This is a genomic window from Streptomyces sp. NPDC055103 (assembly GCF_053607625.1).
Window position 1 is genome coordinate 1 of sequence record NZ_JBSGTX010000060.1, and the last position, 52198, is coordinate 52198.

Genomic DNA, 52198 nt, shown 5'->3' on the forward strand with positions numbered 1-52198 from the left:
ACCGACGAAACCGTCCTGCCCACCGAACTCACCGCATAGCCTCAAAACGAGATCACCGAGTGGCCGTCGATACACCACTCCAGCGGACGTGACCTTTTGAGTGCTTCGGCGGCGTGTGCTGGTGAGCCCATTCGACGGTGGAGTCCACCGAGACGTTCCAGTCGATGTCCGCATCTGCGTCGGACGAGACCAGAACGGCCGGGAGCTTCCAGTGCCAGGTCCCATCAACAGCCGATCGCCGCTGCGGACCGGCCGCAGGTCTCCCTCGTGGTGAGCCATGCCGCGGAAGTCGCTCAGAGCCTTCCGCCAGGCTCGGAGTCGGGCGGCTCATCGCCCGCGGTCACACGGAAGTACCGTCGACAGTACGAGCGCCACAGCTGCGATCAGCGCCGCTGCTGGCCGGACTGACCAGGCGACGGCGCTCGGACGGCGTCAGCGGCTCGGCGTTCCCAGAGTCTCGTCGGCCGTCGCGAAGCGGTGCTCCGTCTGCTTCAGCACGTCGTAGAGAGAGCCGAAGTACTCCGTCTCCGCCGTTCCGTTGAGCACCGCCAGCAAGAAGGCCGAGCACCCCATGTCGTGGTGCTCCCACAAGGGGCCACGCCCCTCGTTGTAGAGCACGGTCCATTCGTCGGGATGCCGGCCGGGCCTCGCCAGCCAGTACAGGAACGCCCCGGTGCCCTCCTCGAATGCCCACGGCAGGACCCGCGCCCCCATCTCCAGCAGACCGGCGGGCTTCGCCTCGAACTCCCACAGGCCTGCCAAGATCTCATCCCGTTCCGTCGTCTGCGCGTGCAGGTCACATTCGCTGTAGGCGGAGTCGGGGACGAGCAGCCAGATCGTGTCGTCGAAGATGCCGTCGCCGTATGTCTCGACGAGCCGCTTGTAGTCACTGGGCAGAGCCGTACCCATGGCGCGCTCTGCCCGGGCCCAGTCCACCGCGGGCGGCGGTTCGACCGGCGGCGGACAGAGTCGGACGAGGGCATCGGGGGAATCGGCAGCGATCACGGAACGGACGCTACCGGCATCCCAGCTGACGTCCGCAAGGGGGTGGCCGGGGCGGCGATGAACACTGGCGTGTCCGTGAAGCCGAAGCCGAACGGATTGCGGAGGAGTACCAGTACCAGGCCGCGGCGATCAGCATGCCGGCCAGGTCCGCTTCCTCCTCGACGGCCACCACAAACCGGAGGCTGTTGCCGCAGCTGGCCGGATGGTGCGGCTCCCCTCGTTCCTGATCCCCCGGGCGCTGTGGAGGACAGCAAAGGAGCGGCCGGTGGCCAACCGTTCACGTCGGAGCGTCGCATCCCGCCACAGTGCAGGGTCGGTCAGGTGGCCCCGGTAAGGAGTGGGCTGGGGATTAGGGCGGGCCTTCCCACGGCCCTCGGTGGGGCTTTCGGTCTGACTCCGCCTGCCGACGCAACGGCCTGCTACGCAAGGGCCTTTGACGCGGTACGGGAACGGCGGCGCACCTTCGTCACCCACAGCACCGCGAGCTGGACGATCGGCGCGCTGCCGACGTCGTACGCGAGCTGCACGCGAGGCGAGAAGGGGCTGGCCCCGGGCCGGCCCGTGAGGGACGGCCCGGGGCCTCCTGGCGCGCCCCGCTCCCCCGCCGGCGGCCGCTACATGGCCGCTACGAGGATCTGGCAGAACTACCACTGCCCGGTGGGCGGGGCCAGGACCTTGCGCCAGGAATCCCTGGTCTGGTGGGTCTACAAGGCGTCGGCTAGTTCTTCGATCCGGTCCGCCAGGTGCTGGGCGGGGCGCAGGACCCGGCTGTGGCCGGATTCCTCGACGGCGTCGACCTTGAGCCGCTGTACGGCGGCGCGTAGGGCTTCGTGCCGGGCTGGTGAGCGGCGGGCGGGTGTGCGGGGGACGACGGGGCTCTCCGCGGTGGCCGCCTGCAGGGCCCAGTGGTCGGCGTCGCGCAGTTCGCCGCGGGCCAGGTGGTAGAGGTGCAGGCACTGGGCGGCGACGGCGTTGCCGGCGCCGGCGGCGAATCCCCACCAGAACCTCGCGCCCTCGCGCTCGTCGACGAGGAAGAGCAGGCAGGCGAAGCGCAGCGCTCCGTCGTCGTCGATGCCCTCGTGGGCAAGCTGGGCCACGCGTTCGGCCGCGTCACGGTGGCGTAGGAGGTGGGCGGAGAGGGTGGTGAGCCTGCGGTCGGCCTGGTCGTGCAGGGTGGGGAAGTGGCCGGCCGGTGCGGGCCGAGAGCCGAACATCAGGGTCGCGGTGACGTCGCGGACGATCTCCTGTTTGAGGTCCGCGAGGTCCTCGTCGGTGAACGGGTCGGGGCATTCGGCACCGGCCAGGACGTCATGGATGCTGCGCACGTGTTACTCCTTCTCGATCTCGTCGGCAGCCGGTTCCAGGGACAGACCGAGCTTGATGGCGATGCGTTCACGGGCCAGACGCCGGTGTGAGCGGACGGTGTCGGGTTTGATGCCCATGATGCTGGCGACCCGGGCCGAGGAATAGCCCAGGACGTAGTGCATGACGACGACGTCGAACTGCCGCTCGGGCAGGCCGGCTATGGCGGTGTAGAGGCCGAGGGCGGACTCCATCACCGCGAACTGGCGCCGTATCACTTCCAGGGTGGCGCGGGCGGCCTGCTCGAAGGCGGCCGTCTGCACCATCTTCGAGGGCTGGCCCGTCAGCCGCAGGTGGGTCTCCACCCGCTGCTTGAGCAGCTTCCAGGCGTACGCCTCGGGGGCCTCCTCCTTGAGGACGTTCGCCCAGTTCAAGGTGAGGTGGGAGTAGCAGCGGCGCACCACCGCCTTGGCGGCCTGTTTGTCGCCGAGCATGGTGTGGGCGTAGCGCAGGTGCGGGCGGGCGTAGAGGTCGTAGAACGCCTCCTGGTCCGGTGTCATCTCGTACTCGATGCCCTCAAGGTGGTGGAGTTCCTCCAGGAAATGACGCTCTACCCGGAGGCCGGTCCCGGGCTGAGCGTCCTGCGTCCCGCTGGGCGTGTCCGGCTCCTCGGGCGGCAGCATGCTGCTCATGGGTTTCACACCTCCCCGCGGCGGGAGACGGGTGGCGGCACCGCGGAGGTGGCGCCGACTTCCTGATCCTCGGCCAGAAGTTCGGCTGCACCGATCCGTACCCCGGCGCTCAGCAAGCGCCGTGTCAGGGCGCGCGCGTCGGGAGCGAAGACGCGCAGGGCGGTGACTAACACCAGCGCGATGTGAAGATCGTGAACGGTCACGGTTCCTGTTCCTTGGGGTCATGACGCGACACCTCCCCCCTTCCAGAGGCGCCGGAGAGCTCGGCGCCCTCAACCGCAGCTTTTCGAATCAGCACGGCCAAACGCGTACTGAGGACTCACCATTTTTGACCGGTAGCGACCATGTGATCACTCAAAGGCGTAGACCACTCCATGGAGTTATCCGATGATCGCTGAGGGCTAGACCCCCCACCTGGGGAAACGGGTAGAGGGGGCGCCCGTGACTTCGCAGGCGGCCGCACTTCACGGTCACGCAGATCTCGACAGAGTGATCCACATCACAATCCATGGGTAGACCCTCACGCTTCGACGTCATCCTCCAGGGCGCGTACGCGATGCCTCAGGCGGCAGTCGGGCGGGGTCACCCGGCTCCGGAGTGCAGGGGACGCGCTCCGGAATGCAGGGGACGCGTCGGGTTGTTGCCAGCGCTCCGCTCCTACGGTTCACCCTGTTCTTCCAGTCGCTCCACTGCACGAGTGGCTCGCTCGGCAACCCCCCGCGCCTCCTCCAGGGCGCGCTCCGCTGCCCTCACCGCCCCACGGGCCTCCGCCACGGCGGCTCCGGTCTCGGTCACCGCCTGCCGGGCCGCCTGGAGTTCGTGCTCCAGGCTGCGAACCCGCTCGGCAGCCTCCTCGGCCTTCGCCGCCACGCGCCCCTGAACGTCCCGCGCCTCGCCGAGCTCCTGCTCGCACCGGGCCACCTCGCCATTGGCTTCCTCCGCCGCCGTACGGGCTCGCTCGAGGTCGCGGAGCCGCTCCGTCCCGCGTCCGGACTTCGTGTTCGGCGCGCGCCGTTCGTCCGGCGCCGGGCGGGAAGGAGCCGCCTCCGGAGCGACCACAGCGAAGTCAACCGCGGCCTCCGGCACCTTCACGAGCCGGCCCTTCGACCACTCCTCGGCGACATCCGGGTCGGCGAGCACGCCGTGGAGGCTCTGCTCGATCTCGCGCAGCACCGTGTCGCTCACCGGCTGACCCGCCTCCTGGGCCAGGGCGGCGGCGTTGTGGGCGAGCGCGGTGATGAGCTGGCTCTTCCGCCGGCTCGCCGTACGCAGTTGCTCGGCGTCGAGCGTCCGGTGGGCTACGCGAAGCGTCTCCCCCAGCGCCAGGAACTGTGCGGCCTCCTCGGGCCGCTGACGAGCCAGGAGATTCGCGGCCCATGCCGCGAGCGCAGGTCGGCGCAGTGCGGCGACCGCCTTCGCCGCCGCGGAATCCTTCACCTTGCGGGCCTCGGCGACGTACGCATCCCGTGACGCGACGAACTCCGTCGGCTTCAGCGCGTACAGCTCCTCGGCGATCTGCTCGACATCCACATCCCCCACTGTGCGCCGTACCGCCAGACCATGGCGCCCAGGCCGGCACCGACTCCGCCAGATGCCCGGCCAGGTCACCCGCGCGGGACCCGCCTCAGGACGCTCCAGGCCGGCCGAGTGGAGGTGAACGTGAACTGGACCGTGCGCGCACATGCAAAGCACTCCCCTTCCCTCCCCCGGCTGGTGTACCGGCTGGCGCGCAACCTGGACGCTCGTCCCTTCGTGCGTCTCGGGGTCGTGGGTGAACAGGTGACGGCCCGAGGGGAACCCGCGCCGGTCCGTCGGCCCGCCCGTCCGCCCGTCCGCCGGTCACGCGGCCTTGGCAGTCCTGTAGGCCGCAACCCCAGCCTGGCGTAGCCACACCGAGAGCCGCCGACCCGGGTCACGGCCGCACGGGAGATGATGTCGAACGAAACACGGAACACGGAACACAAGATCAGGAGCTTTCATGGCGAAGCGGGTTCACCAACCCCGTGAGGACGCAGAGTTCGATTTCATCCTCAAAATGAGCAACGTCCCTGTCCTCGCCTACTTCACCGGCACATGGCCCAAGGCAATCGAACCGTGCCGGGCAATGGACCTCATCGTGGGTGGCATCGCCGACGAGTACGTCGACCGCCTGACCACCGTCCGCGCCGACATTACGCGCTGCCCGGACGCGACCCAGCGATACGGCATCACGGGTGCCCCGTCCTACGTCCTGCTGAAGAACGGAGAAGCCGTGGCGCAGGGCGCAGGCCCCATGACCACCACCGAGATCCGAGAGCTCCTGGACGGGCACCTCTGATACCCCGCACCACCGCAACAGCCAGGTTCGCCCACCTGCTCAAAGCCGCACGCGGCAAACGACTTCCAGGTGTGGCGTTGAAGGGGGACTGGGGTTCCCCTACCGTCGTCCGCCATCGGCATCCGCTGAGTAAGGCAGCAGCCTTCACTGACGGGGTACACATGGAGCTGCTCCAGGAGCGCGCCGATGACTGGCGGCTCTGGTCGTTGGAAGGGCAGACCTCGATCGATGAGGGGAGCCTCATCGAGCTGGTGGAAGTCACTGGCCACCCGGTCCTTGCCGGATTCGTCATGGACAGTGACTGCCTTGTTCTGGAAGGCCGAACCAGGGACCAGGAAACGTGGCGCGCATGTCTGGATCGGACAGCTACGTCCGCCTACATGGCGGAGGACGGCCAATCCGTCGACGATTGGTTCCCGGGGCCGGAGGTAGCTACGGAGCGTGCTGTGGCCTGGGCACGAGCGGCTGGCCTGACCCCCACGCCCAAGGCGATCGCCGATGTCCTGTCGAAGCGGTCCGCCCCGTTCGTGGAGGATCTGTTCCAGGAATTCCTGGACGGGCTTGGGCATCGAGCTCTGAACTGCCGCGGGCGAAGCGTGCCAATCACAGCCACTCGTTGATGGCCGCTACGAGGACAGTGGCCTCGTAGCGGACCGCGAGCTTGTCGTACCGGGTGGCGACGGCGCGGTGTCTCTTCAGACGGTTGATCCCGCACTCCGTGAGAGCCTCGCTTCCTGCGGTTACGCGCCTGGTCGGCCTTGTCGGCCTTGTCGGAGATGGTGCGGCGGATCCCGCGCCGGCAGAGGTAGGCGCGGTTGCGGAAGACGTACGCCTTGTCGGCCCGGACGCGATCGGGGCGGACGCGCGGCCGGCCCAGCCCATGATCACGAGGTTCGGTCCGCCACGAAACGCCGGTCCCGACCCGAAACCACATGCCGTCGATCAGCCGCCGCCGCGGCCAGACCAGCGGCCGCCCCGCCTGCATTGCTTTCGGCAACAACGATTCCAACTTCGCCCGCTGTTCGTCCGTAGGATCTCCACGACCCCTGAACCGTGATCATCCAGCGTTCATAACCCACTTTTGATACACGGCCGGACCTTTCGTCAAATTGCCACGCCCACGTCAGGAGCGAGGTCACGACTGCTGATAGAACTGGGGCGTGCCCGCTCCGGAGCCGGCACGGATGAATCTCTTGCCCGGCACCCTCGCCCTCTCTCCGCCCCGGCCCGCACCACGGAGCCCGCTTTGCCCCTAAGGACAGGTACTACCCGCCTGATATCCCTGCTCATGGCGACCGTGCTCGCGGCCGCAACGCTCACGGGCTGCACGCTGCTGGAACTCGCCAAGGACTGCGAGGGGACCGACGATCGGGTGAAGGAGACGGCGGCGCTCGACATCCTCAACTCCCGGCCCGACGGGGCCGCCGTCGCCCGGGGTTTCGAGGAAGTGGATGCCGGCTGCTGGGCGGACAGCGGCGATGTGATGGTGTACGCCGGCCGGACGTACACCTTCCCCGGCACACAGGCCGAAGTCACCGCGCACTACCGGACGGCGGCGGTACGGGACGGATGGAATCCGGACCCCGAAGCCTTGCCCGGCGACCTGTGCTTCACCAGAGAGGGCATGGCCCTGTCGATCGTCTTCCTCAACGCCGAGCGCCTCGCGGAGGCCGGTCACGGAAGCCGCCCCGACCCCACCACCGGGGCCGGCTACTCGGCCAGCATCGACTCGTACGTGAACAGCGGCGCCGAGGCCAGTTGCTAGGTTCTGTCGTCTATGTGATCTCGGCTGGTGGACGATGGTCGGGTGATACGCCGTCATCCGGGCACACCAGCACGCAGCCGGCGCCCGAAAAGGGGCACCGCAACCCGGAGCTCGGACGTCGTAGCGGCGGTCTGACAAGCAAAATTCTTCTGGCCTGCGACGACCTGGCCCGCCCGCTCGTTCTGGTAGTCACGGGTGGGAAACCGGGGTGGCCACCCGCCTGCCTTCGACCAGCACCCGGCGTGACGAACAGATTGGGCCAGTCACCGCTGTCAGTCACCGCCACCACCGCCTCCGCCGAAATCACCTCCGTCCGCACCACTGTCAGTGCCGTGACCGCGGTCGTCGTCGAGGGCTTTGCCCATGCGGATCAGGGTGCGCCCGAGGTCGTCAGGTACAGGGTGGGCGCCGAGCGGCCCACGTCTGGCAGAGCCAGGAACGAGTGCGGCGGGGCCGTGAAGCGCGTACGCGGGCACCTGTCCCGCCGAGGCCGCGGCCGCGAGAGATCGCCGTCCGGCTCGGGTGGGCTTTCGTCGCCAGCGGCGGACCAGGCCCCCCGAGATGAGGCGGTGAGCGAGTTCGTTGACCTCGGAGGATTGTCTGACGGCCTCGACTACCTCCCGAACCGGCTTGCTACGCGGGCAGGCGACGATGACGGCGAGCTCCACTGGGTGTTCGGGGGCGTTCCTCGCCGATGACGCGCAGGCGGGCTGCCCCCCAGGGATAGCGTCCCGCGCTCGGTGAGGGATACGACCGCACTCTCCGCGACCCGTAGACCTCCGCCGGCAAGGTAGGCGTACTGGTACAGGTCCAGCTCCTCGCCGCCGCTGTCCGCGCCTCCGCGCCGGAACGTCCGCGTCATCCCATGTCCCCCTCTGTCTCACATACCGTTCCGCCAGACGGCCGTCCCCCACACGATCGCGCCGACACTGCCGCTCCGGCGAGCCTTCAACCACGTTCAGAGCTTCTTCTGAGCTTCAAGACGCCAGAACAGCGGCCTCCGAGCCAGGAATCAGACTGGACTCGTCATCGAAACCCGCTGGTTCTTCCACCGCCGACAACGGCAGCCGCTTCGTGCGCGGTAACTTCGACGGCCCATACGCCACTTCATCCTCGACGAGTGCACCCAATGAGTCTCTGATCAATAGGGCGGCCACAAGACCGTCCTCGCTTTGTTCACAAGATTCAGGTTCTGGCACGGATCTTGGGGATCGGTCACAGAAAGTGACAGCTTCATTCGATTGGGGGGAGGGGCAGCGACCCCGGGAAGCGTCAGCGCTCACGAATTCTGATCACCAACCCCTGCTCAGCGAGCGGGATACCCTTCGACCCGCGGCGATAGCGGTCGCACACCCGGTGCGAGAAGCGGTCTCTCTTCGCCGGCCACCCGGCCCCGCGCCAGCACCTCGACGGACCGAGCAAGTCGGTCACCGCCTCGACGTCCCCGTCGTCGATCCCGTCGCACACGAGTGAGTCCCAGAACGATGCGTTGGCATGCCGGGCGGCGCACCGGTTCTGTCGCTGTCTCGTGGTGGAGCAAGTTGGGCCCGTCGCTAAACGCCTCGACATCGGTCGTGGTGGTCGGGGAAGCTTCGCCCGATGATCAGAATCGACGACACGCCGCCTGCGTGGGACGAGCGCACTCAGCTCACCACGTTTCTCGACTACGCGCGCGACACCGCCCGCGCCAAGTGTGCTGGCCTCTCTGCGGAGAACGCTCGCAGGGCGCTCCTTCCGGGCTCACCGCTGATGACCATGAGCGGAGTCATCAACCACCTTCGTTGGGTCGAGTACTACTGGTTTCAGGCGGTCTTTCTCGGCGAGGAGGACCAGGGGCCCTGGACCGATGAGGACCCCGACCGCGAGATGCGCATCGCCGTCGACTTCCCGCTCACGCAGTTGCTCGATGAATACGCGGAACAGAGCGCCCGCTACCGTGAACTGGTCGCCGGGAACGACCTGGGCAAGCGGGCCCAGCGGGCCATCCGCGACGGTCTCCATGTTGACCTGCGCTGGATCCTCCTTCACCTCACCGAGGAGACGGCCCGGCACAACGGGCACCTGGACATCCTGCGCGAGACGCTCGACGGCACGACCGGAAACTGAAGCGGGTTGCAGAAGGTTGGTGTTGATGTGTGTGCCGTCGGCAAGCACGGTCGTACCGTCGCGGGCGAAATACCAGAAGCGTGGTACAGCGCCAGAACCTTCTATCGATGGCTGACCTGGGAAGGCCGGCCCTATGAGGAACGCGTCGTACTGTTCCGGGCACGGTCCCTCGACGAGGCCATCGAACTGGCCGAGCGGGAGTCGACCGAGTACGCCGGGGAGAGCGACTTCGAAGTCCTCGACATGGTGCAGGTCTACCGGGTCTCCGACGGCTACGAAGGAAGTGCACGCAGGTATGGAGGTCTTCTCCAAGCTGCATGCGCTCGACCTCCCGGCGAACGAGTTCCTCGACCCTTACGACTCGGGACCGGCGCACACGCACATCAGTGAGTGAGTTACTGAGCCTTTTCCAACCTCACGCTGACGCGTGGTGAAGGACGAGGACCGCCTGGACGATCGCTGTGATGCGGTTGGTGCTGCAGCGGATCTTGGCGTGCGTGCTGTTGTGGCGGCGCTGCCATGGTTTGAGGCGACGGCTGCGGAAGGGCACCCGGATGGAGCTGCCGGCGCCCTGGTATGCCTTGTCGGCCCAGCACTTGAGGCCTGCGTCGGTGAGTGCTTCGACGATGCCGTGGGTGCGGGCGGCGGTCAGGTCGTGGGTGGAGCCGGGCAGGACGGGCGAGGCCCACAGCAGGCGGCCGAACGGGCCGGTGAGGACTTGGGCGTTCATGCCGTGACGTTTGTGTTTGCCCGAGTAGTACGGGGTGTCGGCGGCGATCCGGTCGATCGGCAGCAGGGTGCCGTCCAGGATCACGAACGCCTTGGTCCGCGCGATGCACATCGCCTCGGCCAGGGTGGGCGCGAGGGCGGCCAGCACGTCGACGGCTTCGTGTATGTAGCGGTATGCGGTCGCGATGCCGATACCGAACCCGGCGGCGAGTTGGGTGTAGGTGTCACCACAGCGCAGATGGGCCAGGGCGAGCAGAGCCTGACGGCCGGCGGTCGGACGCCGCCACCGGGTCCCGCTCTCCCCTTGCCACACAGCGAGTCGCCCCGTCAGGTACCGCAGGGTGCGACTGGACAGGTCGATCGATGACGGGTAGGCAAGCACACGAAGCTCCAGGTAGCTGCGGGCGATCTTGGTCGAGAACCCGTCTACCAGGTGCTTCGTCGTCCCGCAGTTCCGTCCAACACGTGTGACTGCGCGCTTCAGTTGGCCGGTTGGGCGTTGACCGGGCAGGTGCGCCGTATCCCGTGCGGGCGTCGTCCCCGTTCTACTCCACCGGCTCGCACCAGGCGGCGACGAGATCGTGGAAGTGCGAGAAACGCGTGCCGGGAACAGTCTCACCACTGAACGTCTCGCTGTTGAGCCAGCAGATGTCGAAAATGTTGGTTTCGGTGTCGAGGAGGCAGCACACACCACCGGTGGTGGCGGTGAGGTCGGTGAACACCTTCCTGACGCTCGCGGACTGCACGAACATACGGCTCATGCTCGAGGTAGCGGCTGTAAACTGCAGCGACGCGAAGTTCGGGTGCCACGCGGGGGAGAACCTGACTGTCAGGTAGATGTACCCGACCGACACCCGTCCCTGCTCGTCGACCCTGTCGGAATCGCGGAGGAAGAACTCGCGCACCGCGTCGTCGACGCCGACGACGATCGAGGTGTCCAGTTCGAGCGAGCCGCCTGCTGAACAGTCGACCGGTTCGCTCTTGAACTTCGAGGTGAACGGCACGATCAACTGCTCTCCGCCCGGCAGGGTCACCGGGAGCGGCGGCGTCTCGCGGCCTTGGGGGGCGAGCTCGGCCAGCCGGGTCAGTGCTCTCGCAACGTTCCGAGAGGGCATGAAGATCTCATAGCTGTAGTCCAGCCCCATACCGCCCCCTCCCCTGTCCTGAACCGTCATCCTGTCATGATCGGGATCGATCGCCCAGGTCGATTCCACCGTGGCTGGCTTCGTCCGGACGCAGTTGGCAACGTAGGTGAACATCGGCGCGTCTCCGAGGAGGTCAGCTCCGAGCGGAAGGGCTTCCGCCCACTGCTCAGCCGGGAACCGGCAGCGGATGAAGACGCCGATCTGACGCGGCTCCACCTGCCGTTCCAAAGCGCGACCTGACTGACGAAGCACCACCGCGAGCCGAACGCTCAGGCACAACACCCGGCTACCGCCGTCAGGTTGGAAATGGCTCACTGGCCTCGTCGGCGACCTCCGCTTGACGTAGCGAAGCGGCGATCACGAGTGGGAGAACACGGCCACGTCGTAGCGTTCAAGGACTGGCCGAGGCTTCGTCAGTGCCTCGCCAGCGGAGGATCTCCGTGCCGATGCCGACGACGGGACGGTCACGAACCGGAGATCCCCCTCCCCTTCGGCACGGCCGGCGAGGAGTGGTTGGCGATCGGTTCACGACCCTGCCGACCGCAGGGTGTCGGGTTCATGCGAGCAGTCCGCCCGACGTGCATATGGGCGCGAGCGAGTCAGTGGCGGGGCAGGCGGGTTGCGGCACTGGAGGCGGTGGCTTTGACCGGCGGGGATCCCTCATCTCGCCGCGCCGTCCCCGTCGTCCACGGCCGAGAGCTCCGCGATCAGGTCCGCGTCGCGCATGCCAGGCAGGGAGTACCCCTCGGCCTCGTCCCACGGGACGTCGAGGTCGTCCAGGTGTACGCGCCACTCGGCGCCCGGCAAGGTACGGCGCAACGCCGTTACGGAGTCGAGCACATGGGCGATCACCGGCAACAGGCGGCCGGGTTTGTGCGGCATCTTGGTGGACCCGGCGACGAGCTCTTCGCACTCCGGCGGGGCGGTGTCGTACAGGTACAGGGATTCCTCGTCTTCGTACGGGAACGACGCCATGTGGGCGGCGACGACGCGCGCGACGGAAGCCGACTCAGCGTCCGTCATCGGAGTCGTACGGCGGGCGCTGTAGTAGAGAGAAACGCTCATAGTGGGAGCGTAGGGCCGGGGTCTGACAGCCGGGCCTACCGCCGGAATCGGCCTCCGGTCCGGCACCCCCGCTGTCATGGGCGGGTGAGATCCTCCGCCTGTGCTGATAGAGGGATTCGAGAACGCTCCGGTCGTAGCCGGGGAAGAGCTGCTGGCGATGCCGGGGTTCTGGGCGGCTTACCTGATGTGGCTGAGCCGGACGGAGGAGGACGACGACACCACTCCGGAGTGGTTCGGTGTCGACGGGGCCGATGCCGATGCGGCCTGGGAGGCGCTGAGCGACGAGGACCGGTGGCCTGTGTTCCGGATCCCGTTCGCGGGTCGTCACTCCGTGACGGTCCTCGGCTGCAACATGCCCGATGACCCGGCAACGGAGTATCTCATCACCCATCCCGCGTGGGGCAGGCACGGCCACCTGGCCACCGTGGGCGGCCACCAGGCCGGCCCGGGACTCTCCTGGCGGGAGCTCCACCACATCGCGCGCACACCCGACCTCGAGGTCCCGGGGGTCCACTCCTCGTACGCCCGCCTCCTGCTGCTGCTTCCCGCTCTCGGTGACCGCGATCTACCCGAGGTCGCCAGGGACGTCCTCGGCAACGCGTTGGTGCTCGGGGGCGTCCCCGCGGCGCTGGCACCGCATCTCGCGGGAGCGCTTCTCACCGACCATCCCTTGTGGGAGCCGGCTGAGTGGGCGCTCGCTGCTGCCTCCCCGCTCTCGGGCAGCCAGGAACCCTTCAGGGGCATCCTGCACTGCGACGGGTTCATGAGCCCGCGGTGCGGGACCACCATCGCCCCGGGCATCACTCGGGATCAAAGTGACCGACTGGCTCGGTCGTTGGGCACGTGGCCTGCGTGAACAGCACGGCCGCGGATCGGGAGCCGGTGTCGTCGGGCGGCCTGGGCAACCGGTCCTTGCCCGGTCGGGTCGGGAGTCGCGATCGGTTGTCAGTGGTGGGTGAGACGGTAGGTGCACCGAGATGGAAACGAGGGGGAGTTGTCATGTCCGGTGCCCAGAATTACATCAACCACGTCGCTCTTGTGCTGGATGCCAGTTCTTCGATGTCGCATCTCAGCCGCAAGGTCGTCGAAGTCGCCGACCAGCAGATCGCGTACCTTGCCCGGCGGTCGAGGGAACTGGACCAGGAGACCCGCGTCACGGTGTACGTCTTCGCCGACACGGTGGAGTGCGTCATCTACGACAAGGACGTGCTGCGGATGCCGTCGCTGAAGCAGCTGTACCGGGTCGGTGGAATGACGGCGCTGCTGGCGGCCTCGCTGAAGTCGCAGCGGGAGCTGGCACAGACCGCTCAGCTGTACGGGGACCACAGCTTCCTGACGTTCGTGCTCACCGACGGGCAGGAGAACGCGAGCCACCGCTGCCCCGGTGCCCCCGCCCGGAACCCGCGCGAGCTCGTCGCGGCCGTCGCCCAGATGATCGCGACACAGGAGGACAACTGGACCCTGGCCGTTCTCGTGCCGGACCAGATGGGCCGGCGTGAGGCCATGCAGTGCGGTTTCCCCAAGGAGAACATCGCCATCTGGGACGCCACCAGCACGCAGGGCCTGGAGGAGGCCGGACATGTCATCCAGCAGGCCACCGAGAAGTTCATGGTGGGCCGCGCGCAGGGTATCCGCGGTTCGCGGGCGGTGTTCTCCACGGGGGCGGAAGCGGTCAACAAGGACACCATCGAGGCGGCCGGCCTCACCCCGGTGAAGCCCTCGGAGTACCAGGTCATCCCGGTGGCCCGGGACGTGGCGATCAGGGACTGGGTCATTGAGTCCGGGCACACCTACCGCACCGGTTGCGCGTTCTACCAGCTGAGCAAGCCGGAGAAGATCCAGGCACAGAAGCAGATCGCGGTACTGGAGAAGACGACGGACCGGGTCTACACCGGGCCGGAAGCCCGAGCTCTGATCGGGCTTCCGGATGTGGAGACGCGCGTCAAACCCGACCACAACGCCGACTTCACCATCTTCGTGCAGAGCACCAGCGTGAACCGGAAGCTCGTCCCGCACACGCGGCTCCTGCTGATGATCTGACTCCTTGGAAGGTGTCCGTGGCCGACCGTTTCCGCTCGCGGCCTCCGGACGGAAAGCCGTTCGCCGGGATACGGTCGCACCCGGCCAATCGGGTGAAACCGGCCACCCTGGCGCAGCCGCCCTCTTGCGGCATGATGCTCGAGCACTCGCAGCCCCGGACCCGTGAGAAGGCTGTCACCCGGCTCGAAGCGAAAGAACGTCGTCGGGCATGGGTACGTCTGCGACGGGCGCGCGTTGCCGACCACCTCGGGGACATGGCCGGCAACGCGGCCGGTCAGTCCGGCCAGGTGCCCGTCACACGACGTATCGCTTCAGCCCCCGACCGGTCGACCGAGGCCTTTACCACGGCGAAGATCGCCCCCTGGATGGCTGCAGCAAGCAGGATCTGCTTCCAGGTCCGGTCCTCGTCGGTGGCGTCAGGAGCATCACCCTCGCCTTCGATGATCTTCCACGCCTGCTTGAAGGCGGCGCCTGCGACCACGCCGCTGAGGACGCCCAGGGCCTTCCCCACGGGCTTGTGGACGATCTTGGATGCCTTCATCGGCGGCGTCCCCGGCCGCGGCGGACCAACAGGACGACGGCTGCAGCGGCTCCGACCACCAGGAGCGTGGTGCGATTGGCGCGTGCGGCCGTCGCTGCTTGGCCGACTTTCTGCGGGAGCGGGTTGGGCGCCTTGTCCGCCACGTACTGGCCCGCCTTGGCCGCACTCCCCCGCACCTGCGCTGCCGCCTGCACGGTCTTCTCCAGGATCGGGTCCGGGGTCTTGTCCTTCACCGCGTGGGCGGCCTGCCCAGCCTTCTGGCGGATCTGCTCGGAGAGCAGCGCTGCCTTCTCGACTGCCTGGTTCTTGACGGCGGCTGTCTTCTCCTTGGTCTGGGCCTTGATGTCGGCCTTCGCGCGGTCGAGGGCATAGCCCTCGACCGCGGTCTGGAACGGCTCCGCGTCAAGCCGGTGCTGGACCGGCTGAACGCCGCCCCTCGTCGTACCACCGCCGCTCTCGTAGCGGCACTTCGACCCTACGTGACCGCCCATCGGCCCGCCCGATGAGCGGTCCGCTCCCCCAGCCGGTACGTCTCCACCGCCGTGCCGCCGAAGACCGCGGCCCGTTCGCCGGGGCTGAGCGCCTCCGTGAGCTTCTCCGCGGTGGCGAGCGTCCGGCCGTACGACACCGCCAGCGTGCACACCGGCCAGTCGGAGCCGAACATCAGGCGGCTCGGGCCGAAGGCGTTGAGCAGGGTGTCCGCGTACGGCCGCAGGTCCCGCACGGTCCAGCCATGCCAGTCGGCCTCGGTGTGCAGGCCGGAGAGCTTGCCGACCGTGTTCGGGAGGGCTGCGAAGGCGCGCAGGTCGGTCGCCCACGGTTCGAGTTCTCCGCTCGCCACGTGTGGTTTCGCCGCGTGATCGAGGACGAAGGTCAGCTCGGGCAGGTCTCTCGCGGCCGTCGTCGCGGCCGGCAGCTGGTGCGGGAGGATCACCAGGTCGTACGCGAGCCCGGCGTCGGCCACGGCGGTGAGGCCGCGGCGGACGGCGGGACGGAGCAGCCAAGCGGGGTCCGGTTCCGACTGGACCTGGTGGCGGATTCCCACGAGGTGCCGGCCACCCGGCAGGGCGCGCAGTGTGGCCAGGGTGGCGGCGGTCTCGGGGGACGTCAGGTCGGTCCAGCCGACGACACCGGCGATCAGGTCGCTGTCGCGGGCGGTGGCCAGCATCTCGGGTGTCTCCTCGGCGACGGTGACCGTCTGGACGAGGACGGTGGCCGTCACCCCCGCAGCGGCCGTCTCCGCGCTCAGGTCGCGCTCCGTGAAGGTGCGGCGCAGGGGCGCGAGGGCGGGTCCGGTGATCCAGTCCTGGTCGCGGACGGAGAGGTCCCAGAGGTGGTGGTGCGCGTCGACGACGTAGGGGCCGTCGTGGGCGATCGCCGTGGGGAGAGCGCCCACCGTGGCGTTCTCTGTTGCGTTCTCCGTGGCGCCCTTCGTCGCGTACTCCGACTCGCCGGCCGCTGCGCCCCCGGTCCCGCTCACAGCTCCCACACCACGGGCAGTCCCGCGTCCGCGCCGTCACCGGAGTAGTCGTGCACGACCTCGAGGAGTTCGGCCATCCGGGCCTGCCACGCCACGTTGACCGGCAGCTTCTCCAGTTCGGCGAGGAGGCGGGCGTAGTCCTCGCAGTCGAGCAGATGGAAGAGGTCGGTGCCGCTGCGCCAGATCGTCCAGGACGTACAGCCGGCGGCCCGGATCGCCCGGGTCAGCTCGGCGGGGACCTCACGGTGCGCTTCCTCGTAGGCGGCGATACGGTCCGCGCGGACCCGGGTGTGCAGGGCGATTCTCATGGGTTCGCTCCAGAGCTGTCGGCGACGACCAGGACGACGTCGAGGGTGCGGGGGCCGTGGACGCCTTCGACGCGTTGCAGTTCGATGTCGGAGGTCGCTGAGGGGCCCGAGATGAAGGTGAGGGGCCTGTGGGGCTCCAGGCCGGCGAGTGCCTCCGGTACGTCCGGGACGACCTGCTCCGCGCGCACCACGCAGAGGTGGTAGTCCGGAACCAGGGAAAGGGCGCGACGCCCTTGACCCGGGCCCGTGTCGAGCACGATCGTCCCGGTCTCCGCGACGGCGACGGTCGCGGTGGTCAATATGCCGTCCACAGAAGCGAGTCGGTGCACGCTCAGGGGCGGACGGTCGCCCACCAGGTCCGCGTCGGTACGCGTCAGGAACTCGGGCGGGAAGCCGTCGGGCACGACGACCCGCCGCGCTCCTCGGCGTTCGAGGAGGGCGGCCACGGTCCCCGACACGTCCTCCGGTGCGCAACGCACCACGGTCGCCCGGTAGTCGGCGACGCGTGCGGCGAACAGCCCGACGATATCGCCGGGCGCGACCGTACGGCGGTAGGACCGCGGAACGGGTACGTCATCAGGGGTCTCGTCGCTCGGAACGTCGCTCAACGCGGTCCGGACACGGGCGAGCACGGCGGACCGGCTGTCCGTGGCGGGGCGGTCCTCCCCGGCACTGCCGTCCGTGCCGCCGCTCTTCATCGCTCCTCCCGGTGCGCGCGCCACCATGTGCGGAACGACTCCCGTGGCGGTGTCGGCGCGTCCCGTGTGGCGGACCAGGCGCCGAGCGGGCCGGGCAGGCGCCGGATCCGTCCGCCGCGGCCGCCCAGCAGCCGGCCGCCGGCCGCCCCCGCGCGCTGCGCGACGGCCAGGAGCATGGGCGAGTCGAGGACGGTGGACGCCGCCTTCATGGCGAGCGCCTCCGGTGTCGGCAGCGCCCGGCCGTCGCGCTTCGCCTCGACGGCCTTCGCCCGCAGATGGACCAGGATCTCCGGGATGTCGATCTTCACCGGGCAGGCCTCGTAGCAGGCACCGCACAGGGTGGAGGCGAAGGGCAGCGACGCCGCCCGCCGCACCCCGGCCAGCTGGGGGGTGAGCACCGCTCCGATCGGGCCGGGGTAGACCGAGCCATAGGCGTGGCCGCCCGTCCGCTCGTACACGGGGCAGACGTTGAGGCAGGCCGAGCAGCGGATGCAGGCGAGGGCCTGCCGGCCGACGGTGTCCTTGAGGACATCGGTGCGGCCGTTGTCCAACAGGATCAGATGGAAGTCCCGGGGGCCGTCGCCGGGCGTCACTCCGGTCCAGAGCGAGGTGTACGGGTTCATGCGCTCGCCGGTCGAACTGCGGGGTAGCAGCTGGAGGAATACCTCCAGGTCGGTGAAGGTCGGCACGACCTTCTCGATGCCCATGACGGTGATCAGGGTCTCCGGCAGGGTCAGGCACATCCTTCCGTTCCCCTCGGACTCGACGACCGCGATGGTGCCGGTGTCGGCAGCGGCGAAGTTCGCCCCCGAGATCGCCACTCGCGTGGTGAGGAACTTCTCCCTCAGGTGCAGTCGCGCCGCCTCGGCGAGCGCCTTCGGGTCGTCGGTGAGGTCGTCGGGCGCCGCCCGTCCCCACTCCCCCATCCGCTCCGCGAAGATCTCCCGAATCTCCGCCCGGTTGCGGTGGATCGCCGGGACGAGGATGTGGGAGGGCCGGTCCTCGCCGAGCTGCACGATGAGTTCCGCCAGGTCGGTCTCGTACGCGGTGATGCCGGCGGCCGCGAGTGCCTCGTTGAGCCCGATCTCCTGGGTGGCCATCGACTTGACCTTGACGACCTCGTTCCGCTCGGTGTCCAGGCCGCCGGCGGCGCGGACGAGGCTTTCGACGATGCGGTTCGCGTCGGCGGCGTCGGCCGCCCAGTGGACCGTGCCGCCGGCCGCGGTGACGCTGGTCTCCAACTGCTGCAGGTAGTCGGCGAGATGGCGTGCGGTGCGGCGCTTGATGGCGGCGCCGGCCTCCCGGAGCTCCTCCCAGTGCGGTACCTCCCCAGTCGCGTCGAGGCGCTTCGTGCGGATGGTGGTCGTGGCGTGCCGGAGGTTGTGGCGCAGCCGGGTGTCGGCCAGGGCGGTGCGGGCGGCCTCGGGGAAGGCGGGGGTGCCGAGCCAGACCCGGCCGTCGTGGTCGGTGTCCTCGGTCATGCCGGTCACCTCGTTCCTTCCGTGGCGGCCAGGATCTCCGCGAGATGCAGGGTGCGTACGCCGCTGTTCCACCGGCTGAGGCCACCACCGATGTGCATGAGGCAGGAGTTGTCGGCGGCACACAGGACCTCGGCCCCGGTGCCCAGGACCGTGGTCATCTTGTCGGCGAGGATGGCGGTGGAGGTGTCGGCGTTCTTGACGGCGAAGGTGCCGCCGAAGCCGCAGCAGGCGTCGGCCGCGGGCAGGTCGACGAGGTCGATGCCCTTGACCGCGCGCAGCAGCCGCAGGGGCCGGTCGCCCAGACGTACTCCGCGCAGGGAGTGACAGGTGGGGTGGTAGGTCACGCGATGCGGGAACACCGCGCCCACGTCGGTGACGCCGAGGACGTCGACGAGGAACTCGGTCAGCTCGTGGACGGCGGGGATCACCGCGGCCACCGCGTCCCGCAGTGCGGCGTCGCCGAGCTGTTCGGCGAGGACAAGGTGGTTGTCGCGGATCATGGCCGCGCAGGAGGCGGAGGGCGTCACGATCGCGTCGTATCCGGCGAAGGCGCGGGCGAAGCGGGCCACCATGGGGAGGGATTCGGGGCGGTAGCCGGTGTTGAAGTGCATCTGCGCGCAGCAGCTCTGCTCGCGCGGGAACTCGACGGTGTGGCCGAGCCGTTCGAGGACGGTGACGACAGCGCGACCGGTGCCGGGGAAGAGCGTGTCGTTGAGGCAGGTGATGAACAGTCCGATCCTCATCGGCGCCTCACCAGCCGTCGCGGGAGGGAACGAATCCGGGGATACGGTGCTCGTGGCGCAGCTCGTCCCAGAGTGCCTCGGGTATCTCACGGGCCAGCATGTCGGCGGCGTCCGTGGCCTCCGCAGCGCTGCGCAGACCGAGGAGGACGCCCGCGACGGCGGGGTGGCGCAGCGGGAAGCGTGCCGCCGCGGCCCTCAGGGGCACTCCGTGGCGCTCGCAGATCTCCCGCAGCCGGAGGGCCCTGGCCAGGGTCTCCGGCGGGGCGGCCGCGTAGTCGTACGTGGCGCCAGGACGTGGATCGGCGAGGAGGCCCGAGTTGAACACACCTCCGGCGACGATCGAGACGCCACGGCGCCGTGCGGCCGGCAGAAGTTCGGCGAGGCCGCTCCGGTCGAGCAGGGTGTAGCGGCCGGCGAGCAGGACGACGTCGATGTCGGTCTCGGTGACGAAGCGGGTGGGGATCGCGGTCTGGTTCATGCCCACGCCGATGGCACGGACGACGCCCTCGGCCCGCAGTCGGTCCAGGGCGGGGTACGCCTCGCGCAGCGCCTGGTCGGCATGGTCGTCGGGATCGTGCAGGTACACGATGTCGACGCGGTCGAGCCCGAGCCGCTCCAGGCTCGCCTCCAGGCCGCGCCGGATGCCGTCCGCCCCGAAGTCCCAGGCCCTGCGGTACGCGGCGGGGACCGCGAAGCCATGGGCGAGGTCGTCGCCGGTCGCGCCGGGGTCGGGGACGAGGAGGCGGCCCACCTTCGTCGACACGGTGTACGTGTCGCGGGGCCGCTCCAGGAGGAAGGCGCCGAGCCGTCGTTCGGACAGGCCGAGGCCGTAGTGGGGTGCGGTATCGAAGGAGCGGATCCCCCGGTCCCAGGCGGTCGCGAGGGTGTGGTGCGCGTCCTCGTCGGTGACGGGGCGGTAGAGGTTGCCGATGCCGGCCGCGCCGAAGGCGAGACGGGTCATCCAGGCGGTGGTCCGGCCGAGGGGGACGCGGGCGAGGGCGGCGGCGCGGGCGAGGCTCGCGGGGTCCGCAGCAAGGGAGCCGGCAGCCGGTTCGCCCGCGGCGCGGTAGTCCCGGGCGCGCTGGTCCGCGGCCCGCTCGTCCGCGGCCTTCGTCTCCACGGGCCCATCGTCCGTGGCCCGCTCGTGCACGGCCTTCTTGTCCGCTGTCCTCTGGTCAGCGGCCCTCTTGTCCGCGCTCATGTTCCCGCCGACCGGAGTCGGAGTCCCGCCATGCCGCCGTCGACGGCGAGGGCGGTGCCCGTCACCGAGGCCGCCGCAGGGGACGCGAGGTAGACGGCCGCCGCCGCGACCTCGTCGGCGCCGACGAGCCGGCCGGTGGGCTGGCGGGCGCTGAGTGCCGCGCGTTCGGCCTCCGGGTCCGTCGCCGCGTCGAGCAGGCGGGCGACCCACGGGGTATCCACGGTCCCCGGGTTGACGCAGTTGACCCGGATGCCCTCTCGCACGTGGTCGGCCGCCATCGCGAGGGTCAGGGAGAGGACAGCCCCCTTGCTCGCCGAGTACAGGGCCCGCTGCTGCAGGCCCGCCGTGGCGGCGATCGAGCAGATGTTGACGACGGCGGCGTGCTCCGAGCGGCGCAGGTGGGGCAGGGCGGCGCGGGTGGTGCGGACGACGCCGAGGAGGTTGACGTCGAGGACAGCGTGCCACTGGTCGTCGGGGTTGTCCTCGACGGTGCCGGCGGCGCCGATGCCCGCGTTGTTGACGAGGATGTCGATGCCCCCGAGGGCAGCGGCGGCCGCGGCGACGGCCTCGCGTACCGAGGTGTCGTCGGCGACGTCCGCGCGGAGGCCGGTGAGGGGCTCGGGGGTGGCCGACGGGTCGAGGTCGAGGACGGCCACGGAGGCGCCCTGCGCGTCCAGCAGACGGGCGACGGCGAGACCGATGCCGGAGGAGCCGCCGGTCACGACGGCGCGGAGGCCGGCGAGTGGGTACGTGGTCATGCGGTCACCTCCACCGCGGATGCGTCGGTGGCTTCGTCGGCGAGCGATCCGGCCAGATCGGCGGCCCAGAACGGGCCGTGGGGGTAGGCGAACGTGGTGAGGGAGGCCTCGTGCATGTCGGCCGAGAAGCCGGGGGCGAGGGGCGTCGTGTACGCGCCCTCGCGGATGACGGCCGGGTGGACGAAGTGTTCGTGGAGATGGTCGACGAACTCGATGACCCGGTCCTCGGTGGTGCCGCTGAGCGCCACGAAGTCGAACATCGCGAGGTGCTGGACCAGTTCGCACAGTCCGACCCCGCCGGCGTGCGGGCAGACGGGAACGCCGAACTTGGCGGCGAGGAGCAGTATGGCGAGGTTCTCGTTCACGCCGCCGACCCTGGCCGCGTCGAGCTGGACGATGTCGACTGCGTTCGCCTGGAGAAGCTGTTTGAACACGATGCGGTTCTGTACGTGCTCGCCCGTGGCCACCTTGACGGGGGCGACGGCGGCCCGCACGCGCGCGTGCCCGAGGATGTCGTCCGGGCTGGTCGGCTCCTCGATCCAGTACGGGTCGAACTCGGCGAGCGCCCGGGTCCATTCGATGGCCTCGGTGACGTTCCACCGCTGGTTGGCGTCGACCGCCAGGCGGACGTCCGCGCCGACGGCGGCGCGGGCGGCCCGGCAGCGGCGGACGTCGTCCGCGAGGTCGGCGCCGACCTTCAGCTTGATCTGGGTGAAGCCCGCCGCCACCGCCTCCTCGGCGAGTCGGGTGAGCTTCTCGTCGCTGTAGCCGAGCCAGCCGGGCGAGGTGGTGTACGCCGGGTAGCCCTGGGCCCGCAGGACGCTCTCGCGCTCGGCGCGGCCGTCCTTGCCGCGCCGGAGGAGCTCCAGGGCCTCCTCGGGGGTGAGGGCGTCGGTGATATAGCGGAAGTCGACCTGCGAGACGAGCCACTCGGGATCGGCGTCGGCGAGCAGTTTCCACAGCGGCTTCCGCTGCCGCTTGGCGGCCAGGTCCCACACGGCGTTGACCACGGCCCCGACGGCCATGTGCATGACGCCCTTCTCGGGCCCGAGCCAGCGGAGCTGGCTGTCGCCGATCAGCGCCCGGCTGACGAGGCCGGGGTCGGTGCAGAGGTCCTCCACGGACCGGCCGACGACGTGGGCGCGCAGCGCTTCGATCGCCGCGACCTGGACATCGTTGCCACGCCCGATGGTGAAGGTGAAGCCGTGTCCCGTGGGGCCGTCGGGCTCGTTCGTGCGCAGGACGAGGTAGGCGGCGGAGTAGTCGGGGTCCGGGTTCATCGCGTCGGACCCGTCGAGTTGGCGGGAGGTCGGGAAACGGATGTCGTAGGTGTCCATCGCGATGACCCGCGTGATGTCAGTGGACAACGGGGTTCCTTTCACACCTGGGCTGCTTGCTCGGTGTTCGGCTTCATCTGCCCGAGCGACGCGGAGCAGCCCCAACCATCAGCACAGATCGGGTGATTGGCCGGTTGAGCGAGAACGATACGGCGCTCGCGAGAGGTGAGGCAAGTAGACATCGGATGTTTCTCGGACCTTGAGAACGCATCACGCGCGGCAGCGCGAAGGCCGTGACGCACGGCCTCACGAATGGCATGCCGACGGGCGGGCGCTCCCGGGGGAGGCGCCCGCCCTCGTCGTGCGTCACGGGCGGCGGAGGCGGCGGAAGACGTCGGAACGGCAGGTCACAGCACGCTGTCGAGCCAGCGGACGACATTGGAGATGTGGATCGTCGCCCAGGCCTCCGCCGTCCGCGCGTCCCGTGCGGCGAGCGCGTCAAGGATGGCCCGGTGCTCGGACAAAGTCCGGGCCACGGCCGCCTCCTCGGTGATGCCCCGCCACAGCCGCGCCCTCACGGTGACACCCGAGATGCTGTCGAGGAGCGAGCACAGCAGAGGAATCTCGGAGGCCGTCGCGATGCGACGGTGGAACTCCAGGTCGCTTGCGACGAGTTCCTCCAGGCTGGGGGCGTCGCCGAGCCGGTCGAGGAGCTCCCCGAGCGCCCTGATCTCCTCCTCGGGGATGCGCTCCGCCGCCAGCGCGGTCGCCGCCGGCTCCAGGATGCCCCGTACCTTCAGGGCCTGGAGCGCCTGGTCGTCCTGGTGGAAGTCGAGGACGAACGACACCGCTTCGAGCAGCAGCGGCGGTTCGAGGCTGGAGACGTACGTCCCGTCGCCCTGCCGCACGTCGAGGATGTTCAGCAGGGACAGCGCCTTGACCGCCTCGCGCAGGGAGTTGCGCGACAGGCCCAGTTCGGCGGCGAGGTCGGCCTCCTTGGGGAGCCTGTCCCCCGGACGCAGCGCGCCGGAGACGATCATCTCCTTGATCTTGCCGATCGCCTCGTCCGTAACTGCCAAGGCGTCCTCCTGTGCAAGGCCAAATACATCGGATGTGTCTGCTGGGCGCCAGCTTACTGCAGGGTGACGTGGGGGCGACCGGGCCCGTCAGGGACGCCTTCGGGACGACCGGGGTCCAGGCCCGCGGAGCGCCGCAGAGACGCCGCCTCGCGGGCCAGGACGGCGGGGTCGTCGTCCTGGACGAACTCCAGGAGGGCGTCCCGCGGCCGCGGCCACGCCGTGAGCCGGGCGAACGCCTCGGTCCACAGCCCGGCGCGCGCGGACAGCGGCAGCCGGAGGTTGCCCGGCCACCAGGAGAAGACGTGGACGGCGCCGACCCGGTCGGCGAGTACGTCGAGGCCGGCGAGCGCCTCGGGGTCGGTGGCGTCCTGAGGTGGTTGCCAGTAGGGGGTGACGTTGTCCACGTCCGCCGCCCGCAGGTCCTCCAGGAGGCGGACGGTGGAGGTGACCGAGTCGGTCAGGGTTCCCCCGTGGAACTCGAGGCCGAGTTCCAGACCGTGGTCCCGCGCGACCAGAGCGGCCTCCCGCAGGGTCGCGATGATCCGGGCGCGGTCCTCCTCCACGGCCTCCGCCGACCCCGACGCACCGGCCCAGACGCGGATACGGGGTGCTCCGAGCGTCACGGCCCCGCGGGCGATCTCCGCGAACCCGGACAGCTCGTCCGGGAGGCAGCGGAAGTACGAGCCGTAGGAGCAGCAGGCGATGCCGTAGGCGTCGGCGGCGTCCCGGGCGGAGCGGAGCGCCTCGGGGCGGTCGGGCGGGGCGTGCACGTCCGCGCCCCATTCGACGACCTCCAGGCCCACCTCCGCGACGCGGCGGGCGACCTCGACGGCGGGCAGTCCCCGGAAGGTGACGGAGCAGATCCCGAGCCTGGGCGGGGCGGTGTCCGGCCCTGGTGGGAGGGGGTGCGAGGGGTCCGGATCGGGCACGGGAGCGGTTTCCTTTGGGTCGAGCGGGTCGCGTGGATTCGAGGGAGCCCGAGAAGACCGAAGAAGGTTCACGGGGGCCGAGGAAGTCCAAGGGGCCGATGAGGGGAGGATGTCCTCGGCAGCCCGAGGAGGTCCGTGGAAGTCTGTGGCCCCCGTAGCGGTCCGAGGGGAGTGTGCTCGGGAGTCGGCAGCCGGCCCGGAGCGGACGTACGTCGGGCCGGCTGCCCCTCCCCCTTCGCCGTCAGCGGGCGTTGGGGCCCACGTCCGCCGGGGTCAGCGGCCGGCGCAGCGGCGTCGCAGTGGCGTACTCGTCGGCACCGACGTCTCGCACGCTGCCGCGCGCGTCGCCGTCGATGTCATGGGTGACTGGCGCCGGGGAGAGCGTGGCCGCGCCGATCGCCCGGCTGGTGCTCGACAGGCGGTACACGCCGTCGGAGCCCCGCACCAGACGGGGGTCGGCCCGCAGGAATCCGCCGGCGGGGATGTTCCCGTCGGCTGCGGCGCCGAACAGGATGTTGCTCTGCCAGGTGAAGCGGACCGTGGTCGCCATCTCGACCAGGCTGCCGGTCTGGCCGACCAGCAGGTTGTCGGCGACGGTGACGTCACGGGGTTCGTGCGGGCGGTGGCTCTCGCCCGAGAGCGCGCCGCCCGCGTTGTCCAGGAGGGTGTTGTGGGCGATGAGGACGCGGTCGGGTGCGTCGTTGCCCCGGCGGGCCTCGGCCGACTCGCCGGGGAGGTGGTCGCGTTCGGTTCCGCTGCCGATGACCATCGCCCGTCCGGTGAGGCCGGCGAGGTAGTTGTTGACGATGATGTGGTCGTTGCCGTAGATCCGCACGCCCTCCTTGCCGCCGATGAGGTAGTTGCTGTCGACGAGGGTGCCGTTGCCGTGGCGCAGGACGATGCCGCCGAGGCTGTCGCGGATGGTGTTGTAGCGGATGGTGTTGTCGGAGCTCTTGACCGAGATGGCCTCGGGGTCGCCGTTGGCCCGCTCGAACAGGTTGTACTCGACGAGCGCGTGCGCGCTGGACAGGGCACGGGGGCTGACGCCGAGGCGGATCGGCTCGCCGCCGTTGGAGCCCGCGAAGGTGTGGTCGGAGAAGTGGTTGCGGTGGACGTGCACGCCCTGGGCCATGGCCTCGCTGCCCGCACCCTCGATGCCGAGGAAGATGCCGAGCGTGGTCTTGCCGTGGAAGTGGTTGCGGTCGATCACGGCCTCGTCGCCGCGGACCATGACCCAGTGCAGGCCCTCGATGTCCGCGAGCTGGAAGTCGTTGCGGGTGAGCCGGATGTACGTGCAGCTCGGCGGGATCTCCAGGGTGGTGCTCTGGCGGAAGGAGAAACCGCTCACGGTCACGTTGCTGGACGCGTCGAAGACGAAGCTCCGCTCGCCGCGCAGGACGGCGCCGCCCCGTGACGCGGAGACGATGGTGATCGGCGCGGTGCGGGAGCCGTTCTTGCCGGTGATGGTGAGGGGCTTGGCGGCGGGCACGGTGTAGGTGCCGTTCGCGACGACGATGCGGGTGCCCGGTCCTGCCGCGTCGATCGCGTCCTGGAGGTCGTCCAGGGTACTGACGTCGACGGTGGCGCCCAGGGGGCGTGCGGGCTTGCACCGGGCGGTACTCGCGTACGCCGGGGCGGAGAGGGGCAGGACGGCGACGGCCGCCCCTGCCGCGGTGCCGGTGAGGAACGTGCGTCGTTGCATGGTGCCTCCGTGATCGGTCGGATGAGTGGTACGCGTACGGCCCGTCACATCGACGCGCCGGGCGCGGACGGGTCCGTCAGATGCAGCTCTATGACGGGCACGGGTGTGTCGGGCCGCCGCACCGGGAGCCGGAGCGTGAGGGTGCCGGCCGGCTGGCCGCCCATCTGGGTGTTCATCGCCGGGCGGTCGGGGTCGAGCGGCTCCTGGACGATCTCCGAGGCGTCGTTCAGGAGCTGGGCGTACCGCACCCGGCCCGCGAGACCGGGCAGGTGGAGGTGGCGCAGCGGCCAGGAGAAGAGGTGGACGTAGAGCCGGTCGCCGGCCTGGGTGTACCGGCAGTCGGCGGGAGGGGTGTACGGGGAGGGGCCGCAGCCGCGGACGGAGCGTTCATGGAGGTCGGTCCAGCGGCCGATCTCGGCGAGGGCTGCGGTGTCGCGCGGGTCGAGGTCGCCCTGGCCGGTGGGGCCGACGTTCAGCAGCAGGTTGCCGCCCTTGGAGACGCCGTCGACGAGCATCCGGATGAGCAGGTCGGGGCTCTTGTGGTCGAGGTTGTCGCGGTCGTAGCCCCAGCTCCCGTTGAGGGTCTGGCACGCCTCCCACAGGACCGGACGGCCGTCGACGGCCATCGGGGCGGACGGCTGGTACTGCTCGGGCGTGACGAAGTCTCCGGGGAGGCCGGACCGGTCGTTGACCAGGATGTGCGGCTGGAGCTCGCGGACCATGGCCATGAGCCGCGGGGAGTCCCAGTCGTCGGGGCCCTTGCCGCCCCACCATTCGCGGCCCGCGTAGGAGAAGTCGAAGAAGAGGTAGTCGACGCGTCCGTAGTCGGTGAGCAGTTCGCGGACCTGGCCGTGGAGGTACTCCTGGTACTCCCGGATGTCGCGGTCCGCCGCCGCGGCCTTGAACTCCTCGTCGTCGCGCTGCGGGTGGGTCCCGTCGACGGGGAACGACGGGTGGTGCCAGTCGATCAGGGAGTGGTAGAAGCCCACCTTGAGGCCCTCGGCGCGGCACGCCTCGACGAACGGTCCGACCAGGTCGCGGCCGTGGGGTGTCTTCGTCACCTTGTAGTCGGTGAGCCGGCTGTCCCAGAGGCAGAAGCCGTCGTGGTGCTTGGTGGTGAGGACGACGTACCGCATGCCGGCGGCCTTCGCCGTCCGTGCCCATCGGACCGGGTCGTAGCGGTCGGGGTCGAAGTGGTCGAAGTACACCTGGTACTGCTCGTCCGTCATCCTCTCGCGGGTCTTCACCCACTCGTGGCGTGCGGCGAGGGAGTAGAGGCCCCAGTGGACGAACATGCCGAAGCGGTCGTGGGTGAACCAGGTCGTGTCGGGCGAAGGGGTCGCCGGGAGGCCGGCGTCGGCGCTGGTGGAGGTCATCGGGCATCGTTCCTGTGCGGTCGGGAGGTGAGGGCGGTCCGTCCGACGCCGTCAGGCCGGTTCGTGGACGTCTTCGCGGAGCCGTACGCCAGGGGCGACACGGGCCAGGTAGCCGGTGTCGTCGCGGCGGGTCAGGCCGCACGCCAGGTACTGCTCGTGCAGCCGGTCCAGTGCGTCGCGGTCCAGCTCGACGCCGAGTCCGGGGCCGCGCGGGACGGTGATCGCGCCGTCGACGAAGTTCCACGGGGTGATGACGACGTCGTCCTCGGGCCGCTTCCAGGGCCAGTGGGTGTCCAGGTCGTGGGTGACGGCGGGGGTGGCGGCGGCGAGGTGGACCATCGCGGCGAGGCTGATCCCGAGGTGGGAGTTGGAGTGCATGGACATCCCGATGCCGAAGTGGTGGCAGGCGGTGGCCAGATGCTGGCTCGCCTTGAGTCCGCCCCAGAAGTGGTGGTCGCCGAGCAGGACGCCGACGGCCCGGGCGGGAATCGCCTCGGTCAGGTGCTCCCAGGTGACCACGCACATGTTGGTGGCGAGGGGCATCGGGGCGGTCCGTGCGAGCTCCGCCATGGCGGGGATGCCGGCGACCGGGTCCTCCAGGTACTCCAGTACTCCCGTCAGCTCCTCGGCGACCCGGGCGCCGGTGTCCGGGTCCCAGCTCGCGTTGGGGTCGAGTCGGAGCGGATGGTCCGGGAACGCCTCGCGCAGGGCGTGGATCGCGGCGACCTCGTCGTCCGGCGGGAGCACGCCGCCCTTGAGCTTGAAGGAGCGGAAGCCGAAACGGTCCGCCAACAGCCGGGCCTGCGCCACGATTCCCGCGGGGTCGAGCGCCGGGCCCCACTCGTCGGGCTCGTGTCCTGGGTGCGCGGCCCATTTCGCGAACAGGTAGCCGCAGAAGTCGATCCGGTCGCGCGTGGCGCCGCCGAGGAGGTCGGACACGGGCCTGCCGAGGCCTTTGCCCTGGAGGTCGTGGCAGGCCACCTCGAACGGCGAGGTGGTGCTCGCGACCGTCTTGGCCGCGCCGCCCTCACCGATGAGGCCGTGGGCGTCGCGCGCCACCCGGCCGCCGACGATCGCCTCGACCCTGCGGGACAGTTCGTTGAGGTCGAAGGGGTCGAGGCCGGGCAGGTCGTCGGCGACGGCGCGGAGCAGTGCGAGGTGGGCGGCGTCGCCGTAGCTCTCGCCCAGCCCGTACGCGCCGGTGTCGGTCCTGACCTCCACCACCGCGCGCAGGGCGTACGGCTCGTGGACGCCGACGGCGTTGAGCAGCGGCGGGTCGGCGAAGGCGACGGGGGTGACGACGACGGAGGTGACCTTCACGAGGCGACCGCCACGGCGGGAGCAGCGTGCGCCGGGGTGGGTTCGGTCAGGGCGCGCCGGCCCTGGAGGAGGAGGTCCTCGAGCTGGTCGACGTGGTCGGGGGCCGCGTCCACGAGGGGCGCCCGGACGTGGCCGACGTCGAGCGAGCGCAGCCGGGCTCCGGCCTTGACGAGGGAGACGGCGTAGCCGGGGACCTGGTCACGGAGGGCGGTCAGCGGCAGGTAGAAGTCGGCGAGGAGCCGGCCGGTGGTGGCGGTGTCACCGTTCGTGAGGGCCGTGTGGAAGGCGCGGGCGATGTCGGGGGCGAAGCACAGGACGGCGGAGGAGTAGTCACGGATGCCGATGGCCCGGCAGGCGGTCGCGCTGACCTCGGCCGTAGGCAGTCCGTTGAGGAAGGCGAAGGTCTCGGCACGGGGGTGGCCGCTGGTGCGTACGGCGGTGACCATGCGGGCCATCGAGTCCAGGTCGCCGTCGCCCTCCTTGATCCCGGCGACCTGGGGCACGGAGAGGAGCCGCAGGGCGGTGGACACGCCGATCCTGGCGAGGCCGCGCCGGTAGACGAGGACGGGTAGGCGGCCGGCGCGGGCGACGGACTCCACGTAGGAGAGGTAGCCGTCCTCGGTGCCGCCGACGAGGTACGGCGGCAGCAGCAGGATCCCGTCGGCGCCCGCCTCGGAGGCGGCGGCGACGGCCGCCTGTGCGGTGCCGAGGCCTCCTCCGGCGCCGGCGAAGACGGGTACGCGGCCGGCGACGACGCGTACGGCGTGCCGGACGACCTCGGCGTACTCGGGGGCGCTGAGCGAGGAGTACTCCCCTGTGCCGCAGGCGACGAAGAGCGCGGCGGGGCCGTGGGCGAGCTGGTCCTCGATGTGGTCGGTGAACACGCTCGTGTTCACCTCGTCGGCGGGGGTGAACGGCGTGAGCGGGAAGGACATCAGCCGGGACGGGATCACGGGAGGTGGTCCTTTCGGAGGGGTCGGCCGTTCGGGTCAACCCTTGAGGGCGCCGCTGGACAGGCCGTGGACGAAGGAGCGCTGGAAGAAGAGGAAGACGATGACGGACGGCAGCAGGGCGAGCAGCGACGCGGCCATCACCACGCCGGGGGTGACGAGGGGGTCGACCCGCAGCGTGCGCAGGGCCAGCGGCAGGGTGTACGAGGAGGAGTCGGTGGCCACGAGCAGGGGCAGCAGGTACTGGTCCCAGATCATGGTGAAGCCGAAGACCCCGATGACGCCGAGCGCGGGCTTGCACATGGGGAGGATGATCTGCGCGAAGATCCGCAGGTCTCCGGCGCCGTCGATGCGCGCCGCCTCCTCCAGCTCCTTCGGCACCTCCTTCATGAACTCGGTCATGACGAGGATGGAGAACGCCCAGGCGCCGACGGGCACGATCATGCCGGCGAGGGAGCCGATCAGATTGATGTGGACGACGGGCAGGTCGGCGAGGATCACGGAGAGCGGGATGGCCAGGATCTCCTCGGGCAGCATGAGTGTCGCCAGGATGGCGACGAACGCGAGGGTCATGCCCCGGAAGCGCTTCCTGGCGAGGGCGTAGCCCGCGAGGACGGAGACGGCGACCTGGAGCAGCAATCCGAAGCCGACGACGAAGAACGAGTTGAGGAGGTACTTCAGGACGCCCTGGTCGAAGGCGACGGCGAAATTGCCGACGGTGGGGTCGGAGGGGAGGACGCTGAGCTGGGTGGGGTCCTTGACGTGGTTGAACGCGCTGACGAGCAGGGCGAGCAGGGGGCCCGCGAACACGACGAGGACGAGGAGGTAGGTGAGGACCTTGAGGGCGCGGCCGGCTGCGCTGCGGCTCTCGGCCAGCCCGAGGGCGGTCTCGGTCGGCGCGCTCATTCGTTACCCCTCCGTCGGAACAGGTGGACGCCGACCGTCAGGAGCAGCGTCGCCAGGAACAGCAGGACGGCTCCGGCCGCGCCGACACCGAGCCGGTTCTGTTCGAGGCCCAGCTTGTAGATCACGGTCATGACGACTTCGGTGGAGCCGTCGGGGCCGCCGTTGGTGAGCAGGAAGACCTCGGTGAAGACGCGCAGGCCCCGGATGGCGGCGAGGACGAAGAGGATGGTGAGGACGGCGCGCAGACCGGGGAGGGTCACATGGCGGATGCGCTGGAACCGGGACGCGCCGTCGACCTTGGCGGCCTCGTAGAGTCCGCGGTCCACCCCGGCGAGCCCGGCGAGGAAGATCATCATGTCGTAGGGGGCGCCCCGCCAGATGCCGGTGAGCATGATGGAGGCCATGGACGCGTCGGGGTCGTTGATGAATCCCGACGGGCCGAACCCCACGAGGCCGAGGAGGGAGTTGAGCATGCCGTCCTCGGTGGGGTGGTACATGATCCGCCAGAGTTCGGCGACGACCGCGATCGGCACGACGACGGGGAGGAAGGCCGCCGAGCGGACGAAGCCGAGTCTGCGGCCCTGTCCCTCCATGAGGAGGGCGAGGGTGAGGCCGAGCAGCATCGATCCCGCGGTCTGTCCGACGGCGAGGACGACGGTGTGCCAGGCGGCCTCGCGGAAGCCGTCCGAGGAGAGCACGGTGGCGTAGTTCTCGCCGCCGACCCACCGGTTGCCGAGGTAGGGCTGGACTTCCTGGAAGGACATGGTCAGCGCGCTGGCCATGGGGATGAACTTGAAGTAGAGGAAGAGGATCAGGGCGGGGGCGAGGAAGAGCCAGGGCGTCCACCACCGGCCGCCGCGGCGGTTCCTCACGCGGCGGGAGACGGGCGGCCCGCCCTCTCCCGACGCGGTCGGCGCCGGCCCGCGCGCGGCGGGCCGGGTGGAGCCGGCCGCCGGGCCGACGGCCGCCTTCACCTGGTCGAGGCTCGTCATCCGGCGATTCCCTGCTCCTGGAGGATCCCGGCGAGCTTCGTGTCGAGTTCACGCAGCTTCTCGCCCAGGTCGAGGGAGCAGTCGGCCATCAGGGCGTTGACCGTCTCGGCGGTGATCTGCCGTACAGGGGTCCAGTTGGGAAGGGAGGGGGCGTAGCGCCCGGAGGAGCGGTAGGCGTCGGCGTAGGTCTTCCAGCGGGGGTCGGGGCGGACCTCGGTGACGTCGACGGTCTTGTTCACGGGAAGCTGGACGGTGGAGCCGTCGACGCCCTCCATGCCGAGTTTCTGGCCCTCGGCGGAGATGGCGTACCCGGCGAAGGCGTCCTGTCCGGCGTTGTTCTCGGAACCGGCCATCAGGTAGACGGAGCCGCCCTCGGCAAGCACGGTGGCGTCCTTCGGGCCCTTGGGCATGGGGACGACCTCGTACTTGTCCTTGCCGAGGGACTTGTCGAAGCGGGACATGAGGTAGGGGCCGACGACGAACATGCCGGTCCTGCCGGCCTCGAACGTCTCGTTCGTCGGCGGGGTGTCCATGGTGACGGCGCCGGGCTGGACGACCTTCCCGTCGCAGCCGAGGGCGCGGAACCAGCGCATGGCCTCCGTCGACTCCTTGCTCGTCATCGACGGCTTGAACTTCCCCTGGCCCGCCTCGGTGACGAAGTCCCCGCCGGCGGCCCAGAGGAAGTTGGAGAAGTACCAGGAGGCGTAGCCGCGCTTGGTGGACAGCGGAGCGGCGAGACCGTAGGTGTCCTGCTTGCCGTTGCCGTCGGGGTCGCGGGTGGTGAAGGCGGTGGCAAGGGCGGCGAAGTCGTCCCAGGTCCGCGGAGCCTCCAGCTTGAGCTTCTCGCGCCAGTCCTTGCGGATGAGGAGGGCGCCGGCCTGGGCGGAGTACGGGATGCCGTACTGCTTGCCGTCGACGCTCCGGCCGGAGTCACGGGCCTGCTCGACGAGATCCTGGCTGCCCTTGATCTTGCTGAGGTCGATCTCCCTGAGGAGACCCTGGCTGTGCATCGCGCCGAGCTGGGTGACGTCGTTCATGACGATGTCGGGCAACTGCCGCTGGGCGGCGCGCTGCTGGAGCTTCGTCTCGAAGTCGTCGAAGATCGCCGTGACCTTGACCTTGTGCCCGGTGGCCTTCTCGAAGCCTTCGACCAGCCGGAGCGTGGCCTTCTCGCCGGGGCCGCCGGGCGTGGTCCTGGTCCACAGCTCCAGCTCCGCCTTGGAGTCCTGCTTGGCGTCCGTCCCGGCAGGACCGGACGTACAGCTCGTCAGGGCCAACGCCGAGGCGAGAAAACCCGCACCGATCCATCGCGTTCTCTGCATGACAACTCCTGTTCGCCGCCGTCGGCAGCTGGCCTGTAAGCGCTTGCCGGGGACGCTAATGCGCGGCCGAACGAGGGTCAATAGTCCGATGACTGAAAAGAGCTGAAACGAATGAAGGCGCTTGATGACGCGTACTCTTCGGGGCCCTCATCACCCGCTTGAACAGTCAGGGAGCCGCATCAGGAAGCGAAGCGCTTCACCTCGACGCCGGGAGCACTCCGGGGAGCCCTCGCTCAGACATCGATCAAAGCTCCGATGTCTGGGCGGGGGCGAGGGCTCGCGGCACAGGAAACAGGCCAGGCTACGCCCGGGTCGACGCCCGGTCGGGGGCGACGGCGTGCCGCAGGGGTTCGCCGTGCACCAGCCGCCGCAGTTCGTCGCGCACCAGCTCACCCAGGCGCGCGCGTTCGCGCCCCATGGCGCCGGCCAGGTGCGGGGTGAGGAGGACGTTCGGCAGGGTGAACAGGGGCGAGTCGGGCGCGGGCGGCTCGGGCCAGGTCACATCGAGGACGGCGGTGAGGTCGGGCCGGTCGCGGAGAACTCCGATCACCTCCGGCTCGTCCAGCACCGCCCCCCGGGCCGTGTTGATCAGGGTCGCCCCGTCGGGGAGGAGCGCCACGAGCCGCTCCCCCACGAGGCCTTCGGTCTCGGGCAGGAGCGGGGCATGGACGCTCACGACGTCGCAGGAGGTGAACAGCTCGTCGATTCCGGCGAGTCGGACACCCAGCTCCGCGGCGGCGGCCGGGTCGATCACCGGATCGCAGGCGAGCACCTCGACGCCGAAGCTCCGCAGCAGCCGGGCGACGAGGCGGCCGATCTCACCGAGTCCGAGCAGGCCCACGCGGGAGCCGTACCCTCCGGCGACCGGCGGATCGTACGGGAAGCGGCGGCCGACCGCTACCTCACGGCCGAGGCGGTGCACCTGCTTCAGGCCGAGCAGGATCTGGGCGAGGCTGAACTCGGCGACCGGGACGGCGTTGGCGGCGGCCGCGGACACGACGGGGATGCCGCGAGCCCAGAACTCCGGCGGCGTCAGGTGACGTACCGAACCGGCCGCCACCATCACCGCGTTCAGTCTGGGCGCACGGGAGAGCAGGGCCGCGTCGAGCACTGGGGCTCCCCAGCCGGTGAGCAGGACGTCGACCTCCTCCAGTACGCCGGGGTCCCGGAGGAGGGCGTCGCGGGTGAGGGCGGGGGCGTGCCAGTGCGCCAGGCGTCCGATGTCCGCCAGAACGTGGGCCGGGTAGACATCGGCTCTGCGCTCCTCCTCCATGACCAATAGGACGTTGGGCGTCGTGGTCTCAGCTGCCATCGGCTCGGCCTCCTGGGGCGTGGCGGTATCGGCGGGCCACACGATACATCGGAGGACAAAGCTGATCCTGTCGAGAGGCTGGACAAAACTGCGGGCGATTGCTTGCATTCCATAGTCGATACATCCGATGTCTATCGTGAGGGATGGCTGGCATGCGTGTGCTGAGGGTCGGCGAAGCAGGGGCGGAGCGCCTGGCGATCCTGGACGGGGCCGGTGGGCTGTTCGATGCCTCCGGCATCGCCGTCGACATCGACCACCGCTCGCTCGCCGACGGCGTGCTCGACCGGCTCGCCGAGGCCGTCGCGGCGGGAGCCCTGCCGGCCATGGACGTCCCCGTCGACCGCGTACGGGTCGGGGCTCCGGTCGCTCGGCCCGGGAAGGTCGTCTGCATCGGCCTCAACTACCGTGACCACGCGGAGGAGACGGGAGCGGAGCTGCCGGCCGAGCCCGTGGTCTTCATGAAGGACCCGTGGACGGTCTCGGGGCCGTACGACGAGGTGCTGATCCCTCGCGACAGCGTCAAGACGGACTACGAGGTCGAGTTGGCCGTGGTGATCGGCAGGACCGCCCGGTACCTGGAGAGCGACGAGGACGCGCTCGCGTGCGTCGCCGGGTACGCGGTCTCGCACGACGTCTCCGAGCGCGCGTTCCAGTTGGAGCGGGGCGGCCAGTGGGACAAGGGGAAGAGCTGCGAGACATTCAACCCGCTCGGTCCGTGGCTCGTCACTCCGGACGAGGTCCCCGACCCGCAGAAGCTCTCGCTGCGGCTGACGGTGAACGGCGTCGAGCGTCAGCACGGCTCGACCGCGGACATGGTGTTTCCGGTCGCCGAGATCATCCGCTACCTCAGCCGGTTCATGGTCCTGTACCCCGGGGACGTCATCAACACCGGCACCCCGGCCGGCGTGGCCCTCGGCCGGCCCGAACCCCGGCCGTACCTGCGGCACGGTGATGTGGTCGAGTGCGAGATCGACGGTCTCGGCACCATGCGCCAGACCTTCCGGCAGGCCTGAGAGGAGACGCGCGCCAGACCGAGCAGGTGAGGAAGAGGCTTTCGCCGCCTTCCACTCATTGGTCTGACGGTCGAAGGTGCGGGGGGGGTGGACGCGCGTGCGGTTCACCCGGGACGACCTGCTGCTCTTCATCGGTGGCTCCGTCACGGACACCGGCCGCGACCGCGAGGACCCCGCGTCCCTCGGCGACGGCTACGTCCGGATGATCGCCGAGGCCCTGCCCTCCCCCGCGACCGTCGTCAACCAGGGTGTCAGCGGCCATCGGGTCCACGACCCGGAGGCGCGCTGGGCCACCGACGCCCTCGCCCTCGCCCCCTCGGTCGTCACCGTCCTGATCGGCATCAACGACACCTGGCGGCGCTACGACCGCGGACTCCTCAGCCCCGTACTGGAGTTCGAGGCCTCGCTCGGCTGCCGTCCTCACCCTCGTCGAGGAGAGCTGCGCCGCCCGGCTGTTCGTCATGACGCCGTTCCTGCTACCGGCCGGCCCCGAACAGGAGACGTGGTTCGAGGACCTCGCGCCCGGCACCGACGCCGTCCTGCGCGCGGCGACCGCTCATGGGGCGACGGTGGTCCGCACGGACCTGGCGCTGTTGCGCGCCACCGAGGAGCACGGCGCGGCCCTCCTCGCCCCCGACAGGGTCCATCCGAGCCCGCTCGGCCACCGCGTCATCGCGTGGCAGCGCCACCCCATATGACAAAGCCGCCAAATCCTACGAAGCAGCCGTCGCCCTCGCCTCACTCCTGATGGCGACAGAACCTGGGTCCAACCTGAAGCGAATCACGCGATTCTCGAACGTTACCGAATCAGATCATCGCAGTGGAGAAGGGCGTCAAGTCCCGGGCGGCGCACCAGGACCTGACCGCGGCGCATCACGGCCTGCAGAAGCCCGCGTTGCTCGCCGGAATCGCCCGTACCTACCAGCCGAAGGACGAGGAGGGCGAGCAACTGCCGCCCGAGTCGACGCTGGTGCAGGTGAAGGCCGAGGACGTGCTGCGCGACACCGCCCGGGCACTGACCCGTCTCTTCGATGTGACAGCCACCAAGGACTGGGCCAACTGTGAGGCGCGCGCCGACATCACGGTCGACGGACGCGTCCTCGTGGGACAGGTGCCCGTCGCGTACCTGCTGTTCCTGGAGAAGCAGCTGACGGACATCAACACCTTCGTCCGCAAGCTTCCCGTGCTGGACGCCGCCGAGTCGTGGACCCAGGACCCGTCGACCGACGCCTGGAAGACCGAGGTCGTCCGTACGGTCCGTACGAAGAAGGTGCCCCGCAACCACGTCAAGGCGGAGGCGACCGACAAACACCCGGCACAGGTCGACGTCTACTACGAGGACGTGCCCGTCGGGTACTGGACCACGGTGAAGTTCTCCGGCACGATGCCCGCCCGCCGGGTCAACGAGCTCCTGGAGCGGGTGGAGAAGCTCCAGCAGGCGGTGAAGTTCGCCCGCGAGGAGGCGAACAGCGCCGAGGTCACCGACCAGCGCGTCGGCGACGCCGTCTTCGGCTACCTCTTCGGGTAGCCGGGACACCATGGACTCCCCGGCCACAGAACAGGGCCGGGGTGCGCGAGGAGCGCAAAGCTGAAGCTGAGCCCTGTCGTGACATCCGCGGTCCCAGTGGAGGTTCGAGTCCTCCTCCCGGCACTTCCCGCCTGGACAGCCCAACCAGGCAGAGGCAGACCGCGGCCAATCTCAGACTATTGCTCCAGACTCAGCATGCGCCGCTCATCGCCGGATCAACCGGGCCCGGGCCCTGGTGCGTCGAAATGCCAGTTCGAATCTGGTCCGCCGAGCTCGATCGGCGGTGGTCCAACGGCAGGACGCGACGCAATGACGAATGCCCCGGGTCCTCAAGCGTGCCGGCGTGTGATGTGAGCGGCACCGTCAGGGTCCGGGGGCAGGCTACGCCCCCGGACCCGCTCCCCGCCCGCGTGCGGGACCCCGCGCGCGATTCTCGACTCCCACCCGCGTGGCAGACACGCGACCTGGGCTGAGGCGCGATGGGGAAAGTATGATCAGGCGATGTCTGACATGACTGAAACCTCGCCCGGCTGGCTGACCACTGACGAGCTCGAGCTGGCCCGGGCCCAGATGCCGATCCTGTACGTCGAGGCCGTGCCCGTACGCGTGGACGACAGCGGTGAGGTCACCAGCATCGGTCTGCTCCTGCGGATCGGCGCCGACGGGACGATCAGCCGGACCTTGGTGTCCGGGCGCGTGATGCAGCACGAGCGGGTCCGCGACGCGCTGCTCCGGCACCTGGAGAAGGACCTCGGCCCCGTGGCGTTGCCCCGAGTCCCCGCCTCCTTGCAGCCCTTCACCGTCGCCGAGTACTTCCCCACGGCCGGCGTCACCCCGTACCACGACCCGCGTCAGCACGCGGTGTCCCTCGCCTACATCGTGCCGGTGGCCGGCGACTGCCGCCCTCGGCAGGACGCGCTGGACCTGGTCTGGTTCAGCCCTGAGGAGGCGGCCTCCCCGGCCGTACAGGGCGAGATGCCGGGTGGGCGGGGGTTGTTGCTGAAGCAGGCCCTCGCTCATGTGGGGTACGCGTACTGAGTGGTGTGGTGGTCCGGCTCAGCGGAGCCGGCGTGCACGGAGCACCACGTCGTCGGTGTGGTGCGCGCCGGCTCCGCCATCGGGTGCCACGCGTGGCCGCTCTTCGTCGACCTCGACCTCCCAGTCGTCGTCGAGCAGCTCGGTGACCATCGACGGCCAGACGTAGTCGGCGGGGTCGAAGCCGCTGTCGTCGTGCGCCTGCTGGGTGTCCATCCCCGCGTGATGGACGAGCAGCAGTACGCCACCGGGCGCGACGGCGCTGAGCAGTGCCCGCTCGGCCGCGGCGTCGGGCGTGCGCAACAGGGCCGGGTACTGCGCGGAGACCAGGTCGAAGGAGGCCGGCGGGAGCCCGGCCTCCGTCAGGGTCGCGTGCACCCAGCGAACGGGGACGTCGGCGTCCCGCGCGTGTCCGGCTGCCCGCTCCAGCGCGATGCTGGAGACCTCGAGCGCGGTCACGTCCCAGCCGCCGCGCGCGAGCCAGACGGCGTCCGCGCCCTCGCCGCAGCCGACGTCGAGGACGCGGCCCGGGGTGAGCCCGGCGACCTCGGCCACGAGTGCGCCGTTGGGCTTGCCGCTCCACAGCTGCCCGCGGTCGGCGTACCGGCTGTCCCACTCCGCACGGACCACGGGGTCTCCGAGGTATCCGTCGCCCTGCGCGGAAGTACCGGGCGCGGGCGATGCTGCTCTGATGTCGTCGGTCATGTGTCCCACCGTCGCCGATCGTTTCCCAGTCGCGCCACTTCTGTTGCCGGTCCGGCAAAGCGGTCCGGCAAAGCGATGTCCGTTGGCCCTGACGGGTGGCCTACGTCCGAGTTCCTACGTCCTCCCTGGTGGAGCGCAGCGCGGTACGTCGTTCGGGGCACGGCGTGCCCGGTCTCGCCTTGGGCGCGCCGAGGGCGTCAGGGCGTGTCGCCCGAGTAGTGGAAGCGGCACACGACGCCGGGGCCGGGGGTGCGGGGTTCGTCGGGGCGTGGGTCGTACAGCGAGCGTCCGCCGGGCCACTGCCCGAGCTCGGTGGGCAGTGCGGCCCCGTCGTCGATCTCCTCGGGTCGCCAGCCCGTGATGTCCAGCAGCAGTCCGTCCAGTGGCCCGCCTACGAGCGCGACGTAGGTCTGGTGCGGGAGTGGGCCAGGGTCGGGGTCGTCGTGGTCGTGGCCGTAGACCCGGCCGCGCAGCAGCTGCTCATCTCCGTTCATTCCTCCAGCCTTCCAGCCGCCACTGACAACGCGCGCTTGCCGGACGGTACGGAGCCGGGTTCGTCGCCGCCCGAGGGTGCTCCGCGCCCCGGCTCGGCTACGACCGTGTGGCGGTCCCGCAGCCTTCGTGGCCCTCGCCCATCGTCGTGCTGCGGTCGTAGGGGTCGACGGTCCGGTCGCCGTCCGTACCGGCGCCCGACCCTCCTCCTCCGCCGAACTCCGGCCGGAAGAAGCCGGTGACGTTGTCGCAACCGCCGTTGGTCATGTCGGTCTTGTACGAGAGGAGCGTGAAGGTCCCCGCTTCGGTCGTCACCTTCGCCGGGTCGTCCCAGCTCACGACCGTCTCCCTCCGCACGATCGTGCGCACGACCTCGTCGCCGCCGCCCGCCGGTGCGGTCGGGTACACGTACGTGACGTCGGCGGTCACCTCAAGGGCTCCGCGCCGCCCCTCCCGGTATGTGATCCGCCCGCGGGTCTTGACCACGTCCCCGACCAGGCGTGCCTGCGCCGGCTCGAAGCGGCTGAAGAGGAGCAGCGGGTCGTGTTCCTTGCCCGGGGTGCGCAGTGCCGTCGACACGAAGGTCCTGACGTCCTCTTGATGCGGGTTCATCAAGGCGATCGCCTTCTCCGGCCGGCCCCCTCTCAGCACGGTCGGATCCAGATTGGACGCAGCGAGGAAGTCCCGCGTCCGCGCGAGTGCCTGCTCCACCTCCGCCTTCGTCATCCACCCGGTCGCCTTGGCCGCGGGGACGGCGATCCCCGCCGGGCCGTTGGCCCAGCGCGCCGCAGGGGATCCCCGGAACGGGTCGGCGAGTGTGGCCCGTTCGGTCGGCTCGGCCGCCGGTGCGCTGTCGGGGCGTTGCGACTCCTGTGCCAGGGTCTCCCCCGGCCGGCCTTCCTCGTCGCCGGACCAGCCGACGACGCCCGCCGGGTCCACCGCCACGACCAGCAGGACCAGTGAGGCCAGCAGCCCGGCCGCGTACCAGCCCTTCCTGCTCCGCCGGCGGACGGGGGCGTGCGCACGCCATGGCGTCGGTTCCGCGGGCTCGGCCCGAAGCCCGCCCGTCACCTCGCGGGCCCGTGCGGACGGTTCCTTCGGTGCGTCCCCCGCACCGTCGGCCGTAGTGCGCAGGAACTCCTCCCACACCTCGTCCGGCACGGACGAACCGCCCCGTTCCCCGTCCCTGCCCCTGTCCCTGTCCACGCCAGTCCCCCCACGCCGCGTTCGATCCCGGCCCCTCCCCTGGGGCCACCCCACGATCGCACATCCGTACGGAGTACCTGTCCGCTCAGTTCAGGGCCGCATCGCGGTCAGTTCCGCGAGGACCTCTTCCAGCCAGCGCACGTGGGTGACCAGGGCCCTGTCCTTGCTCTCGTGGACGTGGTCCAGGATGCGGCCCATGCGCTGCGGGTCCACGCCCGGCAGCCAGGGCTCCTCGCACATGTCCCGGGCGCGGAAGCGGTCGAGCTGGGCGCGGCGCGCTTCCAGCTCGGTGCGTACGAGGGCGATCTGCTCGCCCTCGGTCACGAAGACCGAGAGGACGTAGCGCATCTGGAACTCGGGGTCGCCGAAGTCGACCGACGGCTCGTACGGCTCGGCGAGGCGGGCGTGGAGGACGCGTTCGCCGGCGTCGGTGACGCGGTAGATCTTGGAGTCCGGGCGGCCCTCGTTCCGCTCCACGTCGTACGCCAGCCAGCCGTCGGCGGTCATCCGGGCGAGGGTGCGGTAGATCTGGCTCTGCTGGCTGGGGAGCCGGCTCATGCGGCCCATCTCACTGCCCAGCCAGCGCTTCAGGTCGTACCCCGTACAGGGACGCATCGCCACGAATCCGAGCAGAACGTGCTCGAACTTCATCTCTCTCCCGTCACTTTTGTGTTACCTGTGCCATAGGTGACTACTCACCTATGGCACAGGGCATACCGGGCGGCCTGGCTGAACGAGACGCTCGTCCGGGCCCGTGCCTACGCGGAGGCCGGTGCGGACGGCGTCTTCGTCCTCGGTGATCTGGACGCGCGGACGGCCGGGGCGCTCGTGGACGGCTCGCCCCTGCCGGTGAACCTCCTGGCCGGACCCGGCGCCCTGCCGGTCTCCGCGCTCGCCGACGTGGGCGTCGCCCGCGTCAGTGCGGGGTCCTCCCCAGCCGAGGCTGCGTACGGGCTGGTACGACGGGCCGCCCGCGAGCTGCTGACCCAGGGCACGACGGGATCCCTGGAGGGGGGGATTCCCGGAGGGCGGATTCGACTACGCCACGCTCAACGCGCTGCTGTTGGCCGACCGTACGCGTTGAGTGTCGTGGTTCGTTCGGCACGGGCCGCCGAGGCGCGCGGCGACTCCAGCGTCTCGGTCCGCGTCCTGCACGGGCAGTTCAGCACGGAACGCGTCCTCGTCATGAGCCCGCTCGAGGGCACGCCGCTCGGCAAGGCGGTCCCCGACGACGAGCGGCACGGCACCGAGCTGGCCGAGACGCTGCTCGACCAGATCATGCTGGACGGTGTCTTCCACGCCGATCCGCACCCCGGGAACATCCTGCTCCAGCCCGACGGCACGGCCGCCCTCCTCGACTTCGGCTCCGTCGGGCGGATCGACGCCAGGCTCCGCGAGGCGATGGGCGGTCTGTTCCTCGCCGTCGACCGCGGCGATCCGCCGGCCCTGCGCGACGCCCTCCTGGAGATCACCGACCGGCCGGAGGGGGTCGACGAGCAGCGGCTGCTGCGTGCGCTCGGGCGGTTCAGCGCCCGGCATCCGGGGCCCGGATCCGCGCCCGACGTGGACATGTTCAGCGATCTGTTCCAGCTGGTGGCGGACTTCCGGCTGGCGGTTCCGCCGGAGATCGCGGCCGTGTTCCGGGCGCTGGCCACCCTGGAGGGCACGCGGTCCGCCTGTCCCCCGGCTTCAACATGCTGGACGCGGCCCGTACGTACGCCTCCGCCCGGCTCGCCGACCGGCTGGGACCGCAGAGTGCCCGCGACACGGCCCGCGACGAACTGATCGCCCTGCCTACCCGTCCCGCGACGGCTGCCGCGCCGCCTCGACCGCCTCGGCGGTGCGCTCGAGGAAGGCGACTCGGGGTCAATGTGAGGTTCCTGGCCGCCCCCGCGACCGGCGGGTCGTCGGCGAGCCCGTCGGGCGGGTGGTGCACGCCTTCGTCGGGATCTTCCTCGGGTTCGCGGGCCTCCAGCTCCTCGGGATGGACGGCGGGCCGCGCGTGAGCCAGAACATCGGGCTGTACGGGCTGGTGGGCGGCAACCTCCTGGTGCTCTCCGCCGCCACCGTCCTCCGTACCGTCTATGTCACCAGCCGGCCCCTGAACTGACCGGGCGAGTGCGTCCTCGCGGAGCGGCACGGCCTGGCAGGGCGGCGCCACCAGGCAGGACGCCACGGCCCGGCAGGACGGCACCACCCCTCAGGCGTCCCCTCGACGGACGCGCGGCCCCGCCGGGTGGGCGGGGCCGCGCAGGTCATGGGTGGATGCCCGCCCGGGTGGCCCCGGGCGCCACGTCACCCGTTGGCGCTGACCCTCCGGACGCTGCTGCAGTTCAGCGCCGTGCTTCCCTCGTAGTTGCACGCCTGAAGGTCGATGTAACCGCTCTCACCGATGGAGAGGTTGAGGTCGGCGCAGTAACCGCTGCCGAGGTTGTACTGGACGTTCTTCCACGTGCCGCCGTTGATCCGGTACCAGGTGCCGGGGTGGTGGCCGTCGGCCGCGGTGTCGCAGGTGTAGAGGTGCTCGCCGTAGGGCTGGAAGCAGCTCGACGCCCCCGTGGTGGCCATCCCGTAACAGGGATGGTCGGCGGCCACGCTCTGCACGCTGGTGACGGTCGCCCCCTCTGCCGCTGGTACCGGGGCCGCCGAGGCGGGCGTGACGAAGGCTGCGCTGAGGCCGACGCCCAGGGCAAGCGTGCCGAGGGCGCGGAGGACACGCGCCGGGATCGTTGTCTGTGCAGTGGCCAAGATGGCACCTCCTGTAAAGGAATGAACGGTGGTCATGGGCCGTGCCTTTGGTGCGATCGCGCCACAGAGGTTACATGTTCACGTCAGGCTCATCAGCTCTTCGCCGGCTCTTGTCTTGTTCATAACCTTGGCTGACATCCCGATACGCGAAGGCGGCGGGCGGCAACCTCCTAGTATCGAACCCTCGCAGGACACAGGGGAGCAGGGTTCATGAAGGCGTCGAGATCGGTAAGTCGTCGAGGGTTGTTGGTGCTCAGCGGGCTCGTCGTTCTCGGCGGTGGCGCGGTCGGCTGCGGGGGCGGTGGCGACAGCCCCGAGCCGGACCTCAGGACGGTGGACACCGACGTCGAGCCGCTTCAGCGCCGGTTCCACGCGATCGGACAGCTGTCCGACCCCCACTGGCTCGGCTACAACCCGGACGACTCCGGGCGCGAGCTGCTCCCCGACCAGGACCCGCAGATCCGTGTGGTCGGGGTCGCGCGACTGCCGGCCGGGGCCGTCGCGTCCATCGTCGCCAAGCCCACGTACACCTTCGCACCCGGCGCGCCGGCGCACATTCCGCAGGAACTCGCGGAGTTCCTGCCCGAGAACGCCCCGTGGGTGAGCAGCGTCGGCTACGACAAGCACATCACCCGCTCGCTCTACACCGGCCGGTTCCATCTCTCCCCCACGACGGACCACGTGTACTTCGACACGGTCAATCCCGAGGTCGTTCCGAGCACCCCGCCCCCGCCTCAGTAACGGGACGTCCGCGATCAGCTCCGTGTGAGCCGGGTCCGAGGCGCGGGACGGGGCCAAGGCCGGGGCCGGGGCCGGTGGTCTCCGTGGTCACCGTCGGAGTTCCTCAAGACCCGCCAGGGCGGTGTCGATCATCCAGTGCATGACGGGCTCGGGCAGCGCCGGGTTCATGGCGGCGTGCCGCCTCAGGTCGCCGTCGCGCAGGGCGCGGACCAAGGACCGTGCGGGCAGCGCGGGATGACGCGCCGCCGCGTGCCGGACCGGGGCGCTCCCGTCGTCGAGCAGCCGGACCGCCGAGGCCGCCGAGAGCCGGGGATCGGTGGCGGCCCGGAGCCGGACCTCACTGTCCTCGTCCCGGCTGAACCGCTCCACCAGACCGGGGGTGGATCCGGGGTCGTCCAGGGCCAGTTGGCGCAGTCGCGGGTGTGGATCCGTCGCGTACGGGAGCAGACCGGTGCGCGGGAAGTTGGGGTGGGTGCGGGGGCGCCCGGGTGAGCTGAAGCTGCCGTTCCACCACAGCCAGACCTCCAGGAGCATGTCGGCCGGCGCGTCGTCGCAGGACTCCGCGAGGAAGAGGCGTACGACCTTGTCCTCGTCCCGCGCCAGGCGGTCGACGACGTCCGGCGGGAGGCGCCGGGCGCGCGCGACGGTGCAGCGCAGCAGTGGATGGCAGGAGGCGGCGATCCGGCGCATGGCCTCCGGATCGCCGTGGAGGTCCCTCACCCAGGGCACGTCGTGCCGCATGCCGTCGAGGTCGAGGCCGGTCAGGCACTCCGCCCGCCGCGTCTCGGAGAGTTCAGGGTGGACGGATGCCTCCCGGCGTACGGACTCGCTCCCGTCCGCGGTGAGCGCGGCGAGGACGTCGGCCGGGAGGCGCGGGTGGGCGGCGAGGGTCCGCCGTACGTCCTCGTCCTCGTCGGCGGCGAGCAGCGCGAGCACCTCGGGGCCCGCGTACGGATTGGTGGCCAGGGCCCGTCGTATGTACGGGTCCTCGTGCGCGGCGAGGCGCGCGGCGACCTCGGGGGCGAAGCGGCGGGACGCGACGGCTCCGCGGTCCGCGGCGAGGGCGTCGTAGGTGGCCGGGGCCATCGGGCGGTGGTGCTGCTCCTGGTCAACCCCGTGACCGTCGTGGTCAACCTCGTGACCGCCGCGGTCAACCCCGTCACCGCCGCGGTCAACCCCGTCACCGCCGTGGTCAACCCCGTCACCCTCGTGACCGGCGTGGTCCTTCTCGCCCTCGCAGTCCTGGTGGCGCTCGCCGCTGACGCGCCTTCCGTCGCGCGTGGCGGACCGTTCCGGCCGCTGGTACTCCGCGAGCGCGCCTCGGACCCGAGGGTCGGGGTGGGCGGTGGCGGCGTCGACGACGGTGGCGGACAGCGGGCGGTGCAGGAAGTGGACGACTCCCACGTCGAGCAGCCGGATCAGGACCTCGTCGCTCGCGCCGTCGTTGAAACCGAGCCACTCCACCCACTCCCCCCACAACCGCTTCGTGGGCCGGAGTCGGGAGTTGCGCAGGCCCTCCCATGCGGCCTCGCGCTCCTCTGCGGTCTCCCGCGCCGCCGCGCGCGCCGCTTCCTCGCCCCGCGCCCGGACTCCGTCGACGGCGACGAGCCAGACCTCGTACTCCTCGCTGGTCACTCCGAGCAGGGCGTCCCCGTCCACGGAGAGGGTGACGAACTCGGGCCGTCCCGGGCGGTCGCCGAGGACGCCGGCGAGGTCCCAGGCCGGGGCGAGACGGACCCGGGCCCAGCAGTCGTCGTCCCCGGCGTGGAGCAGGAACTCGCCCTTCTCGTCGATGACTCCGTGCTCGTGCGCGAGACGGTGCCACTCCGCGTTGAGGGCGGACACGAGGTCGGGGCGGTCCTCACGGACGACCGCCGTGGGCACGGTCCCGTACGAGATGACCGGCCGCCAGGCGGCCGCGGGCGTCAGGACGTTCCCGGGGCCCCACTCCCCCACGACCTCCACGCCCGCCCGGTCCAGCAGTGCGACCAGTTCCGCCCTCGTACGCCTGCGCTCGCGTCTCATGGGCGCCATCCTGCCCGAGCCGGCCCGTGGGGTTCCGGGGCGGGTACCTCGCACTTCACGCCCTCACGCCCCCTCGGCGCGGAGCCGTGCCCGCCGCCGCGCGCGCCGCTTCGCTGCCTGTCCTCGCGGCGACCGGTGATTCTGCCGATGCCCGTGCGGCGTGCCGACCCGATAGTGGCCGAGCCAGTTCACGGCGCGTCCGCCACCGAGTTCCCCCGTCGGCGGCCGCCCCACGACACGAGAGGACGACTCCGTCGTGACACGACACTTCGCCACGGCCCTGGCCGCCACCTGCCTCACCCTGCTCCTCGCCCCCGGCGTCCAGGCCGCGGACACCGCCTCGGCCGCCGCCAACCCGTACGAGCGCGGTCCCGCGCCGACGACTTCGAGCATCGAGGCGCTGCGCGGCTCGTACTCCGTCGCCGACATCGGCGTCTCCTCGCTCGCCGTCACCGGTTTCGGCGGCGGCACCATCTACTACCCGACGTCCACGAGCGACGGCACGTTCGGTGCGATCGCGATCTCCCCGGGGTTCACCGCGACCCAGTCCTCCATCGCCTGGCTCGGGCCGCGCCTGGCGTCGCAGGGCTTCGTCGTGTTCACCATCGACACCATCACCACGCTCGACCAGCCCGACAGCCGCGGACGCCAGCTCCTGGCCGCGCTCGACTACCTGACCCAGCGCAGCGCCGTGCGAGGCCGCGTCGACGCGACGCGCCTCGGCGTGATGGGCCACTCCATGGGCGGCGGCGGAACCCTCGAAGCCGCGAAGAGCCGGCCGTCCCTCAAGGCCGCCGTTCCGCTCACCGGCTGGAACACGGACAAGAGCTGGCCGGAGATCACCACGCCGACCCTCGTCATCGGCGCGGACGGCGACACGGTCGCCCCCGTCGCCACCCACTCCGAGCCCTTCTACGAGAGCCTCCCCGGTTCGCTCGACAAGGCGTACCTGGAGCTCAACGGCGCCACGCACTTCACCCCGAACACCTCGAACACGACCATCGCGAAATACAGCCTGTCGTGGGTCAAGCGGTTCATCGACAACGACACCCGCTACGACCAGTTCCTGTGCCCGCTGCCGCGGCCCAGCCTGACGATCGAGGAGTACCGGGGCACCTGCCCCCTCGGTTCCTGACACCCTGTGCACCATCACAGAACGCTGCTCCCGGGTCTGGGCCCTCGCCCAGAGCCGGGAGCCTTCCCCCGTTCCGTACGGGTCGGTAACGTGACCGCCGTGAGCGGACTGAGCCAAGCCGCCGCCCCGGGCCTGCGGCTGTACGACCGCACGACCGAACTCGCCGCCGTGGCCCGTCTGGCGGCCCGTGTCGATGCCGGGACCGGAGGCGTCCTGTTCCTCACCGGGAATCCCGGCGAGGGGCGCACCGCGCTGCTCGCTCGGGCGGCCGCCGACTTCCCCGGCACGGCGTACCGGATCGCCGCGCCCGGGCATCGTGCGCCGTGGAGCGGAGCACGTGCCCTGCTCGCCGCCCTGGCCGCCACCCCGTCGGCGGGGCGCGGGGCGCTGCGTCGCGCGCGGGCCGGGGACGGGCTCGGGGCGGCCGTGGCCGACCTCGTTGCCGGCTCCACCACCGGTACCGCCACCCGTACTGGTCCTGGATCCGGTCCTGGATCCGGTCCTGGATCCGGTCCTGGATCCGGCCCCGGATCCGGAGCGCGACGCCCGGTGCTGATCTGTGTGGACGACCTGCATCTCTGGGACGCCCACTCGCGGGCCTCTCTCACCGCGTTGTGGCAGGAGACCGCCGTTCGGGGCGGTCGGGTACAGGTGGGCTGGCTCCTGTCGGCCGCCCGGCACCATCGTTTCCCCGAGGTGCCGGGGGCGGAATCCGTCCGCCTCGGCCGGTTGACCCCGACGGGTGGTCGGGCCCTCCTGAGCGACCTGTGCCCAGTGCCCTTGGCCCCGTGGGTGGAGGGGCGGCTGCTCGACGACGCGGCAGGGCACCCGGGCGTGCTGACCGCGACGGTACGGCGCCTCTCCCCCGCCCACCTCGCCGGCACCACGCCCCTGCCGCGGCCGGCGGCCGACGGCGCGGTGCTCGCCGAGGTGTACGGGGGCCTCATGGGCCGCCTCCCCGCGGACTCCCGCCGTCTGCTCGCCGTGGTGGCCCTGTCGGCCCGCGCGGGATCCGGAGGACCGGACGCGCCGATGGACGAGATCGGCATCTCCACCGTCCTCGCCGAGGCTCGGACCGCACGCGTCTCGGTGGAGCCGCTCGACGGACTGATCGCGGACGGGCTGCTGCACAGGAGCGGCGCCACGCTCCGTTTCGAGGACTCGTTCCTGGGTCGGGCCCTGCTCGCCTCGGCGCGGGAGCCGGAGGCGGACCGGCGACCGGGCCGGGCCGCGGCCTCGGTGCTCGCCCGGAGCGAGGACCACCGCGCCGACCGCCTCGGTCCGCCCGCCGCCGTACGCGCCCTCACGCCGCTGGTCCGTGGCCGCTCCCAGCTGGTACGGGGTCTGGCGGCCCTCGCGGGCGGTCCGGTCACGGACGCGCACCAGGCGTTCCTGGAAGCGGCGGAGCTGTTGCGGGAGCGGGCGCCCGTCGAGGCCTCCGACGCCCGGTTCCTCGCGATGGAGGCGGCCTGGGCCGGGGGTGACGTCGCCGGCTGCCTGGCCGCCCTGCAGGGCGGAAGGGGAGTCCGGGGTACGGAGCGGGACTTCGCCGACGGGCTGAGCGCGGCACTCGCCGTACGGCTGGACGAGGCCCGTGCGGCGCTGACGCGGGTCGTGGCGCGGGACGGCGCCGCGGACGATCCCCGGCTGTTGCTCCGGGCCGGTTCGGCCGCGCTGGTCCTCGGCGACACCAACGCCGCGTCCCGGGTCCACGCCCGGGCGCTCGCCCGCGCCCGCGCCGAGGACCGCACCGCCCTCCTCCCCCGGGTGCTGGAGCACCTCGCCTATGCCGAACTCCGGGCCGGCCGGTACAGCCGGGCCGCGCGCACCGCCCACGAGGGGCTGCGGGCGGCGGAACTGTCGGGCCAGGACAACGTGGCCGCGCACCAGCACGCCGTCCTGGCCCTTGCGGCCTCGGTCGCGGGCGACGGCAAGGCCGTGCGGGAGCACGCCGGGCGCGCCCTCGCGACGGCGCGGCCCCACGGTCTCGTCCAGGCCGCCACCCTCGCCGAGTGGGCGGTCGCCCGGGACGAACTGGGCAGGGGGTTGGCCGCGCAGGCCGCCGCGCGGCTGGTTCCCCTCGTCCGGCCCGGCCCCCGGGGCGGCCACTTCGCGCTGCGGATGCTGGTGGTTCCCTGCTTCGTGGAGGCCGCCGTCGCGTCGGGCCGGAGCGCGGAGGCCCGTGCGGTGGCGGAGGAGTACGCCGTCTGGGCCGCGCAGGGCATCGACCGTCCGGCACCCGCTCAACTGGCCCGCTGCCGGGCGCTGCTCGCGGAGGACGAGGAATCGGCGTACTGGTTCGGTGAGGCCGTCCGTCGCCACGACAGCTGTGGCAACGACTTCGAGCGCGCCCGAACCCTCCTCGCGTACGGCACGTGGCTCAGGCGCCGCCGTCGCCCGGGCGACGCGCGAGGCCCGCTGCGCGACGCCCTCGTCACCTTCGAGCGGGCGGCGGCGGAGGGCTGGGCAGAGCGCACCCGGTCCGAGTTGCGCGCGACCGGTGGAGCTTCGGATCCTTCGGCGGCGCGGGAGTTGACCCCACAGCAGCAGCGCATCGCGCGGCTCGTCGCCCAGGGCGCCACCAACCGCGAGGTGGCCGACCGCCTCGCGCTGAGCCCCCGTACGGTCGACTACCACCTCCGCAGCGTCTTCGCACGGCTGGGCATCCGCTCCCGAGTCGAACTCCCGCGTGTCGTGGGCCGGTGGGGCGCCGCGTCCGGGAACGCGACACGGGAGGGCCCGCACTGACCGACGTGGCTGCGCAGCGCCCCTCGTGAATGTCCTGAACTGGTCGCGTCCACCGCTCGGTGCCGGGGAACGATCACCGGCGTGCGTCGAGGGAGGGGTGCGGGTACGTGCGCGAGTCGCGGGTCGCCGAGGCTTGGGGTGGTGCGGAGGAGTTCGTCGCGCTGTCCTCGGCACTCAGTGGTTTCAGCGTGACCGAGCTGGAGAAGACGGGCATGGCCGGGGAGTACGCGGATTTCGTCGCGGCGCGGGTGGGCACCGGGCCCTGCCGCGCGCTGCGGGCGGGTCTGGCCGGGCTCCCCCGTGATCCGGAATCCGCCGACGCGGCCTTCGGGGAACTGCCGGAGGCACTGGCCGAGGAGCCGCTCGCTCTCGCCAGATCGCTCACCCACCTCTGGTACACGGGCTGCTGGCCGGGCCCGCCGGGCGCGGCGCCCACCGTGGTCTCCGCCCACGCCTACGCCGAGGGGCTGGTGTGGCGGGCCCTCGGCGGACACGCGCCCGGCACCGGCCGGCCGGGGTTCGGGAGCTGGTCCGAGGCGCCCGAAGGAGCCTCCCGATGAGCGCCGGCCTCGCGTCCGACGGCACGGCGCCTCCTGGGCCCGGGCCCTACGACGTCATCGTGGTCGGTGCCGGAATCGCCGGTTCGCTCGTCGCGCGGCGACTCGGCGAGCTGGGGCGGCGGGTCCTCGTCCTGGAGGCCGGGCCCGCGGTGGCCGACCCCGAGGCCGGTCACCGGGACGCGCTGCACACGTATCTCACCGCGGCGGCGAAGGTGCCCGGCTCCCCGTACGTCCCGAGCCCCGAGGCGGCGTGGCCGGAGGTGACCGACCTGGCCGGCCTGCCCTCGGGCGGCTTCACGGCAGACGGCCACCTGCTCCAGCGGGGCCCGCTCCCGTACGCCAGCGGTTACGTACGCGTCAACGGCGGCACCGGGAACGTCTGGGCCGGCCTCACGCCGAGGATGCACCCGGAGGACTTCCGCACGGCGGAGTTCGGCTACGGCCGCAGCTGGCCGATCGGCTACGACGACCTGGAGCCCCCCGGGCGGCGGAGTACGAGATCGGGGTCGCCGCCGACGTCGACGAGCAGCGCGAGCACGTCGGGCTGCCGTTCCCCGAGGGCTACACCTTCCCCATGAAGGCCCTGCCCGTCAGCCACCTCGACAGGCTGCTCGCCGCACGGCTCGACGGCCGGCCGCTGCCCGACCCGGCCACCGGGGAGCCGGTCGTCCTGCGGGTCACCGGCACCCCGCACGGCCGCAACAGCACACCCGACCCCCGCTACGACGGCGGCGCGGGGTACGTCCCCGTCGGCGCGTACGGCCGGCCCGACCCCGAGAGCCGGTGCCGCGGCAGCGCGAACTGCATCCCCCCTCTGCCCCAGCCACGCCAAGTACACGCCCCTGAAGACCCCAGCGCGCTGGAGCGAGTCGGTGACGCTGGTCGACCGGGCCGTCGTCCACAGGGTGCTCGTCGACGGCAACGGCCGCGCCACGGGGGTCGAGTACCTGCGCTGGAACCCCGGGACCGGCCCGGCGACTCCGGGCACGGCCTCGGCCGACGTCGTGGTCCTGGCCGCGCACGCCGTGGAGAACGCCCGGCTGCCGGTGGTGTCCCTCGACTACCAGCTGTACTTCGCCCAGTACGCCTTCGGCGGGGGCATCACGCAGGAGATCGAGTTCAACATCATCGCCCACCCGACGGCGGAGGCCCACCGGCTGCCCCGGCTCTCCTACGAGGAGTACGCCCACGGCGTCGACCAGACCCGGCTGCTCGGCATCGCCCGCGTCCACGTCCTGTGCGACAACCCGCTGGCCATCGACGCGGGGCGCCGGCTCTTCGCCGAGCCCAAGCATCCCGGCTGGTTCGAGACGACGATGCCGTCGCCCAACGGCCCGGCGGGTGACGCCTGGACCGTGCACTGCCGCAAGGCCTCGGCCGCCGACGACGGCTCGAACACGGTGATCCGCCACGACGCGGACATCCTCACCCTCACCGCGGACCTCACCGGTCTGCGCTCGGTCCCGGCCAACAACGCCCCGGTCACCGGCTACGGCACCGACGGCGAGGGGCGCGCGCTGGCCGGACGATGAACCTCTGCCAGCCCTACCGTCACCACGCCCTGGATCCCGTCGCCGACGCCGAACGGATCCGTCTCACCGTCCACGACGGGACGTCGGACCTAGGTGTATTGCCCTGTGAGGTTGGGGACGCGGCTGGCGGGTGGTTTGCCTGCGAGCGCGGTGTGTCCGCGGTGGTGATTGTAGGTGTGCAGCCAGTCG

General features: G+C 70.9%; 52 protein-coding genes and 3 pseudogenes. 19 read left to right on the plus strand and 36 right to left on the minus strand.

All coding sequences use genetic code 11. The annotated features are described in order from the left end of the window. Positions 1-432: 432 nt before the first annotated feature. The 5 genes from ACWFR1_RS30175 to ACWFR1_RS30195 all read right to left on the minus strand — a co-directional run bounded on the left by ACWFR1_RS30175 (position 433) and on the right by ACWFR1_RS30195 (position 4529). Positions 433-1005: a hypothetical protein gene (locus tag ACWFR1_RS30175; protein ID WP_453556763.1), complete on the minus strand. Its 573-nt coding sequence runs from the start codon at positions 1003-1005 to the stop codon at positions 433-435. A gap of 704 nt (positions 1006-1709) precedes the next feature. After that, positions 1710-2330, minus strand: coding sequence for a hypothetical protein (locus ACWFR1_RS30180; protein ID WP_453556765.1), 621 nt, complete (start codon positions 2328-2330; stop codon positions 1710-1712). 3 nt (positions 2331-2333) lie between these two features. Continuing rightward, positions 2334-2999: a sigma-70 family RNA polymerase sigma factor gene (locus ACWFR1_RS30185; protein WP_453556767.1), complete on the minus strand. Its 666-nt coding sequence runs from the start codon at positions 2997-2999 to the stop codon at positions 2334-2336. A gap of 5 nt (positions 3000-3004) precedes the next feature. After that, the gene (locus tag ACWFR1_RS30190) at positions 3005-3202 is read right to left on the minus strand and encodes a hypothetical protein (RefSeq protein WP_453556769.1); all 198 of its coding nucleotides are present in this window, start codon (positions 3200-3202) and stop codon (positions 3005-3007) included. 454 nt (positions 3203-3656) lie between these two features. Further along, entirely contained in the window at positions 3657-4529 is an 873-nt protein-coding gene (locus tag ACWFR1_RS30195; protein WP_453556771.1) for a hypothetical protein, read from the minus strand. Positions 4530-4977: 448 nt separating this feature from the next. On the opposite strand from ACWFR1_RS30195, the gene ACWFR1_RS30200 reads away from it, so the two are divergent. Further along, positions 4978-5316, plus strand: a complete 339-nt coding sequence (locus ACWFR1_RS30200) for a thioredoxin family protein (protein WP_453556773.1) — start codon at positions 4978-4980, stop codon at positions 5314-5316. A gap of 161 nt (positions 5317-5477) precedes the next feature. Next, complete coding sequence (locus tag ACWFR1_RS30205; protein ID WP_453556775.1) at positions 5478-5936, plus strand: hypothetical protein; 459 nt, start codon at positions 5478-5480, stop codon at positions 5934-5936. Here ACWFR1_RS30205 and ACWFR1_RS30210 read toward each other — a convergent pair. Then, a pseudogene (locus ACWFR1_RS30210) lies at positions 5920-6028 on the minus strand (IS5 family transposase); the annotation flags it as partial. The gene ACWFR1_RS30205 and the pseudogene ACWFR1_RS30210 overlap by 17 nt on opposite strands. A gap of 576 nt (positions 6029-6604) precedes the next feature. Between ACWFR1_RS30210 and ACWFR1_RS30215 the strand changes: the two are divergent. Both ACWFR1_RS30215 and ACWFR1_RS30220 read left to right on the plus strand, forming a co-directional pair. Beyond that, entirely contained in the window at positions 6605-7081 is a 477-nt protein-coding gene (locus tag ACWFR1_RS30215) for a hypothetical protein (protein WP_453556777.1), read from the plus strand. 1599 nt (positions 7082-8680) lie between these two features. Next, positions 8681-9187 (plus strand): DinB family protein, encoded by a 507-nt coding sequence (locus tag ACWFR1_RS30220; RefSeq protein ID WP_453556778.1) that lies wholly within the window; start codon positions 8681-8683, stop codon positions 9185-9187. A gap of 415 nt (positions 9188-9602) precedes the next feature. On the opposite strand, the gene ACWFR1_RS30225 is transcribed toward ACWFR1_RS30220, so the two are convergent. From ACWFR1_RS30225 to ACWFR1_RS30235, 3 genes are all read right to left on the minus strand, one after another. Next, on the minus strand, positions 9603-10298 hold the full coding sequence (locus tag ACWFR1_RS30225; RefSeq protein ID WP_453556780.1) for a transposase family protein: 696 nt from the start codon (positions 10296-10298) through the stop codon (positions 9603-9605). Positions 10299-10461: 163 nt separating this feature from the next. Beyond that, complete coding sequence (locus ACWFR1_RS30230; protein ID WP_453556782.1) at positions 10462-11376, minus strand: hypothetical protein; 915 nt, start codon at positions 11374-11376, stop codon at positions 10462-10464. Between the two features lie 345 nt (positions 11377-11721). Further along, positions 11722-12126, minus strand: a complete 405-nt coding sequence (locus ACWFR1_RS30235) for a hypothetical protein (RefSeq protein ID WP_453556784.1) — start codon at positions 12124-12126, stop codon at positions 11722-11724. 100 nt (positions 12127-12226) lie between these two features. Between ACWFR1_RS30235 and ACWFR1_RS30240 the strand changes: the two genes are divergently transcribed. Both ACWFR1_RS30240 and ACWFR1_RS30245 read left to right on the plus strand, forming a co-directional pair. Further along, positions 12227-12982 carry a hypothetical protein gene (locus tag ACWFR1_RS30240; RefSeq protein ID WP_453556786.1) on the plus strand — a complete coding sequence of 252 codons (756 nt, stop codon included), beginning with the start codon at positions 12227-12229 and terminating at the stop codon, positions 12980-12982. A 143-nt stretch (positions 12983-13125) separates the two neighbouring features. Further along, complete coding sequence (locus tag ACWFR1_RS30245; protein ID WP_453556788.1) at positions 13126-14166, plus strand: vWA domain-containing protein; 1041 nt, start codon at positions 13126-13128, stop codon at positions 14164-14166. Positions 14167-14440: 274 nt separating this feature from the next. Here ACWFR1_RS30245 and ACWFR1_RS30250 read toward each other — a convergent pair whose 3' ends face one another. The 20 genes from ACWFR1_RS30250 to ACWFR1_RS30345 form a co-directional block, all read right to left on the minus strand. Beyond that, positions 14441-14707: a DUF4235 domain-containing protein gene (locus ACWFR1_RS30250; protein WP_453556790.1), complete on the minus strand. Its 267-nt coding sequence runs from the start codon at positions 14705-14707 to the stop codon at positions 14441-14443. Beyond that, on the minus strand, positions 14704-15198 hold the full coding sequence (locus tag ACWFR1_RS30255; protein ID WP_453556792.1) for a DUF3618 domain-containing protein: 495 nt from the start codon (positions 15196-15198) through the stop codon (positions 14704-14706). The genes ACWFR1_RS30250 and ACWFR1_RS30255 overlap by 4 nt, the downstream gene beginning before the upstream one ends. After that, the gene (locus tag ACWFR1_RS30260) at positions 15183-16082 is read right to left on the minus strand and encodes an amidohydrolase family protein (RefSeq protein ID WP_453556853.1); all 900 of its coding nucleotides are present in this window, start codon (positions 16080-16082) and stop codon (positions 15183-15185) included. The genes ACWFR1_RS30255 and ACWFR1_RS30260 overlap by 16 nt, the downstream gene beginning before the upstream one ends. A gap of 101 nt (positions 16083-16183) precedes the next feature. Further along, positions 16184-16495, minus strand: a complete 312-nt coding sequence (locus ACWFR1_RS30265) for an L-rhamnose mutarotase (RefSeq protein WP_328490501.1) — start codon at positions 16493-16495, stop codon at positions 16184-16186. Further along, positions 16492-17193 (minus strand): LutC/YkgG family protein, encoded by a 702-nt coding sequence (locus ACWFR1_RS30270; protein WP_453556794.1) that lies wholly within the window; start codon positions 17191-17193, stop codon positions 16492-16494. Before ACWFR1_RS30270 ends, ACWFR1_RS30265 begins: the two co-directional genes overlap by 4 nt. Continuing rightward, positions 17190-18674 (minus strand): lactate utilization protein B, encoded by a 1485-nt coding sequence (locus tag ACWFR1_RS30275; protein ID WP_453556796.1) that lies wholly within the window; start codon positions 18672-18674, stop codon positions 17190-17192. Before ACWFR1_RS30275 ends, ACWFR1_RS30270 begins: the two co-directional genes overlap by 4 nt. Positions 18675-18679: 5 nt before the next feature. After that, positions 18680-19417, minus strand: a complete 738-nt coding sequence (locus ACWFR1_RS30280) for a (Fe-S)-binding protein (RefSeq protein WP_453556798.1) — start codon at positions 19415-19417, stop codon at positions 18680-18682. Between the two features lie 7 nt (positions 19418-19424). Next, positions 19425-20378 carry an aldo/keto reductase gene (locus ACWFR1_RS30285; RefSeq protein ID WP_453556855.1) on the minus strand — a complete coding sequence of 318 codons (954 nt, stop codon included), beginning with the start codon at positions 20376-20378 and terminating at the stop codon, positions 19425-19427. Between the two features lie 236 nt (positions 20379-20614). Beyond that, positions 20615-21376: an SDR family NAD(P)-dependent oxidoreductase gene (locus tag ACWFR1_RS30290; protein ID WP_453556800.1), complete on the minus strand. Its 762-nt coding sequence runs from the start codon at positions 21374-21376 to the stop codon at positions 20615-20617. Then, positions 21373-22713 (minus strand): enolase C-terminal domain-like protein, encoded by a 1341-nt coding sequence (locus tag ACWFR1_RS30295; RefSeq protein WP_453556857.1) that lies wholly within the window; start codon positions 22711-22713, stop codon positions 21373-21375. The genes ACWFR1_RS30290 and ACWFR1_RS30295 overlap by 4 nt, the downstream gene beginning before the upstream one ends. A 347-nt stretch (positions 22714-23060) precedes the next feature. Then, complete coding sequence (locus ACWFR1_RS30300) at positions 23061-23732, minus strand: FadR/GntR family transcriptional regulator (protein ID WP_453556802.1); 672 nt, start codon at positions 23730-23732, stop codon at positions 23061-23063. 53 nt (positions 23733-23785) lie between these two features. Next, positions 23786-24661: a sugar phosphate isomerase/epimerase family protein gene (locus tag ACWFR1_RS30305; protein ID WP_453556804.1), complete on the minus strand. Its 876-nt coding sequence runs from the start codon at positions 24659-24661 to the stop codon at positions 23786-23788. Between the two features lie 241 nt (positions 24662-24902). Continuing rightward, positions 24903-26363 carry a polysaccharide lyase 6 family protein gene (locus tag ACWFR1_RS30310; RefSeq protein WP_453556805.1) on the minus strand — a complete coding sequence of 487 codons (1461 nt, stop codon included), beginning with the start codon at positions 26361-26363 and terminating at the stop codon, positions 24903-24905. A gap of 44 nt (positions 26364-26407) precedes the next feature. Then, positions 26408-27739, minus strand: coding sequence for an alpha-L-fucosidase (locus tag ACWFR1_RS30315; protein ID WP_453556807.1), 1332 nt, complete (start codon positions 27737-27739; stop codon positions 26408-26410). Between the two features lie 51 nt (positions 27740-27790). Continuing rightward, positions 27791-29059 (minus strand): enolase C-terminal domain-like protein, encoded by a 1269-nt coding sequence (locus ACWFR1_RS30320; RefSeq protein WP_453556809.1) that lies wholly within the window; start codon positions 29057-29059, stop codon positions 27791-27793. Next, the gene (locus tag ACWFR1_RS30325) at positions 29056-30012 is read right to left on the minus strand and encodes a 5-dehydro-4-deoxyglucarate dehydratase (protein ID WP_453556811.1); all 957 of its coding nucleotides are present in this window, start codon (positions 30010-30012) and stop codon (positions 29056-29058) included. Before ACWFR1_RS30325 ends, ACWFR1_RS30320 begins: the two co-directional genes overlap by 4 nt. Before the next feature lie 36 nt (positions 30013-30048). Further along, positions 30049-30915, minus strand: coding sequence for a carbohydrate ABC transporter permease (locus ACWFR1_RS30330; RefSeq protein WP_453556813.1), 867 nt, complete (start codon positions 30913-30915; stop codon positions 30049-30051). Then, positions 30912-31907, minus strand: coding sequence for a carbohydrate ABC transporter permease (locus ACWFR1_RS30335; protein ID WP_453556815.1), 996 nt, complete (start codon positions 31905-31907; stop codon positions 30912-30914). Before ACWFR1_RS30335 ends, ACWFR1_RS30330 begins: the two co-directional genes overlap by 4 nt. Next, positions 31904-33229, minus strand: coding sequence for a sugar ABC transporter substrate-binding protein (locus ACWFR1_RS30340; protein ID WP_453556817.1), 1326 nt, complete (start codon positions 33227-33229; stop codon positions 31904-31906). The genes ACWFR1_RS30335 and ACWFR1_RS30340 overlap by 4 nt, the downstream gene beginning before the upstream one ends. Positions 33230-33530: 301 nt before the next feature. Continuing rightward, a complete protein-coding gene (locus tag ACWFR1_RS30345; protein ID WP_453556819.1) occupies positions 33531-34541 on the minus strand; it encodes a hydroxyacid dehydrogenase in 1011 nt (336 codons plus the stop codon). Positions 34542-34693: 152 nt separating this feature from the next. On the opposite strand from ACWFR1_RS30345, the gene ACWFR1_RS30350 reads away from it, so the two are divergent. The 5 genes and pseudogenes from ACWFR1_RS30350 to ACWFR1_RS30370 all read left to right on the plus strand — a co-directional run bounded on the left by ACWFR1_RS30350 (position 34694) and on the right by ACWFR1_RS30370 (position 38120). After that, the gene (locus ACWFR1_RS30350) at positions 34694-35554 is read left to right on the plus strand and encodes a fumarylacetoacetate hydrolase family protein (protein ID WP_453556821.1); all 861 of its coding nucleotides are present in this window, start codon (positions 34694-34696) and stop codon (positions 35552-35554) included. 97 nt (positions 35555-35651) lie between these two features. Beyond that, positions 35652-35864, plus strand: a pseudogene (locus ACWFR1_RS30355) (GDSL family lipase); the annotation flags it as partial. Positions 35865-36015: 151 nt separating this feature from the next. Then, positions 36016-36252 carry a hypothetical protein gene (locus ACWFR1_RS30360; protein ID WP_453556861.1) on the plus strand — a complete coding sequence of 79 codons (237 nt, stop codon included), beginning with the start codon at positions 36016-36018 and terminating at the stop codon, positions 36250-36252. Positions 36253-36365: 113 nt separating this feature from the next. Further along, positions 36366-37082, plus strand: a complete 717-nt coding sequence (locus ACWFR1_RS30365) for a DUF7873 family protein (RefSeq protein WP_453556859.1) — start codon at positions 36366-36368, stop codon at positions 37080-37082. Positions 37083-37583: 501 nt separating this feature from the next. Next, positions 37584-38120 carry an NUDIX hydrolase family protein gene (locus tag ACWFR1_RS30370; protein WP_453556823.1) on the plus strand — a complete coding sequence of 179 codons (537 nt, stop codon included), beginning with the start codon at positions 37584-37586 and terminating at the stop codon, positions 38118-38120. A gap of 18 nt (positions 38121-38138) precedes the next feature. Here the strand turns inward: ACWFR1_RS30370 and ACWFR1_RS30375 are convergent, their stop codons facing one another. From ACWFR1_RS30375 to ACWFR1_RS30390, 4 genes are all read right to left on the minus strand, one after another. Next, positions 38139-38822: a class I SAM-dependent methyltransferase gene (locus tag ACWFR1_RS30375; protein ID WP_453556825.1), complete on the minus strand. Its 684-nt coding sequence runs from the start codon at positions 38820-38822 to the stop codon at positions 38139-38141. 197 nt (positions 38823-39019) lie between these two features. Then, positions 39020-39316, minus strand: coding sequence for a hypothetical protein (locus tag ACWFR1_RS30380; protein WP_453556827.1), 297 nt, complete (start codon positions 39314-39316; stop codon positions 39020-39022). 97 nt (positions 39317-39413) lie between these two features. After that, positions 39414-40520 (minus strand): hypothetical protein, encoded by a 1107-nt coding sequence (locus tag ACWFR1_RS30385; protein WP_453556829.1) that lies wholly within the window; start codon positions 40518-40520, stop codon positions 39414-39416. A gap of 90 nt (positions 40521-40610) precedes the next feature. Continuing rightward, positions 40611-41171, minus strand: a complete 561-nt coding sequence (locus ACWFR1_RS30390) for a PadR family transcriptional regulator (protein WP_453556831.1) — start codon at positions 41169-41171, stop codon at positions 40611-40613. Positions 41172-41207: 36 nt separating this feature from the next. On the opposite strand from ACWFR1_RS30390, the gene ACWFR1_RS30395 reads away from it, so the two are divergent. Together ACWFR1_RS30395 and ACWFR1_RS30400 are read left to right on the plus strand one after the other, a co-directional pair. Beyond that, positions 41208-42305 (plus strand): isocitrate lyase/phosphoenolpyruvate mutase family protein, encoded by a 1098-nt coding sequence (locus ACWFR1_RS30395; protein WP_453556833.1) that lies wholly within the window; start codon positions 41208-41210, stop codon positions 42303-42305. A gap of 142 nt (positions 42306-42447) precedes the next feature. Further along, positions 42448-42630 (plus strand): hypothetical protein, encoded by a 183-nt coding sequence (locus ACWFR1_RS30400; RefSeq protein WP_453556835.1) that lies wholly within the window; start codon positions 42448-42450, stop codon positions 42628-42630. Positions 42631-42815: 185 nt separating this feature from the next. On the opposite strand, the gene ACWFR1_RS30405 is transcribed toward ACWFR1_RS30400, so the two are convergent. Then, positions 42816-43268: a hypothetical protein gene (locus tag ACWFR1_RS30405; protein WP_453556837.1), complete on the minus strand. Its 453-nt coding sequence runs from the start codon at positions 43266-43268 to the stop codon at positions 42816-42818. A gap of 249 nt (positions 43269-43517) precedes the next feature. On the opposite strand from ACWFR1_RS30405, the gene ACWFR1_RS30410 reads away from it, so the two are divergent. Next, positions 43518-44009, plus strand: coding sequence for a hypothetical protein (locus ACWFR1_RS30410; protein ID WP_453556839.1), 492 nt, complete (start codon positions 43518-43520; stop codon positions 44007-44009). A gap of 87 nt (positions 44010-44096) precedes the next feature. On the opposite strand, the gene ACWFR1_RS30415 is transcribed toward ACWFR1_RS30410, so the two are convergent. Then, positions 44097-46034: a PE-PGRS family protein gene (locus tag ACWFR1_RS30415; protein ID WP_453556841.1), complete on the minus strand. Its 1938-nt coding sequence runs from the start codon at positions 46032-46034 to the stop codon at positions 44097-44099. A 256-nt stretch (positions 46035-46290) separates the two neighbouring features. Here ACWFR1_RS30415 and bdeA point away from each other — a divergent pair, with 256 nt between their 5' ends. The 5 genes from bdeA to ACWFR1_RS30440 all read left to right on the plus strand — a co-directional run bounded on the left by bdeA (position 46291) and on the right by ACWFR1_RS30440 (position 52009). Next, positions 46291-47169 carry a bis(hydroxyethyl) terephthalate hydrolase gene (bdeA, locus tag ACWFR1_RS30420; RefSeq protein ID WP_453556843.1) on the plus strand — a complete coding sequence of 293 codons (879 nt, stop codon included), beginning with the start codon at positions 46291-46293 and terminating at the stop codon, positions 47167-47169. A gap of 99 nt (positions 47170-47268) precedes the next feature. Next, positions 47269-49917, plus strand: coding sequence for a LuxR C-terminal-related transcriptional regulator (locus ACWFR1_RS30425; protein ID WP_453556845.1), 2649 nt, complete (start codon positions 47269-47271; stop codon positions 49915-49917). A 107-nt stretch (positions 49918-50024) separates the two neighbouring features. After that, the gene (locus tag ACWFR1_RS30430) at positions 50025-50477 is read left to right on the plus strand and encodes a hypothetical protein (protein WP_453556847.1); all 453 of its coding nucleotides are present in this window, start codon (positions 50025-50027) and stop codon (positions 50475-50477) included. After that, complete coding sequence (locus tag ACWFR1_RS30435) at positions 50474-51055, plus strand: FAD-dependent oxidoreductase (protein ID WP_453556849.1); 582 nt, start codon at positions 50474-50476, stop codon at positions 51053-51055. Before ACWFR1_RS30430 ends, ACWFR1_RS30435 begins: the two co-directional genes overlap by 4 nt. Before the next feature lie 294 nt (positions 51056-51349). After that, positions 51350-52009 carry a hypothetical protein gene (locus ACWFR1_RS30440; protein ID WP_453556851.1) on the plus strand — a complete coding sequence of 220 codons (660 nt, stop codon included), beginning with the start codon at positions 51350-51352 and terminating at the stop codon, positions 52007-52009. Positions 52010-52098: 89 nt separating this feature from the next. On the opposite strand, the pseudogene ACWFR1_RS30445 reads toward ACWFR1_RS30440, so the two are convergent. Beyond that, positions 52099-52198: pseudogene (locus ACWFR1_RS30445) on the minus strand (IS481 family transposase); the annotation flags it as partial.

Bases quoted from the DNA above. Each gene is read 5' to 3' on its own strand.
- ACWFR1_RS30185 (WP_453556767.1), bottom strand. From the start codon at position 2,999: ATGAGCAGCATGCTGCCGCCCGAGGAGCCGGACACGCCCAGCGGGACG.
- ACWFR1_RS30200 (WP_453556773.1), top strand. From the start codon at position 4,978: ATGGCGAAGCGGGTTCACCAACCCCGTGAGGACGCAGAGTTCGATTTC.
- ACWFR1_RS30205 (WP_453556775.1), top strand. From the start codon at position 5,478: ATGGAGCTGCTCCAGGAGCGCGCCGATGACTGGCGGCTCTGGTCGTTG.
- ACWFR1_RS30215 (WP_453556777.1), top strand. From the start codon at position 6,605: ATGGCGACCGTGCTCGCGGCCGCAACGCTCACGGGCTGCACGCTGCTG.
- ACWFR1_RS30220 (WP_453556778.1), top strand. From the start codon at position 8,681: ATGATCAGAATCGACGACACGCCGCCTGCGTGGGACGAGCGCACTCAG.
- ACWFR1_RS30235 (WP_453556784.1), bottom strand. From the start codon at position 12,126: ATGAGCGTTTCTCTCTACTACAGCGCCCGCCGTACGACTCCGATGACG.
- ACWFR1_RS30245 (WP_453556788.1), top strand. From the start codon at position 13,126: ATGTCCGGTGCCCAGAATTACATCAACCACGTCGCTCTTGTGCTGGAT.
- ACWFR1_RS30250 (WP_453556790.1), bottom strand. From the start codon at position 14,707: ATGAAGGCATCCAAGATCGTCCACAAGCCCGTGGGGAAGGCCCTGGGC.
- ACWFR1_RS30255 (WP_453556792.1), bottom strand. From the start codon at position 15,198: ATGGGCGGTCACGTAGGGTCGAAGTGCCGCTACGAGAGCGGCGGTGGT.
- ACWFR1_RS30265 (WP_328490501.1), bottom strand. From the start codon at position 16,495: ATGAGAATCGCCCTGCACACCCGGGTCCGCGCGGACCGTATCGCCGCC.
- ACWFR1_RS30270 (WP_453556794.1), bottom strand. From the start codon at position 17,193: ATGAAGAGCGGCGGCACGGACGGCAGTGCCGGGGAGGACCGCCCCGCC.
- ACWFR1_RS30275 (WP_453556796.1), bottom strand. From the start codon at position 18,674: ATGACCGAGGACACCGACCACGACGGCCGGGTCTGGCTCGGCACCCCC.
- ACWFR1_RS30280 (WP_453556798.1), bottom strand. From the start codon at position 19,417: ATGAGGATCGGACTGTTCATCACCTGCCTCAACGACACGCTCTTCCCC.
- ACWFR1_RS30285 (WP_453556855.1), bottom strand. From the start codon at position 20,378: ATGACCCGTCTCGCCTTCGGCGCGGCCGGCATCGGCAACCTCTACCGC.
- ACWFR1_RS30290 (WP_453556800.1), bottom strand. From the start codon at position 21,376: ATGACCACGTACCCACTCGCCGGCCTCCGCGCCGTCGTGACCGGCGGC.
- ACWFR1_RS30295 (WP_453556857.1), bottom strand. From the start codon at position 22,713: ATGGACACCTACGACATCCGTTTCCCGACCTCCCGCCAACTCGACGGG.
- ACWFR1_RS30310 (WP_453556805.1), bottom strand. From the start codon at position 26,363: ATGCAACGACGCACGTTCCTCACCGGCACCGCGGCAGGGGCGGCCGTC.
- ACWFR1_RS30315 (WP_453556807.1), bottom strand. From the start codon at position 27,739: ATGACCTCCACCAGCGCCGACGCCGGCCTCCCGGCGACCCCTTCGCCC.
- ACWFR1_RS30330 (WP_453556813.1), bottom strand. From the start codon at position 30,915: ATGAGCGCGCCGACCGAGACCGCCCTCGGGCTGGCCGAGAGCCGCAGC.
- ACWFR1_RS30335 (WP_453556815.1), bottom strand. From the start codon at position 31,907: ATGACGAGCCTCGACCAGGTGAAGGCGGCCGTCGGCCCGGCGGCCGGC.
- ACWFR1_RS30340 (WP_453556817.1), bottom strand. From the start codon at position 33,229: ATGCAGAGAACGCGATGGATCGGTGCGGGTTTTCTCGCCTCGGCGTTG.
- ACWFR1_RS30345 (WP_453556819.1), bottom strand. From the start codon at position 34,541: ATGGCAGCTGAGACCACGACGCCCAACGTCCTATTGGTCATGGAGGAG.
- ACWFR1_RS30350 (WP_453556821.1), top strand. From the start codon at position 34,694: ATGCGTGTGCTGAGGGTCGGCGAAGCAGGGGCGGAGCGCCTGGCGATC.
- ACWFR1_RS30360 (WP_453556861.1), top strand. From the start codon at position 36,016: ATGACGCCGTTCCTGCTACCGGCCGGCCCCGAACAGGAGACGTGGTTC.
- ACWFR1_RS30370 (WP_453556823.1), top strand. From the start codon at position 37,584: ATGTCTGACATGACTGAAACCTCGCCCGGCTGGCTGACCACTGACGAG.
- ACWFR1_RS30375 (WP_453556825.1), bottom strand. From the start codon at position 38,822: ATGACCGACGACATCAGAGCAGCATCGCCCGCGCCCGGTACTTCCGCG.
- ACWFR1_RS30380 (WP_453556827.1), bottom strand. From the start codon at position 39,316: ATGAACGGAGATGAGCAGCTGCTGCGCGGCCGGGTCTACGGCCACGAC.
- ACWFR1_RS30390 (WP_453556831.1), bottom strand. From the start codon at position 41,171: ATGAAGTTCGAGCACGTTCTGCTCGGATTCGTGGCGATGCGTCCCTGT.
- ACWFR1_RS30415 (WP_453556841.1), bottom strand. From the start codon at position 46,034: ATGAGACGCGAGCGCAGGCGTACGAGGGCGGAACTGGTCGCACTGCTG.
- ACWFR1_RS30435 (WP_453556849.1), top strand. From the start codon at position 50,474: ATGAGCGCCGGCCTCGCGTCCGACGGCACGGCGCCTCCTGGGCCCGGG.